Raw genomic sequence first — 57,671 nt, 5'->3', positions numbered from 1 at the left:
TATCGGACATAGTATGGGAGGCCAAACGATTCGTTTATTAGAACATTATTTGCGTTTTGGTGATGCTGCTGAAATCGCGTATCAAAAACAACATGGTGGTGTCATCAGCGATTTATTTAAAGGTGGTCACGATGGTATGGTCACGTCAATTACAACAATTGCAACGCCACATAATGGGACACATGCCTCTGATGATATTGGTAACACGCCTACGATTCGTAATATTTTATATTCTTTTGCGCAAATGTCGAGTCATTTAGGAACGATTGACTTTGGTATGGACCACTGGGGGTTTAAGCGTAAAGATGGTGAATCATTAACCGATTATAATAAGCGTATTGCAGAAAGTAAAATTTGGGATTCTGAAGATACAGGGCTTTATGATTTAACACGAGAAGGGGCAGAAAAAATCAATCAAAAAACAGAGCTGAACCCAAATATTTACTATAAAACATACACAGGTGTTGCAACGCATGAGACACAATGGGGCAAACATATCGCTGATTTAGGTATGGAATTCACTAAAATTTTAACTGGCAATTATATTGGGAGCGTAGATGATATACTATGGCGTCCGAATGATGGCTTGGTATCTGAAATTTCATCACAACACCCATCTGATGAAAAAAATATTAGTGTTAATGAAAACTCGGAACTACATAAAGGCACATGGCAAGTGATGCCGACCATGAAAGGTTGGGATCATAGCGACTTTATCGGAAATGATGCCTTAGATACGAAACACACTGCATTAGAATTAACCAATTTCTATGATTCGATTACAGATTATTTAATGCGTATTGAAAAGGCCGAAAGAGTCTAGAAATGATAATGAATGACGAATTTAAAGTAACACATGCGAAAACCTTCAAAATGATAAAATTTGAAGGTTTTCGTATAAGTATGAGGTTATTATGTTTAATCAATCCATTGAACGACATCATTGAATGTACGTCGTGTTTTTTTACGAGTGGGGTCGTCAAGACGATAACCAAAAGCGACCATGACAGACGGATAATAATCATCTGTATGGATATATCCTTTATCCCTTAAAAGTTGAGCGACCTCTTCATATAAAAATCCTTCCATAGGACAAGAATCTATACCTAACATTGCGGCAGTGGTCATCATATTACCGAGTGGGATATAAGTTTGTTTACCAGCCCAATCCAGTAATGTACGCTCATTTTGATATAAATCATTACTTTCATTTTGGAATTTAGAAGTGGCGTCTAATTTTTGTTGTGCCATTTCTGGTGACATTTGATGAATGACTTCTAACATGTGACGGACGTAATCATTTTGTGGTCGAACATTTTTACGTGCTAAAATAAGGATAAAGTGACTCGCAGTATCCAATTGTTTTTGTGCGCCCCAGCAATAAGGTTTAAGGGCTTCACGTAAATCTTTATTTTGTATAACTAGAAATTTCCAAGGCTCTAATCCTAGGGAACTCGGGGATAAGCGGCCCGTTTCTAAAATGGTATGCATGTCGTCTTCACTTATTTTTTTAACAGGATCAAATTGCCGTATGGCATGACGAAAATGATAGGCATCGAGCACACGTTGTTGTACATCTTTCATTTAATATTCGCTCCTTTTAAGTAATCATACTTAAAGTATAGAAAAGATATACTTTAATTTAAAATGAAGTGTTTCATAAACATAACGGTATAAGTGATTGTCATACTATACGGGTAACTTAAATACAAAAGGGATAAGAAGGGATGATACAAATGAAAATGGATTTATGGCGCACATCTTTACCACTTAATGACATCACAGCCATCACACCAGTTTCAGGTGGAGATGTCAATGACGCATATAAAGTAGAAACGTTAGAAGAAACGTATTTTCTTTTGATTCAACCAAACCGTTCTGAACAATTTTATGCAGCAGAAATTGCAGGACTCGAAGCATTTGAAAAAGCAGGTATTACTGCACCACGTGTCATTACTACTGGAGAAATAAACGGGGATGCATATTTAATTTTATCTTATTTAGAAGAAGGGACGTCTGGACGTCAAGAAGATTTAGGCCGTCTCGTTGCCCAATTACATCGTACTGAAAGTGAAAATGGACGGTTCGGCTTTCATCTCCCGTATGAAGGAGGCGACCATCGCTTCGATAATACATGGACTGATAATTGGGCGACGCTCTTCTTAGAACAACGCATCATGCCATTAAAACACATGATCGTCTCTCAAAATTTAATGACTCAGGAAGATTTGGCATTGTTTGAAAAAGTGTATGACATCATGTCGCAGACGTTAAGCCATCATACGAGTCGACCATCCTTGTTACACGGAGATTTATGGGCTGGCAACTATATGTTTTTAACAGATGGGACACCTGCATTGTTTGACCCATCACCATTATATGGGGATCGAGAATTTGACCTCGGAGCAACAAAAGTATTTGGTGGTTTTTCAGAAGCGTTTTATGACGCTTATCATGAGGCCTATCCTTTAAGTGAAGGGGCGAGTTCACGCATTCAATTTTACGAATTGTATTTATTATTAGTGCATTTAGTGAAATTTGGAGCAATGTATGCTGGCAGTGTACGTAAAGTCATGAAACAAATTGTTGCAAAAACATCAATATAAAACGGAGTGAGGCATCATGAATAACAAGAGACATCTAATGAATGTATTAAATGGTTTATGTTTCATATTATGGTTGATTGCACTGAGTTACTTAGGTCTCATGTATCACAAAATGCCTGATCAGGTTGGAACGCATTTTACGCTTTTAGGTCATGCAGATGCTTTCGGGAATAAGGCGAATTTATGGCTGTTACCTGTGGTGTTTGTGTTGATTTGGAAGATAGGGGTGCTTTTAATCTATGCGCTACCTACTTTGCGCAATATACTATCAAATGATAAACAGCCGGTCGTCACACATCAATTCATTATTACCGGACTCTTTAGTATCATACATGTCACTGTTTGGATGCTGTATATGAATCAATTACATCATCTATTACACGGCGAACACAATATCACTGCAATTTTTACATTGTTACCGATTGTTTCAATATGTATTTATAGCATCATTCTCATTAGTTATGGATTTAAAAAACAACGAAAAAAGCGTCACAGGAACTGAATGTTTCTGTGACGTTTTTAATGAGGAAATTTATACCATAAAAATGCTCAATAGAACACAGACAATTATATGAATGATTACAGCAACCCACGCCCATTTTTTGATAAATGACACGTTGAATACAGCAATACCCAAAATAACCATGACGAGACAATATTTTGAATGCTTATCGCCCCTAAAATTGGATTTCCTGGTGAAAGGATATTTAATGACCCGATATTAATATCAGGTAGTTGCAATCCGAATCCCCATTGTAGGCTTAAAATCACAATCTGAGCGGCACAAGCGGATCGCATCATTCATATTTTAAATGGGTGTATTCAAAAAGAAGAGGTAAGGTTGCGAATACGAATCCTGTTACTGCTACTGATATAGATATGGCACGTCAAGTTAAAGGGGTTAAAGACGTCAAAATTAAAACAAATGATGAGAACGGTTTAACAAGTAAAGCAAGTAGCACGAATAAAAAAACAGACATCGCGATAAAGCCAGTCTCTTCCGCGAAAGACGTTGAAGAAGGTCAAGCATTTACAAAAGATGATAATGACATGACAGAGCGTGTGGCGACGATTAGTTCAGATGTTGTTGACACTTTATTCAAAGGCGATGCAATTGGAAAAACGATTTATATCGATGGAATGGGATTTACAGTTAAGGGCATTCATGATGAGTTTATGACCCCAAATCTCGTACAAGTTCAGACAAAAACAGTAAAACGATACTTACCTACGTTGACATCATCACTGCCGCAATTAGAAGTGACATTTCAAGAATCTATGAGTAAAAAAGAAGTTGGTAATGCCGTTGCAGATAAATTAAACAAAAATGGCTCGGCGGTTGGTGATGGCACATATCAATATACAGATTTAGAAGCGTTAATGAAAAATATCAATAACGTGTTCGATGCAATTACCTATTTTGTGGCAGCAGTTGCAGGTATTTCATTATTTATAGCAGGTATTGGTGTGATGAATGTAATGTATATTTCAGTCGCAGAACGAACAGAAGAAATCGCGATTCGTCGTGCTTTTGGAGCAAAGGGGAGAGATATTGAATTGCAATTTCTCACAGAAAGTATTATTCTATGCTTGATTGGTGGCGTGATTGGTTTGGTTATCGGTATGGGTATTGCGTCTATCGTGGATGCATTAACGCCAGACTATATACGCAGTTCAGTCACTTTGGGTTCTGTTTTACTCGCTGTTGGTGTATCTTCATTCATTGGGATTGTTTTTGGATGGATTCCAGCACGTGCAGCTTCTAAGAAAGAACTTATCGATATTATCAAATAGTGTTAAAATGAGTGTTTTGTTGAAAGGTTAAAAAGAGGGAAAATGTAGAGTGAAAAATAGAAGTAGAGCTTTATTAAAGAAAGTAATGTTAGGTTTAGTAGCTTTAGTCATTTTGATAGGTAGTGCCAGTATTTATCGTTATTTCAAACGCCAACATGAACAACACCTTACAGAATTTATAACCCAGCAACATGCGAAAGATGGCATCAAATCGGATAAAATTCCGCGATTAAAAACAATGGTTGATCAAGATAACAGCACGTATGCTACGATTGATCAATATTTAAATAAGACTGATTTTAATGGGGGTATTGCCATTTTTGACAATGGCGAGTTGAAAATGAATAAAGGGTATGGGTTCCAAGATATCGAAGCCGGTAAAAAGAATGGGCCTAATACACTTTATCTCATTGGGTCAGCGCAAAAGTTTTTTACAGGGATGATGGTTAAAAAACTAGAATTAGATGGTAAAATCCATCTTAATGATCTCGTAGATGACTATTTGCCTGATTTTGAAACCAATCCAAAAATCACATTAAAAGATTTGATGTTACATCGTAGTGGTTTATATCGATATGAAGGCTCTCATGATATCTTGGATTTAGACGGTGCTGTACAAGCCATTCATGATAAAGGGATTAATCCTAAAACGTATCATAAACATTTTTATAACGATGCGAATTATCTTGTGCTTGCGAAAGTGGTAGAAGAAGTCACGCAAAAAAGTTATACAGAAAACTATTATAAAGCATTTGCCAAGCCGTTCAATCTTAATCATAGTGCGTTTTATAATGATGTCCGATATCAAAAAGATATGGCCAAAGGATACAAATTAAGTGATCATATCCCCGTGTTTAAACAACCCGTGTTTTTAGATCAGTATTATGGTGCGGGCAATTTATATATGTCGCCTTACGATATGGGCAAGATGATTCGAAAATTGCAAACGAACCAAGTTTTTTCATCACAAGAAACAGAGTCGTATTTGCATGAAATTAAGTCTTCACGTTACCCAGAAAATTACCGTTATGGTTTTTATGTATTTCCAGACTTTAACCGCATTAATGGTGTGTTTTTTGGACAAACATTTACAGCTTACTTTAACGGTCGTTTTACAGTCGTTCTAGCCACAAATTATGAAAATCATAAACCGAATTTGAACGAAAATAAAATTAAACACATCTTTTTTGATATATTACAACAACCAAAAAGGAAAAAATAAAATCTTATAAATAGCCTTATACTACCCGCAAAGTCGATGTCTATGTGGGTAGTTTTTTATGTTGTTTTTCAATAGAGAAAAGATACATTGTAACTATCAATAAAATCATCATTGTGTGATCAACGTCATATTATTGCATAGAATGATGCGTTTTATATACTGCGTCATCGTGGTATATAATAGGGATAATATATTGAACAGGAGGCTTTGATCATGAAAACTTTTTATAAAGCATGTGCTTATGTGGCCGGTATGATTGGGGTAATGGTCATGTGGGGCGTCGCGATTTTAACACTCCAACAATATCGTATTGACGCGGATATGAATAAAGATGTCAAAACATCATAACAACTTAGAAAATATGAGGTGATTGAATGAAAGTCCTACTCATCGAAGACAATCGCATGATTGGGGATTTACTTCAAAATATGTTGAAACTTCGTCAGTACACTGTAGATTGGTTAACGACTGGCGAAGAGGTAGCATTATATATGGATCAAATTCATTACGACATCATTCTCGTGGACTGGATGTTACCGGATACGAGTGGTGTGGATATTATCCAGCGCATACGTGATGGGGGCAATCCAGTCCCTATTATTATGTTAACAGCGAAATCGCAAACTACAGATAAAGTTGAAGGACTTACTGCAGGAGCAGATGATTATGTGACGAAACCGTTTGAGTTTGAAGAATTAGAAGCACGTATGCTTGCGGTAATGAAACGGTACCATGCGATAGACCATCACGTGAAAACAATAGGGAACGTGACGTTTGATTATCAAAAACATCATTTTATGAAAGATGGGCATATCTTAGAGTTTACCCAAAAAGAGTATCAATTATTAGAACTTTTATTTTTAAATGCGGTTGTTTCAAGGGGCTTAATTATTGAAAAAGTATGGTATTTAGATCAAATCGTAACTGACAATAATATTGATGCACTCGTTCGACAACTTAGAAAAAAATTAACGCAACTACATACATCACTTCAAATTAAAAGTATTCGCGGCGTGGGTTATAAATTGGAAGTGATAGCATGACAAACTATCGATTTTGGCCAGCTTTTCTAAAATATGCAGGAATGTTATTTGCCTTATTAAGTGTCTTGTTCATCATTATCGTTATCTTGTTTAGCTATAAATTGAATCAAGAAATTAATGAGACGGCTCAACGTCAGACATCAAGTGTTCAAACAACACTCGCACAACATCAAAAGGTCAATCCAACACATGATCATTTTGTTGTGAAACATGGAAAAATCATTGAGGCATCCACCCCATTTTCAACACGAGAACTTGAAACACGTTTTCTTCAGAATTCAACGACTACACCATATATTGATGAAAGTCGGTACGGCGTATTTGATGTGAGAACCGTCTCGCTCTCGAATGAAAGGACATTATATAGTTTAACGAATGTTCATGATTTCCATGAAACTAAAGGATTTTTAATTTCAGTATTAATTGGATGCTTTTTGCTAGGATTTATTTTAATGATGGGATTAGCGTATTATCTTGCGCAGCGTCCGATTAAAGTTTATGAACAATTGATGCACGATCAACGCCTGTTCATTCAAAATGCATCACATGAAATGAAAACACCCATCGCATCGTTGTTACTTGGAACACAGTATATCGACATGCTTGAACATGAACATTTAAGTACGACGAGTAAGCAAACGTTAGCGCAAATGAAAACTGAAGTGACCTATATGCAACAACTCATAGACTCGATGTTAGAACCTGATATGACCATTAAAGATTTAGATGAGATTCACATTGCCACAGTGTTAGATGAAGCGGTTCAATCTGTTGAGATGGCATATCATATACCGATTAAACGTTTATATGCACGTCATTTGAAATATCCTATTTTGCCTTTACATTTAAGGCAAATTGTGAATATTTTGTTGGAAAATGCGGTGAAGCATAATGAATCTGATGTAAAGGTAGCTATAAGTGCATCGAAAACAATCAATGGTATTGAAGTACGTGTGAGTGATGATGGTGTGGGCATTGCAAAAGAAGAACAGCAGCATATTTTTAAAAGATTTTACAGAGGTAACCAAAACCAAAAGGGGTCTGGTATTGGTTTAGCATTGTTGCAAGCACGTGTACATCAATATGGGGGTGTTGTAACGGTAATGTCAAAAAAAGGAAAAGGCACAACATTTTTAATAAAACTTTAAAAATTTCAGGTTCATTTCAGTTTTCCTCTATATAGTAAGCTTATAAAGAAAACAAGGGGTTGATTGATATGCCATTACATCCATTATTTGTACATTTTCCAATCGCATTATTATCATTTGCGACTTTAATTGCATTATTAAACGTGATTTTAAAGAAAAAAGATTTATCTTTCTCACTCGCACTCACTCTTATATTTGGTATGTTGTCTGGTGCCATCAGTTATTTACTTGGCGATAGTGGGGAAGAATATGCGATGCAACATTTTAACCCGCAACATGTCGAAAGTTTAGTACATTTACATGAAACGTTTGCCATGCTCGCTTTAATTGCTTATGGCTTTGCAACAGTCATCCAATTAGGCGGAATGTGGTTTAAAACATATGCAACTTATTCTAAATGGGGTGTACTTATCTTTACGGTCATCGGATTTGGACTATTAATTGTAGCTGGGCACTTAGGTGCAAGTATTACTTACGGGAACTAGGGAGGATTAAGGAATGCAAAGAAATTATTATTTCCACCATGTCGAACACCGAAAACTTCAAAAAAGTTCTAAAAAAACTTTATGGGCGTCATTAATCATTACATTATTTTTTACAATTGTAGAGTTTGCTGGAGGGATACTTTCTAACTCACTGGCATTACTTTCTGATTCATTTCACATGTTAAGTGATGTGATAGCACTTGGTTTGTCAATGGTGGCAATCTACTTTGCAAGCCGTAAACCAACTGCAAAATATACTTTTGGATATTTAAGATTTGAAATTATCGCTGCCTTTTTAAATGGTTTGGCATTAGCAATCATTTCAATTTGGATTTTTTATGAAGCAATCATGCGCATCATCTACCCAAAACCTGTTGAAAGTGGTTTAATGCTTTTTATTGCTACGATTGGTTTAATCGTGAACATCGTTTTAACGATCATTTTAATGCGCTCACTTAAAAGTGAAAACAATATTAATATCCAAAGTGCGTTATGGCACTTTATAGGAGACTTATTGAACTCCGTGGGTGTTATTTTAGCTGTGGTACTCATTTATTTTACAGGTATTCAAATGATTGACCCGATTTTAAGTATGGTCATTGCTGTAGTCATTTTACGTGGGGGCTACAAAATTATGCGTAATGCTGTATCGATTTTAATGGAATCAGTACCTGAGCATTTGGATACTGATGAAATTATGGATGATATGAAACGTGTGGATCAAGTCCTTGATGTACACGAATTCCATTTATGGTCCATTACAACTGAGCACTACTCATTAAGTGCACATGTTGTACTAGATAGTAAAAGTGGTCATGACGCATATGAAACGATAAATAAATTAGAACGATTGCTAAAAGAAAAGTACGGTTTATCCCATACAACACTTCAAATTGAACATTTAGAAATGAATCATTTAGATGAAGCTTACTTTGAAGAGATAAAATAAACCTTTTAAATAAATAAGTCAGCATTTTTGGCGTAATGAAAAAGCCTTCGAATTCATGACCAGATGAATTTGAAGGCTATTCATATACGATTTTATGAGAAATGCCCATTGCGTCGTTACGAGGCGCAATAGAAGTTGCTGATAAATTGATATTAGAGATGTAACGCGAAGTATTAAAGTTGATGCGTGGTAGGTTGGTTTTGCCCAGCCAACAGCAATATCCAAGTAACGATGATGAACGGTAGCGTTAAAATTGGAATGCCAAAGGGTTCTAATAGTGTAGCGATAGCGCCATAAATCATTGGTGTCAATACAATAACAAGCACGAGCATGAGATAACGATGATAACGTGTTAAGTTCCTAAATGTGACTGCCACAGCAATCACGGTCAATATTAAATTGTATCCAAAAAGCCCGTGGTTGAATGCCATCGCATCAGTGCCTAAAACATATACAAATAACATTGAAAGCACGTTGGCGATGATGACGAAAAAACCGGCCCATCCTGATGCAACAAAGAAAGCGATGATAATTAATATGCCTGATACAACATTTTCAACGAGAAATATTTGACTCATACTATTAAAAAAAGCGACCACAGGGTGCAGAGGTTGTGTGACATCAATTGTTGCGGTGTGTTTTAAAGGTAAAACTTTGACAGTACTTTTTAAAAATGCAAATTGTTGATTCATGAGCAATACCATCCATGTCACCAACACAAATGGTGTTGTGAGTTCTGGAAGTTGATAACGCCGAAACACGGTCTGCATCGATTTAGCAAGTGGCATTGCGATAATCGTTGCAATCAAACACACCATGACAGTTTGCCATGTCATCACCATAAAAATAGTCAGTGCAATGGCAACAAGTACACTATTAAATCCTGCTAATCCTGCGTGAATTTCCTCTCTTGTATACCCAAACCATGGTGCGGTCACCAAACTGATGGCACTTCCTATCATAGCGGCCAAACCGACTTTCCAATCTCCTATCCACAGCGCAATCAGAATAAGTAATCCTGTCCAGACATTCTCAAGTAAAACGACTTGTGAAATATTCTTCAAAAAACTTTGTAGTGGTAAAGGCATGTTCAATCCCTCTTTCCAATAATTTCTCAAACATTAATCAAAAATCCGAATGGAAATAAGTTATATTAATATAGTTTGTTCGTAAGTGAAACCTTTTATGTGGGATAGATATAGTTATAAATTACTTTTCAATAATAACATAATTATTTGAAGGTGGTCATTTAAAGGATTATAATTTGTTTGTAAGTTTTATTTTTGCGAAAAGGGAGTGAGTGATGAGATGAATTTTACACAACGAGAACAAGATAAACTCATGCTTGTTGTTGCAGCTGATTTGGCACGACGCCGTAAAGCGCGTGGATTAAAGTTAAATCATCCTGAGGCAGTTGCATTAATCAGCTATGAGATTTTAGAAGGTGCACGTGATGGTAAATCTGTTGCAGAACTGATGAGTTATGGACGTGAAATTTTAAATAAAGATGATGTCATGGATGGCGTTGAATCAATGGTGACAGATATTGAAATAGAAGCCACGTTTCCAGATGGAACAAAACTTGTTACTATCCATCATCCGATTGTTTAGGAGGATTAAGATGAAACCAGGGGAAATCATAGTACAATCAAGTGAAATTATGATAAATGAAGGACGTTCAAACACGAAATTAACAGTAAAAAATAGTGGCGACCGCCCGGTTCAAGTGGGGTCACACTATCATTTTTACGAAGCCAATCCGGCATTAACGTTTAATCGCGAGGAAGCTTACGGGAAACATTTGGATATACCTGCTGGTGCTGCAGTACGCTTTGAGCCAGGAGATGAAAAAGAAATTCGTTTAGTGCGATATGCTGGAGAACAAAAAATATATGGCTTTCATGGTGAAGTTGATGGGCCACTCGATCAATCCCGCATCACAGCTCCAAATATGGAAGAGGGAAGTGACGTCAAATGAGTTTTAAAATGACTGAATCACAATATACAAGTTTGTACGGGCCAACAGTTGGAGACGCAATTCGTTTAGGAGATACCAATCTTTTTGCGAAAGTTGAGAAAGATTATGCTCAATACGGTGATGAAGTCGCGTTTGGTGGCGGAAAATCAATTCGTGATGGTATGGGACAAAACCCAAATGCAACACGTGACAATAAAAAAGTAGCAGACTTAGTCATTACGAATGCAGTGATTATCGATCATGATAAAGTGATCAAAGCTGATATCGGTGTGAAAAATGGATATATCATGAAAATAGGTAAAGCAGGAAACCCTGATATTATGGATAATGTGGACATTATCATTGGTGCTTCTACTGAAATCATTGCAGCGGAAGGAAGCATTATCACTGCTGGTGGCATTGATACCCACGTGCATTTTATTAACCCAGAACAATCCGAAATCGCATTAGAAAGCGGGATTACGACGCAAATTGGTGGCGGTACAGGTGCGACGGAAGGGACTAAAGCTACTACAGTAACACCAGGTTCTTGGCATGTACATCGTATGCTTCAAGCAGCAGAAGCGTTACCTGTTAACGTCGGTTTTACAGGTAAGGGGCAAGCGGTCAATCATACTGCATTAGTCGAACAAATCCATGCAGGTGTCATTGGTCTAAAAGTACATGAAGACTGGGGGGCAACACCGTCAGCATTACGTCATGCGTTAGAAGTGGCGGATGAGTATGATATTCAAATCGCGCTCCACGCAGATACGCTTAACGAAGCCGGCTTTATGGAAGATACAATGAAAGCCATTGGTGACAAAGTGCTTCATATGTATCATACAGAAGGGGCCGGTGGCGGTCATGCGCCTGATTTAATTAAAGCAGCGGCATACAAAAATATTTTACCTTCATCAACAAACCCAACACTCCCGTATACACACAACACTGTTGATGAACATTTAGATATGGTTATGATAACGCACCATTTAAATGCATCGATTCCAGAAGATGTGGCATTTGCAGATTCACGAATTCGAAAAGAAACGATTGCAGCTGAAGATGTACTCCAAGATATGGGGGTCTTCAGTATGGTGAGTTCAGATTCCCAAGCAATGGGGCGTGTCGGTGAAGTGATTACGCGAACATGGCAAGTGGCACATCGAATGAAAGCGCAACGTGGTCCATTAGAAGGTGATGGTGAACATAACGACAACAATCGTATTCGCCGTTATATTTCAAAATATACGATTAACCCTGCGATTACACATGGGATTTCAGACTACGTGGGTTCAGTAGATGAAGGCAAATTGGCTGATTTAGTGATGTGGGATCCACGATTTTTTGGTGTAAAACCTACATTAGTGATTAAAGGTGGCTTAATCAATGTTGCTATCAATGGGGATGCCAATGGCTCTATTCCGACATCAGAACCAATCAAATATCGTCCGATGTATGGCCAATATGGTGGCAATATGCAAAGCACTTCTTTGACATTTGTGTCACAAGCTGCATATCAGGATGGCATACGTCGCACATTAGATTTAAAGCGACACGTGCGTCCAGTTAAAAATATCCGCAATCTTTCTAAAAAAGATATGGTGAATAATGATGCATTGCCTCAACTTGATGTGGATCCAGAAACATATGAAGTATTTGTAGATGGTGAGAAGATTACGAGTGAAGCAGCGACAGAATTGCCGTTAACACAACGCTATTTCTTATTCTAAACCTAAATATAAAACATAAAAATGCCTGCAATTTTGGTTATTAAAATCAAAAGTGTAGGCATTTTTTATTGTATTAAAAAATAACATCGCTACATTTGGATTTTAAAATAAAATATACTATTGAAAAACTATTTCGCAATTGGTAAATTAAAAAGTGTAAAAAATGAATAGGGGTGTTTGATACATATGAAAAAAGGAATCGTTTTGATTATGATGTCATTGCTACTCGTTGCTTGTGGGAATGGCGAAGACAAGGGAAAAGAAAAAGCTGAAAAACCAACTAAGGAAAATACAACTGAAACGTTAAAATTATCAGATGCAGAGCAATATAAACCAGAGGGTGAATTTAAAGGTAAACATTATGAAACTAAGAAGTTTAAGGTTGATTTTCAAAAGATGTCTCGAGTAGAAATGACAGGTTTTGATAACAAAAAATTCCAAGCCATTGTGATAGGTTATGAAGTGACAAACAAATCAGATGAAAAAATTTCAGCAATCGACGCTTGGATAAAAGGTTTTAACATTTATCAAGAAGTAGATGGTAAGGCTAAAGAATTAGAAGTAACGCCGTTATTGGATGACTCACATAAAAGTGAGTATGATATGCTTTCAGATAAAAAAATAAAAAAAGGTGGCAAATATAAAGCGATGATTCTATTTAAGTTAGAAAATACATCGGACCCAATCATTATTGAGGGGACTAATGAGAATCATGAGTCACTAGGTAAACAAAAATTTAAATTAGAAGCATTTAACGATGGTAAGTTTTAGGGGGATGAAGCATATGAAAAAAATATTAAGTGCACTATGTGTATCAACGCTTTTGCTGAGTGGCTGTGGTCTTTTTGGAAACGATAAAGATGACAAAAAAGCATCTGAGGAAAACATTGGGGATGGTTATTTTAAAGGTGACACATTAAGAACTAAAGATGCTGAAATTAAAATAAAAGGTTCAAAACTTGTAGAGAATTTTAGACAAGATGATAAAAGAGGACCTTATATCGTTTTTGAATATGAATATACGAATAAAAGTAAAAAAAATATGACCGCTGAAAAGTCATGGGATGATCATTTTGAACTTATTAAAGATACTAAAAATAGCGAAGAAAAAATTTCAAAAAGTTATATTTATATTAAAGATAATACGAAGTATCATGACTTAAATGAGAATAGCAATGTATTAGTTAAACAGAATGACAATGTCACAGCAATAGTTGCTTATTCAATAAAAAAAGAACCTTCTAAATTAATACTCAAAGGCCATACTACAGATGACGAAATTGAATCAAAAGCATTAGGTGAAAAAGTCATTAAGGTTGAAAAATAATACATGTATTTATTGACTAAAAGCTATCAAAGCGTATTTAGAACGTTTTGATAGCTTTTATATATTACTTTTAAATTAAAAGATGTATTTGGCACTTGCACAGAGTTTTAATTAAAATGTCTTTCATAAAAGCGAAATAGAAGATATAGCAAAACCTATGTTTTTGAAAGGTAAATTAGAAATAAAAGAATGTCTTGTATAGTTAATTTAGACATGATACATTTAAAAATATGTTTAAACTACGTAATGATTCCGATTTATACAGAGAAGAATAGAGGTGCACAAATGATTTTATCTGACAACGATATTAAAGGATACATACAATCGGGAGCACTTAAAGTGTCGCCATATGAGGCATCACATGTTGAGCCTGCTTCTATTGATTTAACGTTAGCAGATCATTTTTTAAGACCATTACAACCAATGAATGGTACACAAAAGTTAAGCGAGCCTATTCAGTATGAAGAAATCCATCAAAAGAGTGTAGTGGTTCCAGCACATGGATTTATTTTGGCGACGACCCAAGAATATATTAAACTACCTGAAAACTTAACTGGCTTTGTTGAAGGTAGAAGTTCGATTGGACGTGCAGGATTATTTATTCAAAACGCAGGGTGGGTTGATCCTGGTTTTGAAGGTGCAATCACATTAGAACTGTATAATGCGAATGACTTTCCTTTAGAAATTGAACAGAATCAACGTATTTGTCAAATTGTTTTAGCAGAAACAAAAACCGCACCCGATGCGATTTATTCAGGAAAATATCAAGGTCAAGCCACGACTACAGGAAGCCGCGTATTTAGAGACTGGATGAAGGATGGTGGCTATTAATGGAAATCGTAATTATGACAGGGTTTTTAGGTGGTGGTAAGACATCAACTTTAAACTTTCTTATCCAAGATGCGATTGATCACAATTTGAAGCCTGCTGTCATCATGAATGATTTTGGAGAACGTAATGTAGACCAATATTTTATAAGTGAACCAATACATATTAAAACAATGACGAATGGTTGTATTTGTTGCACGTTTAAAAAAGATGTTGCATCACAACTTCATTCCATTTATTTAGAGCATCAACCTGACATTATTTTTATTGAATGTAGTGGACTTGCACATCCATTAGAAGTGTATGATGCATGTTTGACGCCGGTGTTGACACCTATAGTAGAGCGTGTACGCATGTTAGGTGTTATCGATGCGTCTGTATATGATCAAAAAGATGACTATCCAGAAGATATTCGTAATTTGATTAAAGAACAAACGCAATTTTGTAGTCATTTAATTTTAAATAAAATAGATCTTATCGATACAACGCGTTTACTTTATATCGTTAATAAACTTGAAGCAGATTATCCGGGCATTCCTTACGTTCTGACACAATTTGGAGAAGTGACGTTAAATGAAATGCCTGAACAAGCGGTGATTGAACAGCAATCACGTCCAACAACACATGGTGCACTGACGCAATGCTTCCACGAATTTAATAAACCTATTAAACAATCCGCACTTATAGAAGGCTTGAAACAGTTAGAAGGACACATTTATCGTGTGAAAGGGTTTGTTGAGGTTGAAGGCATTGACCAACCGTGTATTATGCAATATGTTCCAGGACACCTCGAACTTAAACCGTGTCAAATGGATATGCCATCCTATTTAGTTGTCATCGGTCATCAACTTTGTCCGAAAAAAGTAATGCATACATTTGATGATGTCGAAATGGCATCTTAAGATATGAAAAAGAGGGGTTATTGACCGACTATTGTAGCCTGTTAAAATGGCGCTAAGATAGGTACAACATACCCAAATGTATATAGCCATCAACATTCATTGATTCGTGAATGTTGATGTTTTTTTAAATTAAATAGTAAAGAGTGTAATTATAGATGATATGAACTATATGTCACAATATGTACAAAGGGATACGTTGAGTAAGCGTTTTCAAAGTGTTAAAATGAAGGTGTAAAGATAAGAGCCATATTATAAAAAAGGGGTGACATTTTATGTATGAAAATGTACTAGTTCCTTATGATTTTGGGAATAGCTTCAAAAACGTACCGGATCAATTGAAAAAATTAACACATGGCGCTACAACGTATAACATCGTTATTTTTAACGTGATTTCTGAAACAGAATTGGCGAATTATGTGCGATACCAAGGTAAGCACTTTGAGGACGTTGTTGAAGAAAAGAAAGAAGAAATGCGACCATTTCTTAACACTTTAGATGAGCATGATTTGAAATATCAAATTAAATTTACTACTGGAAGTCCTACGCACGAAATTGTAAATGAAATTGAAGGGTACGATTATGACATTGTTGTAATGAGTAACAAACGTGCGGAAATGGATATTAAGCATGTGCTTGGTCATGTCACACATAAAATTGCAAAACGGGTAAATGTGCCTGTACTTATAGTGAAATAATAGCATGTTTTTAGCCTTCGAATATTGACCTCATGTCATGGGGGCAATATGATGCGCATAGGATAATGAAACATCGCGGTTAAAATTGATATCGCCTTCAAAGTTCATCTCATGATGAATTTTGAAGGCTTTTTCGTGTTGAAATAGGGATTACATTAAAATACTTATTTACGCTTTACATTGTTAAAGTGTTCTCATATAATGAACAAGTGACTTTATAAAACTAATTTTATAAAATATTCAGAAAATTTAATATAATGTTGTTTTTAGGAAGGGAATTTCAAGTGAATAAATTTGTAATTATATCTGGATTGATGCTGTTTTCTTTATTCTTTGGAGCGGGTAATTTAATTTTCCCTCCAATGTTAGGGCATACAGCAGGTATCCACGTTTGGCAAGCAATGTCTGGTTTTGTCATAACTGGGATATTGTTACCGTGTTTAGCAGTTATTATCGTTGCCTATTATAATGAAGGAGTTGAAAGTATCGGCAATCGAATTCATCCCATTTTTGGTACGACATTTGCCTTTGTCGTTTACTTAACGGCAGGTGCTTTTTATGGTATTCCAAGGGCTTCAAACGTTGCATATGAAATAGGTGTTGCCCCGATATTACCTGTGCACAATACGGCCACTCTTGTCGCTTTTGCGATATGTTTTTTCACAATCGTAACACTTTTGGCGATGTTTCCTACACGTATCATGAATGTTTTGGGTAAATATTTGACACCTATATTACTGGTTGTTATCGGATTATTATCTTTATTAGCTATTATCAACGCCGAACAGTCGCCAGTTGCTTCAAAAGGCGCCTTTGTCCAACAACCGACATTAAACGGGGTGCTTGAAGGCTATTTTACGCTAGATGTATTAGGTGCGCTAATATTTTCGGTTGTCGTGGTCAATCAATTTAAAGCCCATGGTGTGACTGGGAAACGTCAATTAACAATACGCGTATTGCAAGCGGTGCTCATTGCAGCAACTTTGCTCGGTGCAGTTTATATGGCACTTGCTTGGATGGGAGCGACGACGCCTTCTTCAGAAACCATCCATAATGGGACGTCTATATTAACATACCAATCAACGCGTGTTTTTGGCATGTATGGACATTATTTGTTTGCGCTCATCGTGTTGCTTGCGTGTTTAACGACATGCGTCGGATTAATCAACGCATGTGCATCATTTACAATCAATTATGTCCCTAAGTTAGGCTATAAAAGACTAGTATTGTTATTTGCAACATTTGGCTTGTTTTTTACGACATTTGGTTTAAATACGATTTTAAAAATCGCACAGCCGATCTTGTTATTTATTTATCCCGTTGCGATTGTTCTCGTGCTAGTGTCGCTTGTTAATATGGTCTTTCCGTATCGTTTAAGATGGACTTATATCATTCCTACAATGGTGACATTACTTTTATCCATTGTTCAAGTGGCATTAACATTCAACTGGACAATTCCATGGCTTACAGATTTTTACCAACGTATGCCGTTAGCCGCATCTCAACTTGGATGGCTCATCCCATTTGTGATTTGTACATGTGTGGGGCTAGTCATCGATCATATATATCATAAACATATTGCAACAGTATAATGTGTTTTAATCACTGCTGAGAAATCATGAACCCTCTATTTTATCCTTTCGATAATACAGAGGGTTTTTTACGAGATAAAATAATGCATTTAATTTGTGGAAATAAGGTACAAAGCTATTATATTAAGATAGCAATGATTTAAGCACCACTGCTTGATTGTGTTGCGTGTCTTTTGCGCCATAAAGCAGATGGACATCTTCTTGAGTATCTCGAATAATGGATTTTAAAGTAGCTAAAGCTTCTTGTTGTGCTTTATTGTTTTTCAATTCATTTTCGTATTTTGTTTTAAACGCATCAAATTTGTCTGCATCATGATTAAACCATTTTCTTAAAGAGGAAGAAGGTCCAATGTCTTTAAGCCAGTAATCGACTTTGGCTTCATCTTTAGACACACCCCTTGGCCAAACACGGTCAACTAATACGCGAACACCTTTTTTAGAAGATGAACTATAAATTCTTTGGACATAAATAGCCACAATCATCCCTCCTTTATCGGTCTTTTTCCCTTAAGCAGTCATGTTTAACGCAATAACTGGAAGATCAGCGTGCCAACATAATTGCCAATCACATAACCGAGTGTACCTACAATAAGTATTGGACCGATTAAGCCATGCCATCCTTTACTAATTGCAAGCGCCGCAGCTGTCGTTGGTCCTCCTGCAGTAGCATTAGAAGCAAGCAACATTTCTTCAATATTAAATTTAAAGAGCCGTCCAATCATTAGTGTGAGTCCTAGATTACATATTAAAATAATGATGACAAAGATAAAGAGGAGCGGCGCAGTTTTAAAAATAACCGCAAAGGATGCGGGTGTCCCAATGACAACGAAAAAATTATAAATCATAAATGTTCCGATTTCATTTGCACCATTAAGCTTGTCAAAGAATCGTTCGAAACGCATCACTAATAACAGCGTTATTGTTGTAATTAGTAAATATGGATCTCCAAAAAATGTTACGAGTGTCTTCATGATCACCCATGATTGAGGTATAAGGTTATTTAACCAATCTGACAACGTAAAACTCAATGCGACAATCGCTACAGATAGGCCAAAAGCAATCGCAATATCGTTTAAGTGAACGGGTTTTGCCTCCCAGTAATCATGATGATGTGCCGGTTGATGTTGCGTGTCATAGGAAGTCTTAAACCATTTTTTTATAAAAGAGAATTGGGGCAATGCGATTAATAAAATGAAGTAGAGTGCCATTACACTATTATCTGCGACAACTGTAGATGAAATGAGATCACTTGGGGGTGTGAGCTTTGCGCTTAATGCTGCAAAGTTAACACCACCTCCTATATAACTACCAGTCATCATTGCAGCGATTTTTTTTAGATGCGGAATGTGTGGATGTAAAAAAGCATATGCAATGATGACACCAATGACTGTTCCGGCACTGGCAATTAAGAAGATGCATAATAAACGTTTACTTTCATTCCAAATTTTCTTTAAGTTAGATTGAAACAATAATAACGGAATAGATAACGGAACAATATAGTCCCAGACTATATCATATGCTGGCGCCTTAGTAGGTATAATATTTAAATTAGAAAGCAACATAGCACCTAAAAGTGCGATAATCGCGCCTGATATGATTTTAGCAATTTTAAATTGTTGTTCTAAAATAATGCTGATTGCCGCCCATCCAATGATAAAAGCAAGTAATAACCACGTTTGATTTTGAGAAATAATTGCACCCATAATCATATGATTCCCCCTTAAAAGAAACACTTTTATCTATTTTATATTTTACAAAATGATTTGTCGATAAGGGTAAAATGTGACGTCTTTATGTTTTGGTAATAGAAAAAGCACTGAATAAAATGGAATATGCTAAAATAAATATGTAATTATATAAGTGGAGGTGTGCCATATAATGACAATAGTTATTGGCATATTAATCATTCTCTCTGTAGTTGCTTGGATAAAAGCGGTAATGGTTTCTAAAAAAGAGGGCGAGGCCGCTAAGAAGCAACTGAACACATGGGTGATGATTAGTGCAGTACTTACAGTATTATCACTGAGTTTAATGTTTATTGTCTCACAAAATTCTTAAATACATGTCATAAAATAGGTGATGCATTGGATTATAAAATGTGTATCATCTTTTTCTTATACGTATCTTACAAGGTTTAAAAGTACATTAAATTTTTAAAAGATTGGCCCTTTTAAAGTTAAAATATGATAGGACTTTTGATTTTATACGGGATGGTGACACATGCTACTCATAAATACGATAATTATTTTAATTTTATTCTTGCTTATAGGATTTCTAGTGGGACACGAAGAAGGAAGATTGGTTTTTATTAAAGCCATTGCGATTGGAACCCTTTTAATTTTCTTGAGTTATATTACCATTTTGATAGGTTCATTCGTAGTTTGGTTACCAATGGTGTTATTATTTGATATTACCGATGGTATCTTTCAAATTGGCCTTATAACAATGCTACTTAGTGGTATCATTCAATATATCTTTTTAAGGTTCATGAGTCGTAAAATTGTTATAAGTGACACGTTAATACAAATTTTAGAATACTTCATTCAATGGTTATTAATTTATTTTACGTTGTATCAATTCGTGGCAAATCAATTAAAAGGATTGGCTGATATCGATGTTCAAAATTTATTTGCCAACTTATTGACGGTAGACAGTATCAATATCTTTATTTTACCTTCCTTATTGGTGAGTTGGATTTCAATCTCTATGGTGAGAATGAGTCGAAAACAGCTTAAAGACCACAAATAACATAATGAAAAATCTCAAAACATGGCAATTTTGTTGCGTTTTGAGATTTTTTTGTTTTTTAGTTCAAAAGAATATTGTTTGTGAAATGATTTGATGCTACACTTTAAATGATAATGATTTTCATTGTCGATGTTTGTAAGGGTGAAAAGGAGACAGAATGATGCGCTATTTTATGAATGGCTATGTGTTGTTTGTCACACTCACAATCCTTACTGTGTGCTCTTTGTTCATTGGGGTGAGTAGCGTTCCGATTACAGCGCTATTTAACCTTAATGATGATCAACTGAATGTTCTATTCGCAAGTCGTATTCCCCGTACCGTAAGTATTCTTATCGCTGGGAGTTCACTCGCATTAGCTGGTTTAATTATGCAACAAATGATGCAAAATAAATTTGTTAGTCCTACGACAGCTGGAACGATGGAATGGGCGAAATTAGGGATTTTAATTTCTCTTGTTTTTTTTCCATCAGAACATATCCTATTAAAATTGTTGTTTGCTGTGCTATTAAGTGTAGCGGGCACATTTTTATTTGTTCAAATGGTACAACGCATACGATTTAAAGATGTTATTTTTGTTCCGCTGATTGGTATTATGCTCGGTGGTATCATCTCCAGTTTTTCAACATTTATCGCTTTGAAAACCAATGCGGTACAAAGTTTAGGGAACTGGATGAATGGTAATTTTGCCATTATTACGAGTGGACGCTATGAGGTCTTGTACCTAAGCATACCGTTATTGGTTATGACTTATGTATTTGCAAATCAATTTACAATTGCAGGTATGGGTCGTGATTTTAGTAAAAATTTAGGTCTCAATTATGATTTAATCATCAATATCGGTTTGTTTATTACCGCTACAATCACTGCACTTGTCGTGGTTACAGTAGGAACTTTACCATTTTTAGGTCTGATTGTGCCTAATATCGTCTCTATCTTTAAAGGAGATCATCTGAAAAATGCTTTGCCACATACAGCAATGCTCGGCGCCATTTTTGTGATGTTTTCAGATATAGTTGGACGTGTTGTCGTTTACCCGTATGAAATCAATATTGGTTTAACGATTGGTATGTTCGGAACTATCATTTTTATTATTATGTTGATGAAAGGACGTCGTCAGTATGCGTAATTCGTCCTTAAAAAAGCTCATCATTTTAATTGTCGCAACCATCATGATTGGTGCGATGTATTTGTTGATTGGTCTTGATTTTGAAATTTTTGAGTATCAGTTTAGTAGTCGTTTGAGAAAACTCTTCTTAATGATCCTCGTTGGTGCAGCAATCGCCGCGTCTACTGTCATTTTCCAAGCCATCACCGTGAACCGTTTATTAACACCTTCCATCATGGGACTTGATGCTGTATATCTATTTAGTAAAGTATTAATTCTTTTTATTTTCGGCGCAAGTTCTATATTTATTACAAATTTTTATTTAAATTTTGCAGTGACATTGGTCGTAATGGTCATTTTCGCATTGATTTTATTTGAAGGTATTTTTAAATATGGTCAATTTTCGGTGTATTTTATTTTGTTAATTGGCGTCATTTTAGGAACATTTTTTAGAAGTATTACCGGTTTTCTTGAATTATTAATTAATCCTGAAGATTTTCTTGTTGTTCAAAGTGCGATGTTTGCTAACTTTGACGGGTCAAATCCAACACTAGTAACCTTAAGTGCCATCGCTTTAACGATTTTGTTACTTGTTACAGTGAAGATGTTGCCGTATTTAGATGTATTATTACTTGGTCGCGCTCAGGCGATTAACCTTGGTGTGAACTATACACAAATGACACGCATGTTGCTCATTTTAGTTGCACTGATGGTTGCCATAGCAACTGCACTTGTTGGACCTATTACATTTCTTGGATTATTAACTATAAACTTAGCACATGAGCTCATTAAAAATTTCGAACATCGTTATATTTTACCAGCAACAATTTGTATCAGTTGGATCAGTTTATTTGTCGCACAGTGGATTGTAGAGCACTTATTTGAAGCAACAACACAAGTTAGTATTTTAATTAACCTCATTGGAGGCATTTACTTTATCTATCTTTTAATGAGGCGGAGGGAAACGACATGATTCGCATTAAGCATTTGAATCAATTTATTGATGACAAGCAAATACTTACTGATGTGAGTGTTGATATACAAAAAGGACGATTGACTTCACTGATTGGACCCAATGGTGCCGGCAAAAGTACATTATTGTCAGCCATCAGTCGCCTACGAGATTTTCAAGAAGGTCAAGTCGAAATCGAAGATACGCCTTTAAATGACTATGGGTCACAAGCTTTATCTCAGAAATTGTCGATTTTAAAACAAACGAACCATACAGAATTAAACATCACTGTTGAACAGTTGGTCAACTTTGGTCGTTTTCCATACTCTAAAGGCTATTTAAAGAAAGAAGATAAAGCAAAAGTAAATGAAGCGATTGCATTATTGAAGTTGGACGACATACGGCACCGTTATCTTAAAACGTTATCAGGCGGTCAACGCCAACGTGCATACATTGCCATGACAATTGCACAAGATACGGAATATATACTTTTAGATGAACCGTTAAACAACTTAGATATGAAACATTCTGTTCAAATTATGCAAACCTTACGTGAACTCGCAGTTTTTCATAACAAAACAATCGTTGTTGTGTTACATGATATTAATTTTGCATCTGTATACTCTGATGATATCGTCGCTTTAAAAGATGGCAAAGTAGTGAAAGCTGGCCATAAACGTGACGTCATTGACTCAGCGGTATTAAAACAACTCTATGATATGGATGTTAAAATTGAAACGATTCGAGGTCAACAAATTTGTATTTATTTTGATGAACTACCTTGTATGTATCATCAAATGTCTCATAAAGTAATGAGTTAAATGAGGAGGACAATATGAAAAAGTTAGGATTATTATTAATGGTTGCGATGGTCTTTGTATTAGTCGCATGTGGTAATGATGACAATAAGTCATCTAAAAAAGGTGGTTCTAAAGAGACTGTAGAAGTTAAAAATGATTTTAAATTGCGTGGTAAAGCAGATGACGGTAGCCAAGATAAAGCATATTCGGATACAGTAGAAGTGCCTAAAAATCCGCAAAAAGCAGTCGTGTTTGACTACGGTGCATTAAAAACATTAGAAGAAATGGGGCTTAAAGATAAAGTAGCCGCATTACCTAAAGGTGAAGGTAACGCACAATTACCAGATTTCTTAGATGATTTTAAATCAGACAAATATCAAAACACGGGTTCCTTAAAAGAAATCAACTTTGATGTTATTGCAAAAGTTAAACCAGATGTGATTTATTTATCAGCACGTACAGCAAATCAAAAAAATATTGATGAGTTGAAAAAAGCTGCACCAGACGCTCCAATCGTTTATATGGGCGCAAAAAATGATGATTTCATAGAATCTATGAAAAACGACACAAGCATTCTTGGTAAAATTTATGATACTGAAAAGAAAGCAGAAGCTTTAAATAAAGAATTAGATGAAAAGATTGCAGAAGTAAAAGCAAAAACAAAAAACTTAGATTTAAAAGCAATGTATTTACTTGTTAATGAAGGTGAATTATCTACTTTTGGAGCGGGAGACCGTTTCGGTAACCTCGTATTCGATACGTTAGGGTTCAAACCAGTTGATGATAATATTAAGAAAAGCAGTCATGGTCAAAACGTGACAAATGAATATGTGAGTGAGAAAAATCCAGATATCATCTTCGCGATGGATCGTGGTAAAGCAATCGGTGAAAAATCAACAGCAAAACAAGTTCTAGGCAACAATGTCATTAAAAATGTGAAAGCTGTTAAAAATGGTAAAGTTTTAGAATTAGATCCTAAACTTTGGTACTTTGCTTCAGGTTCTACAACAACGACAATAGAGCAAATTGAAGAAATAGAAGAAGGATTAAAATTAGATAAATAAAATTCTAAAATCAATTTAGGGGTTAGGACGTTAGCTATAATGTCCGAGCCCCTTTTTTATGGGAATGAACAATTGAGAAGCATATTACTCTCAATTACTATTGAAATTTTTAAAGGCTTGTTTTTAACGATTTAGCGATCTATGCCATTAAATAGATGTAGGAATCCCTTCATCTTGTATCAAATTGTTAAATCTTCAATACATATCAATCGCCTTCAAAGTGCATTTAATTATGTACTTTGAAGGCTTTTAAATTGATAGGAAGGTGTTATTCCAAACGCTGTATATATGATGATTTTAATCTTGATTGAAATTATTTTTAATGAAACGCTCTAATACTTGAACTAATTGTTCCATGTCGTCACCTTCGAAATTTAATTCTTTGTATACTTCATTCGTGACTTTAAATAAATAGTCGCGCACTTCAATGCCTTTATTGGTCAAAGAAATATTCAGGTTTCGTTCATCTTCTTCATTACGAAGTTTTTGAACGAATCCTTTTTGGTCAAGCTTTTTTATTAATGGTGTGAGTGTACCTGAATTTAAATAAATACGATTGCCTAATGTTTTAATATTTACAACTTCATTAGGCTGTATCGCTTTTAAAGTAATGTATGACGTATACGTCAAATCGTATGACTTTAAGTGTGTCGCGTACTTCTTAATGACTTCTTTAGAAGCAACATAAAATAAAAAACATAGTTCATTTTTTAAGTCATCATGTTCTAATGTCATCATATTGGCCCCCTTGATCTCTTTATAATAGTATAACACTTTTTTCTTGATAGACGCAGAACGGTTACATATAATTGAATTGAACTTAATTTAATCAAAATAATATTTATTATGGTGAGAGAGGGATGTTGTTATATGAAAGATTTTAAATCCGTATTAGAAAGTCGACGTTCGGTTAAACAATTTGATCAGAATGTAAAAATTCCGCGAGAAGAAATGGAAGAAATGATCACACTTACTACGAAAGCACCATCATCTGTAAATATGCAACCTTGGCGTTTTGTCGTAGTTGATACACCTGAAGGAAAAGATATACTACGTCCGTTAGTGCAGTTTAACACGCGTCAAAATGATACATCTGCAGCTATGGTTGTTATTTTTGGAGATATGAAGAACTATGAATATGCTGATAAAATATATGATGATGCGGTTGAAAAAGGGTTCATGCCACAAGAAGTTAAAGATGTTCAAGTTGTGAAATTTGTTGAGCTATATGAAAGCTTAGATCGCCAAGGTATGAATGATATTGTTAAAATCGACAGTAGTTTGGCAGCGATGCAATTTATGCTCATTGCACGATATTATGGTTATGATACAAATCCGATTGGCGGCTTTGAAAAAGATGTTATTGCAGAAGCGCTAGGACTCGATTCAGAACGCTATATGCCTGTGATGATCATTGCAGTGGGTAAAGCAGCTGTGGAAGGGCGTGAATCCGTACGTCTACCGGTAGAGGATGTATTGTCATTTCGCTAAAACATAAAAAATAATCTTAATATTAAAAGCACCCCTTACAACTATCAAATTTGTTGCTAAAGTAGTACATTAGTAATGAAAGAGATAAAGTACGGGGTGACTGTATGTTTGTAGAGAAAAAAATACCCATTAATATTGAAAATTTAAAAAGTGAAGTTGCAACGTATACACAAAAAGCGATACATTCTGAGGATAATATCGAACAAGTTGTACAATTTATTAAGTTAGAACATATTTATGGGGCGGCATTAGAAGAAATTAGTACAAAACTTCATATTTTAGATCAAGATTTTCAGTTGAAAAATGCACATAATCCGATTCATCATATGGAAAGACGTGTGAAAAAAATACCGAGCTTATTACAAAAGTTGAAGCGAAAAGGGTTTGAAATTTCGGCCCAATCCGCACAATCACATATTATGGATATTGCAGGGATTCGTGTTGTATGTAATTACATGAATGATATTTATAACGTTGAGCAACTATTATTGCAACAAGCAGACATAAAGCTGTTAAAACGAAAAGATTATATTCAGTATCCTAAAGCAAATGGCTATAAAAGTTTGCATATTGTCGTGTCCGTTCCAGTATTTTTAACAGATGGCACGATTGAAGCGCCTGTAGAAATACAGCTAAGAACGATTGGTATGGATATGTGGGCGAGTTTAGAACATCAATTACATTATAAATCAACCAATAGTGATAGAGACATGTATCGTCAAACTTTAAGAGAATGTGCGCTTGAAATAGGGGACGTAGAACGCAAAATGGAACGAATCCATTTAAATATCCAACAAGATCAACTTAATGAGCATTAAAAAAATGTGCCGTAAAATCACACGATGTGATGTTAACGGCACTTTTTTTATTTTAAACGGTATAAACTTCGTTGTCCATGTGGCAATGATTCAATGAAAGCAGCTGGATTTTCAGCATAACGATTGCCGATGCCTTCTTTCATACGTTGAAAATGTAGATGAGGACCTGTCGTTTGTTTACCAGTATTACCCGATTGTGCAATAACATCCTGAGCTTTTACCACATCTCCTGGTTTCACCTTAAACGTATTTAAGTGCATATACCATTGATAATATCGCTTATTGGATTCTTGAATTTCAAGTACATTTCCACCAAACTGATTTTTAAATGTTCGGGTCACTGTGCCGTCTGTAGCAGCCAGAATATCGGTATTTTCAGGCAAATGATAATCAATACCATAATGACGGTTGTCTCCATTAAACTTTAAACCATTGGCATATGTTCCAAACCCGTGAGTTTCACGGTCTTGATGTAAAATATGTGTGAATGACATATTATTTTGGATATCTTGGATAAATTGTTGTACACGTGAGTGATAAATGATTACTAATAAAGTGATTGTCGTAACGATGAGCGCACTTAAAACTATTCTCATTATCTTCTTCATTGAGATGTTCCTTTTTAGAAGTATTGAAATGAGTGTACCCAATCATATGGTGTCGTGCCAATAAGTTGCTCATAAGAAGGCATCGAAGCAAATAGGAAAGAGGGATGAGGTGACAAGTAAAGATAAAAAAACACGCTACTTATGAAAGTAACGTGTTTTGGATTATCTTATCTGTAGATGAAGTTTTGTGAAGCAGCTTGACTAGCTGATAAGGTACGTGATGTTACAACACCAGCGCCGTGACCGTAGTTCATTTCAGAAACTGTTACAGAACCATTTTTGCCTACGCTTTCAACGTATGCAACGTGACCGTAAGGACCAACTGATGTTTGCATGATAGCGCCTGCTCTTGGTGTATTGTTTACTGTGTAACCAGCAGCACGTGCAGCGCTTGCCCAGTTATTCGCATTACCCCAAGTGTTACCGATACCGCCACCTACACGGTTATATACGTAGTACGTACATTGACCAGCAGTGTAAAGATTAGCACCACCACGAGATGTGAAACGAACTGGTGTGCTTGAGTAACCTGAGTTAGAAGGTGCTGGCGCAGCAGTTGTTGTTGTGTTGTAGCTTGTAGTTGAAGCAGCAGGTGCTTGAACAGTGCTTTGTGCATTATAGTTATAGCTATAATTGTAATTATAGTTTGGTGCTGAGTAGTTATAATTGTATGAAGTGTTTTCATAGTTATATCTCGCAGCAGGTGTTGCTGTTGTATAATATTGTGAAGAATAGCTATAGTTATAGCTTCCGTTATAGTTGTAATAATAGAAATCATACACACCGTTAGCGTCAAATGTGTAGTAAGTGTATTGTGCAGATGGATCCCAGTTACCATCTAAAGTATGGTGTTTGTTACCATATTGATCTACTGTAATATAGTCGTTAGTCTCTTGAGAATAATAAGTTGAATATGCATATGAAGATGTGTGTTGCTCAGCAGCTTGAGCATCATCTTGTGCAGCAACTCCTAAAGTAACCAAGCCGAACGTAGCGATTGTAGCAGTAGTTAATTTTTTCATTGTAAAAAAGTCTCCCTATCTAAATTTTAATATCGTTTTCTATGTGCTTTATGCAATCCTCTAGAATCATAGCACATATTATTAAGAAGTAAAGCGTTGTAAACAATTTTAAGTCGTACTGTAACAAAACTGAAATAAAAGATAACAATTTGACTCATTAATAGTTATTTGGAAACAAAAAATTATAAAGCTTGGGTAGGCGATTTTTAAAATATCAATGTGAAATATTACGCTTTTTTCTTTCTGAATAGGAGCATGATAGGAAGAGATAATTTATTAAAATATTGAGAACTTTATTTAATGATTAAATTATTTATCGAATAATGCTAGATTGAAAATAGGCTTAATGAATAGAAGTAAACGCAAATAAAAAAATACACATATATAATAGAAGAAAAGCGGTACAAAAGATGAAAAGTTATTTGTAAAATATGTAGATAGATTCTAATGATGAAGGTGACAACAAGAGTGGCACTGTAAATTTATTGAATGTATAAATTTATGATATATGCAAAATAAGAATGCGATAAAGTGATCATATCGCAATTAAGAAAAAGGGGGCATCCATTTTATTTACGTAGTACCGCAGCACAGTAAATAATGAATGATAGTGCTTTAATTTTAAATATAGATGAGATACTTAATTCACAACGTTCAGGCACATGTACGATTTAAAATGGCTATCGTAGCATATATAGCGTTATTAAATTTCGAACTGAATGAAAAATAAAGGAATAGATATAAAAAAAGAGCCCTATGAAGGACTCTTTAAAGAAAGCATTAAATTATGCTGTTACCCAGTGACCAGCGCCACCAGTGTTATATAAGTGTTGCGCGAATTTATCTTGAACTGCAGCTGGAGCTTGAGCTGGGTTAACACCTACGTATGAAGGGTCAACTTGTTGTGCTACAGCGTTCCATGTTGATGGTAAGAATTGGTAAGCACCTGCAGCACCTGATGATGGGTTAATTGCTGAGTAGTCACCACCAGATTCACGTTGTTTGATTAATTGTAAGTGTGAGTTTACACCTGAACCACTTGTAGATGTAGTTGATGTTTTTGGTGCTTGTGTTGCAGCTGGTGCTTGAGTAGAAGCTTGTTGGTTAGATTGAACTGCTGCTGCATTGTTAGTTTCAGCTTGAGTAGAAGCTTGAGCTGAAACGTCTTGAGTTTGAGCTACAGCTGCTTGACCATAACCATTGTATGACCAACCGAAGTACGTACCATCTGACCAGAAGTGGAAGTTAGTACCTTTGTAAGTGAATTTGTAATCGTAAGCACCTGCTTGGATAGGTGATTGATTTAATGATGGATCGTTATTTAAAGCTTTATGCGCTAAAGCTGCTTTATCAATTGAAGATTGAGATACTTCACTTGCGTGAGCGTCTGTTGTATGTGCAGCGACACCTGTCGCACCGATTGCTACTGCTAAAGATGATGCTAATAATGTTTTTTTCATAATTGAAAGTCCTCCAAATAAAATTTTTTTCATTTTCAAAAAGTCTGCTTAACTAAAAATTTCAACAATCACACTCTAACAGGCATCTGGATTGATGTAAATTACGAGTTGATAACAAAACATTACGAGAGTATTTCAAAATGATGTTCTGTAATGTGATTGTGATGTGAGATGTTTATATCTATTTCATTAAGATAAACTCAAAAGGTCAACAGCATGAATTACAACCGTATTCTGAAAATAAAGAAAATATACCGTTATATTACAAATATTACAGAAAATCATAGAATTGTAATTTAGATGTCAGGTGTTTGATGACACTAACAGTGAAAAATAACAAAAAAGTGGTATTTACCTTTTAGAATGTTGATTGCTATCTTTTAAAACACGTATAATAGACTAACCGAGGTGAAGAGATATGGACAAGAAAATTGAAGCACTACAACTTAAAGCCGCAGAATTAACACGTGAAAGCCATGCGCTTGGAATACCCGTAATGGTTGTGTTTGAGGGTGTGCCCGCTTCTGGCAAAACACGCTTAACCAATGAGTTACTATTAACATTAGATGCGAAGTACACACATTTTATCGCCACTAAAACACCTTCTGAACATGATTTGCGTTATCAATTCTTACAAAATTATTGGAATACACTCCCTTCTAAAGGAGATATTAATATTTATTTTAGAAGTTGGTACGCACATTTTATTGATTATAAGATCCATGGGATAAAGAAAAGTACATTTAAACATTATGATAAATTAAAAGCTGAAATCCACGCATTTGAATCAATGCTTCAAAACGATGCGCATGAAATTATTAAATTTTATATTCAAATTAATGAAGAAAAGCGTCAAGAACATATTAATGAAATGAAAGATAATCCTTTAACAAATTGGAAAGCACAAGAATATGAAAATGTAATCCCTTCAGATGTGTATCGTCAAGAATTTCAACATATACTCAATGATGAATGGGAAGTGATTGACTATACAAATAGAACACACGCAATACAACATATGTATGAACATTTGATAGCGCGACTGGAAAAAGCCATTCACCGACATCACAATCGTAAAAAGAAAATAAATGGTGCCTTTAGTGAACCATTTTCTACAGACATTTTTAATGTTCGAATTGAAAAAACACGTAAAAGTGATTATGACGCATTACTACTATCATTACAATTACGACTTAAAGAGTTACAATTCGCCTTATATGAACGTAAAATTCCGCTCATTTTAGTTTATGAAGGCATGGATGCTGCAGGTAAAGGCGGCAATATTAAACGTGTCAGAGAATATCTTGATCCAACTGGCTATGAAGTGAATGCAATTAGTGCACCTACTGATGTTGAATTAAATCATCATTACTTATGGCGTTTTGCGAAAGATATGCCTAAGAGTGGTCATATTGAAATTTTTGATCGTAGCTGGTACGGCCGCGTCCTCGTAGAACGTGTTGAAGGTTTTGCTACGTACGATGAATGGTCTCGAGCCTACGATGAAATTAATGCATTTGAACAAATGTGGGTCAACGACGGAGCTATTGTGTTGAAATTTTTTCTTACTTTAGATAAAGATGAACAACTCAAACGATTTAAAGATAGAGAACAAAATATTAATAAACAATGGAAAATTACCGATGAAGATTGGAGGAATCGTGAAAAATGGGATCTATATTTAGAAGCCAGTCATGATATGATAGAAAAGACACAACACCCGCATGCACCTTGGCTGATTGTACCAGCTGATCATAAAAAATCTGCGCGTATTGAAGTGCTAAAATATATTATACAAAAATGTGAAGAAAGATTATGGGGCGTTAAATATTATTAAATTTAGGGCTTATGACTTATGCAATTTTGACGAATTTCTACTATAATAATAGTTAAATAATTTTCATACATGTTTGTGTAAATGAAAAGTTAGAAAAGAGACTGAGGAGCATTCATGTTATTTAATCACTACGAGCCATATACTGTTAAGTTATCTCATCATGATGGAGACGTATTAGAAATGGTCACAATAGGAGATAATGATTCTGAAAATGTTATTGTGTTACTTCACGGTGCCATAATGAACTACAAAATCATGACAGTATTTGCGAAATATCTTCATCATGCCAAGTTAATATTTATCAATTGTCCTGGTCGTGGAAAAAGTACGTCGCTTTCGAGAATGGATCATAATTTAGAAGATTATGCTACGCGTATTAATGAAGCGTTAGAACAAGAACTTGCGCACAGTAACATCAAACGTATGGCTATGATTGGTTATTCGATGGGTGGGCTAATTGCGACTAAAATCGCCGGATATAATACACTTCCTATCACGCATCTCATTTATTTAAATAGTGCTGCGAAAATTGATTATAAAGAATTACGCATTTCCAAGCTTTTTTATGAAGTTTTTAAAGACATTAAGCCTGATCACCAAGATGGAATGATTAAGAGTATCCCGGAATTTATATTGGATCAAGGTGTTTCGAAAAAGCATTCGGATAAATTCAATTTTACGGAATACTTAGCACCTGTTGATGCGATGATTACGGATTTAATGTATACGCTGAAAGCAGACTATTTAGAGGATATTGATAAAATTAAACATATGCCTAAAGTGTTGTTTTTATTAGGAGAAGATGATGTCATCTTCCCAAACAAAGATTCGGCTGTCACTGTCGAGAAATTCGAATCACGGCATGCAGAAGTCAAATCCATCATCTATCCAGAAGTTGGTCACTTAGACTTTTTACGTGTATTAGATAAAGGAAATGGTGGCAATATTGGAAGTATTGAACATAATATTAATGCATGGTTAAATCTATCACAAACAACGACCAATGAATTATCATGAAAGTACGATGAATAAGGAGTAGGATATGAATCTCAATGATTTTTTATTCTGCTCCTTTAACTTTAAACTTATAAATAAGGAGTTTTAAAATGTGGATTGATATCACGCACGCACTCTCCAAAGATTGGGCCGAGTGGCCAGGAGATACACCGTTTCAATTCAATTATTTTGCGACAAAAGCACAAACACATTCTGTGAATATCGGTGAAATTGTTGGAAGTACACATATTGCAACACATGTCGATGCACCTAAACACTTTGATGATGATGGATTGACGATAGATGCATTACCAGTAGAACGATTTATTGGCAAAGCGACAGTAGTAACTTTATTAGATATACCTGTCATTGAAGTAGACTATCTTAAAAGTTGTCCCATTGAAGGAACCATTATTTTAATTCAGACACAGCGCGAAAGTCATCCATCAGTTTTTCCAGAAGAAATACCTGTACTCAGTATTGCAGCGATTGACTACCTTGCTTCTATAGGTATCGAAGTCATTGGTGTGGATGTACCATCGGTGGATCCTATTGACTCGGAAACGCTTGAAAATCATCATCGTATTGCACATCATGAAATGTATAATATAGAAAACTTATGCTTGGCCCATGTTAAGGCGGGTATTTATCAATTTATTGGGTTGCCGTTAAAAATAAGTGGTGCGGATGCATCATATATTCGTGCAGTAATTCAACCGATATCATGATAAAATTAAGATTGTGATACAATAGGAACGATTTTGATAAAGAATAGAGGCACAATGAGTATGGAAAATATTGAAAAGAAATACACCACCATGCCGTTATTGTTCATCATTTTATTAGGTACAATGACTGCATTTGGACCCCTTTTATCAGATATGTATAGCCCAGCATTACCTTTAGTTCAAAAAGATTTAATGACATCGACATCAGAGACACAGTTGACATTATCTATAGCGATGATTGGGATCGCGATAGGACAATTTATGTTTGGAATTATGGCAGATCGCATATCACGACGCACATTAGCGATGATGATTTTATGCGTGCTGATCGCAGCCTCATTATGTATTGCAATCAGTCATTCTGTTTATGCCTTACTCTCATTAAGGTTTGTACAAGGGCTTGCAGGTGGTGGTGCGATTGTTATCGCACGTGCAATTGCTGGAGAAACTTTTAAAGGTGCGTATCTCAGTCGCTTCTTTACGGCACTTATGGTTGTTAATGGTTTGATTTCAATTTTAGCTCCTTTAGCCAATGCATTATTGTTATCATTTGGAACTTGGCGTTATATCTTTTTCGCATTAGCTGGCATAGGGGCGATTTTATTGCTATCTGTGATGGTTCACCCACATATGAAAACCATTCAACACAGTCAAACGAAGGCAAAGAAACTTTCAGTAGTCTTTAAAGATTTTATACAATTGATTAGAACACCATCATTTGTATTACCCATGTTATTGCAAGGCGTCACATATATAATGATTTTCAGTTATGGTGCAGGTGCACCATTTATTACTCAAAATGTATATGGCATGACGCCACAATCGTTTAGTCTTTTGATGGTGTTAGTTGGAATTGGATTAATCCTTTCAAGTCAAGTTTCTAATGTCTGTCTACGTTTTATGCCACAACTTCGAGTACTTACGTTATTTATTATGATTCAAGTTGTTGGCGCGATCCTTACGATTATCGTGTGCGCTTTTCATTTGCCAGTCGCTTATTTAGTAGTAAGTTTATTCATTACAGTGACACCTGTTACAGCGATTGGACCAATTGCATTTAGTTTAGCGATGCAAATGAGAACTGGGGGAAGTGGCAGTGCTTCCAGCCTATTAGGTTTAGTTCAATTTATATTAGGTAGTTCGATTGCGCCATTGATAGGTATTCAAGGACCAGAAAGTGTGATTCCGTATTGTATCGTGTTAGGCGTCACAACGATATTATTATTAGGGCTTGGTCATTTTACATTTCATCGATTAAAACATCACATTCATTAAATAGAGCATGTGATTTGAAGTCTTCAAATTTATGGGAAACCTTAATTTGAAGGCTTTTTTATGTTCATCCTACATGAGATTTAATGTCGTGTGCATTTCATTGTCCGATAAGAGATTGAAACATTATGCGTAAATACACTATAAAAATATAGATGAAACAACAAAATTTACTTTGATATGTATACACATTCTGATACTATATAAACATCTGTATTATATTGAACTAAACATAAAGGAATGAAACAATTTGAAACGTCAAGCCACGTACAACTTTAAACACAAAGCGCAACGATTTTCGATTCGTAAATTAAACATCGGTCTCGCATCGGTCGTATTTGGGACATTATTTTATTTAAATGTTTCTGAAAATCTCCAAGCTGCTGAAACTTTCAATGCGTCACCAACATCTTTTCAAAAAGAAGGTGAGAATCCTTCTGAAAACACTATAAATTATCAAACTGAAACACATGATGGCTTAAAGGATAATGTCATAACACTTACACATTTAATCAATCCAATACCAGCTGATCAGAAAACAGCTGAATATCATTTTACGTCTCCAATTGAAAGACAAATGACATCTTTACGTTCAGCGCAACCTGATACATTTGAAGCAGATGTACTTCAAACTCCCACTGTGCATATACAACAAGCAGGGAACCATCATATTAATGGGACAGCTCAACCTAATGTGACAGTCGTTGCTCGTGTTAATGAGGGGCAAAAATTGGAAACGACAGCGACCGCTGATGGGATGTGGTCTATAACAGTACCTATGCCTTTAAACTTGAATGATACGATTACTGCCTATGCGGTTAACAGTGCAGGGCAACAATCGGGAACTTACTCTACACATGTGATTGATACGTTACCTCCGAATCCTCCAGGTGTATCGTATTTAGAAATAGGAAAAAATATCATTACAGGAACAGGTGACCAATATCGAAATAGAATTGTCGCATGGTTTCCTGACGGTCAAATGATGTGGACAAAAGTTGGAAAAAATGGAACATGGATGATGGGTGTGCCGTATGAAACGCAGATGAAATTAAAAGTAGGTGATGTCGTTCAGGTGTATGAATATGATACTGCCAATAATCGTTCAGAAGTGGCTTATGTGCACGTAGTAGAAGCACCAAGTCCAGCAATAGCATCTTCTCAACCAGTGAATACAGAATCAACACCTGAAGTATCAGTACTTAAAGAAGAGGAATCAACATCGGTTGTAGAAACGGTCCCTTCTGAAATTGAGAAAGTCGATGAAATAGTGCCATCAGCACCTGAATTAAGTGAATCTTTGACAACACCTCTACAAAAAGAGGATATCTCACAAGAGGCGCAAACAACACCGGTCACCGTACCTGTGCCACAAGAAGATCAAATAAGAGAAGAATCAGAAACTTCTAAATTGGTTGAGACTGCGCCTGAAACAATCGAATCTAAGGAAGATAATGCATCCGACGCTGTTATGTCACAAGAAACTACAGAAGTGGCAACTCCACCTTCAACAATTGCATTAGATACCGAAGTGATCGAAGCACCCACGTCGGTAGCGCCTTTGAATCATGAGAAGATTTCCGTTCCTGTTTCAGAAGAGGCGTTACAAAATGATATGGGTGTCGATGATGCACAAGCGTTAATCTTGATTCCATTATTAGATGATGAAAGAGTAAGTGAAACATCTATAACGAATACAACAGATGAAGCTGCTACACCTAAGGAACAATGGATGAATATAGATGATGCGTCGTCTGGTGGCATTGAACATGGAATAGTGTTAAATCATATAATGATGCTTGAACAAGATGAAAAGGGCATTCAAGGTGTGCTGGCTGACAAAGGATTACCGATGTCGAACAAAGCGGGCGCATCTGAAGGGAAATATTTCAAACACGCGCATGTTGAGAACAACACGAGCAATGACAGCAAAGCACATGGTGCACGTTGGAAAAAATTACCTGAAACAGGTAACATGAATGAATCATTAGTGATGAGTTTAGGAAGTATCGTGTTAGGTGTGGCATTACTGTATCGCACGTTCAAACGACGTAAGCACTTGAATTTAATGAAGTAGATAAGTATTATTTTTTTTTATGTTATAGAGTGGCGTTAAACGAGTGATGGTCATGCTGTATTGCACGACAGCGGACTGATAATAAGCATCGTCATTCAATATTGTCTTAGAACTTTTACATTAATTTAAAGCCTTCAAAGTCCATTTTTGTAAATGTACCTTGAAGGCTTTGTTATGAAATAAATTAAGATGTTAAGAAATCGCCACCATTTAAGTGTAATGTTTGACCTGTCATATAAGAGCTATCAGTGGACGCAAGAAAAACATACGATGGTGCGAGTTCAGCTGGTTGTCCGCGACGTGCCATAGGCGTATCGCTTCCTTGATTTTCCACTTTATCTGCATCAAAAGTAGCCGGAATAAGTGGTGTATAAATTGGACCAGGTGCTACAGCATTGACGTAAATGCCTTTTTCCATTAATGATGTCGCGAGTGAACGTGTAAATGAGACGATTGCACCTTTCGTAGATGAATAATCAATTAAATGTGCTGAACCTCGATAAGCTGTCACACTCGTTGAATTAATGATTTTGTCTCCTTCTGAAAGATGAGGCAGTGCGGATTGTGTTAAATACATCATGCCATAAATATTTGTTTCAAATGTCGCTTTAATTTGTTCCGGTGTGACATCTAAAAAGTCATCTTGTGGGAATTGTACGCCACCGTTGTTCACAAGTATGTTTAAGCCACCGAAATCTGAAACAACTTTGTCAATTAATACCTTAGACTCATCGACATGACGCAAATCATGTGCATACGCTTTGGCTTTTACACCAATTTCTTCTAAACGCTTCACAGTCTCTTCAGCATCAATATGCTCATTTAAATAGCCGATAGCTACATCCGCGCCTTCTTTCGCAAATAAAATGGCAACTGCACGTCCAATGCCCGAATCACCACCAGTAATTAATGCGACTTTACCTTTAAGCTTCCCAGCTGCTTTATAGCTGTCTAATTCACATACTGGTTTCGGATGCATATCTTTTTCTGAACCGGGTTGTGTATCTTGAGTATAGCCTTTAATTTCATCATGTAATTTTTTAAAATCCAATTCAATTCACCTCAGTTAAAATTGTCTTCATTGTCGATCCCAATATCTTGGTTTAGTAAATGCTTGTACAATTGCTTCAGGATCATTAGATGTGATGACGCCAGGTTGCGACGAATCTACGCGACTGTTAGCTAATGCAGTTGCCGCATTTTCTGAAAGCACAAGCGGTTTAAAATGTTGATACGTTAATTCTGCAAATTCTTCTGTTTTATCAAAAATCGTTGTGTTATTTGAAAGGATGATTAAACTGTCGAATAATGTTGGATGTACAGTATCAAAAGTTTCGGTAATTCCAAAATCTTCTTCAATATTGCGTGGTTTATCTGAAATAAATGCATAGTTGAGTTGATGATTAACCATCGTTTTGGCATAAGATTTTAAAATGTCATTTGAAACTTCTCCATCAACAACGATACCCACCGCATGACCTCTTAAAGGACGGTCAAATTTATCCATCGTAAGCTGACTATCAGCTTTTTCTAGTTGTACTTCTTCGTTCGTTTCAGGAACTGAGACACCAATATTTTCAGCTACACGCTCAGCAAGTATGCGTGAGACTTTATTAAGTTGATTAACCGCATTTTGTTTAACATTTACGTCTACACATTTACCGAGCTCGAATGAGAATCCTGATACTGTATGATCGAATTCTGGTTCAGATAAACTATTTAAATACAAACGGGCTTGTGTATAATAATCTTTAAAACTTTCGCTACGCTTTTGAATTTTATAGGCATCAATTTTTTCTTGATAATGCTCGAAGCCACCATCTTCAGGTGCTGTTGTATGTGGGTTATTCGCATTAAGCGCATTTTTATGATACGCGACTTGACCTTGATGAATGTGCATTTGATGCATGCCATCACGTTGGTTGTTGTGTACTGGACTCACAGGTCTATTGATAGGAATTTGATGGAAGTTAGGACCACCAAGTCTAGAAATTTGTGTATCTGTATAAGAAAATAAACGGCCTTGTAGCAGTGGATCATTTGTAAAATCTAAACCTGGTACGATATGTCCTGGATGAAATGCCACTTGTTCTGTTTCGGCAAAAACATTATCAACATTACGGTTTAACGTCATTTTACCGACGATTTTCACTGGTACTTCGTCCTCTGGCCAAATTTTAGTAGGATCTAATATATCAAAATCAAACTGGAATTCGTCACTTTCGGGAATAATTTGAAGCCCTAGTTCCCATACTGGATAATCGCCTTTATCGATTGCCTCATATAAGTCTTGACGATGAAAATCTGTATTTTTACCTGCGACAATTTGAGCCTCATCCCAAACCATAGACTCTAAACCTTGTTTAGGCTTCCAATGAAATTTCACAAAATGTGCCTCTCCATTTTTATTAATTAAACGGAATGTATGCACACCGAATCCTTCCGATTGACGAAAGTTTTTAGGAATACCACGATCACTCATGACCCACATAGTTGTATGCGTTGATTCTGGATTTTGTGCAAAGAAATCCCAAAAAGTGTCATGTGCAGAACCGCCCTGTGGCATTTCGTGATGGGGTTCAGGTTTTACAGCGTGCACTAAATCTGGAAATTTCATCGCATCTTGAATGAAAAATACAGGGATATTGTTGCCTACCAAGTCAAATACACCCTGATCTGTATAAAATTTTGTCGCAAAGCCTCTGACGTCTCGAACAGAGTCAGCTGAACCTTTTGAACCTTGTACCGTTGAGAATCTAACGAATACAGGCGTTTTCTTTGAGGGTTGTGTTAAGAAATCTGCGTACGTGTATGCTGATAAATCCTCATACACTTCGAATTCACCGTGTGCACCATAACCTCGAGCATGTACAATACGTTCTGGAATGCGTTCATGGTCAAAATGGGTCATTTTTTCTCTGAAATGAAAATCTTCAAGTAAACTTGGTCCGCGCTCACCAGCACGTAATGTATTTTCATCCTCTGACACTTTTAAACCTTGATTTGTCGTCATTGCTTTACCGTCATTATTTTTGCGAAATGATTCTAAATTTTGATCTTTTTTGTTCATTATCTCAGCTGCACTTCTTTCTATAGAAATTAAGATATTACATTTTGTGTTTACCATTGAAACGGAATAGTCAAACACTGAAAGCCAATGACTTGTAAATAAAGATTGATGTGACCTTTCACTATTGGACAACAAAATTGCGTGGGTTTTTGGTGTTCATACAAAATTTACATTTATACGTTAAAATGAGTATGGGGAAAGAATAAGGAGACGTGTGTATCATGAAAATTACGTTTGATGATATTATCAATCAACAAGGGTTTATTCAAGCACATTATTATGATGACGATCATATGGGGGACATTCGTTTTGAACTGACGGATCCCATTGATGTTAGAAATGATCTTGTCGCTGAAGCGCTAGGGGCGTTATGTGGACAATATTATGATGAGATTGAAATAGCATTTAAAGTATCAACAGTGACGAAAGCAGAAATAGAAAAGCGAACCAATGCAAAGGTGATTTGTAGCACGGGAATACGTTTTTGGAATTTGAATAAAATGATAAGTAATGATGTGAAGACACTTAATTTTAGTGGAGATGTAGCCAACTTATCTGCATTAACTTTAACGCCTGGAGATACGAATCAAGTTTCATTAGATTTTGGTGCGGAATCGATACATATGTATGAGATGTTTGATCGATGGCATAGTCGTATTGTGAAAACAAACGTCATGGAAACACATTTTCCATTAATCACATCAGATTATTATGCCATTGGTGCGATTTTATATAAAGATTACTTTAATACGCGTTATATGATTACAGGGTTACAATTGAATCCAATTACGGCAAATATGACGAAAATTGAAGCGGAACAAGCCATCGCAGGAATGGTGAATCTACCCCATACGCTAGGTTTAACTGCCGTTGGGCATACTCAGATTGCATGTCGGCAATGGGGTGAAGAGTTGAATACAGCGATTCAAACTGTTAAAGCTTCTCAACCTGAAGTGGTTACACAACAACACCTACTCGTTATGATTGAAAATGACCGTAAACGGTTAGGGCTACCTATTGATAACACCGCGTTAACACCTACACACATATCGTGGGGAGAAAATATGAAGTTAGATTTTCTAGCATTGTATGTTTTAAAGCATCGAGGTCGAGCATTTGCAACTTATCTCGTAAAAGACATACCAAAAGAAGCGGAGGCATGGGTTGACCATATCCACTTAGATTTTTATGAGCGCTATTATCCAGGCGTTTTAAGTTATATGCCTCATGAAATTAAGATGTACGTCCAACAACAACTCGCGCAATTTGAAATTGCATTATATACCGATGACGACTGGCATGCATTTCAAATGATACGAGAAAAACTATTGAAAACAAGAAAATAAAATGAGTGTACAAAATCCTAGTAAAGCAATGAAAAGTTGCTTGTTATTGCTAGGGTTTTATTTTGTTATGGTAGAAAAGTATTTAGAAATTTTTATAAAAAGTAGTCTAAAATTATGTTGCCTTTATTTTCTTTATGTAGCAAAATAGTAGAAAGCACTTATCTTGCATCATCTTATGATACATATTGCATTTAGGGGTTTTGTAAACAAGGGAGGTTCTACATTCATGAAGTTAGTAGGTAAACTTTTAGCAGGGATTATTATGGGGATTGTCATTGGATTACTCGATATCGACATTTTAAACCGAATACTTGTTACGGTAAAAGGGGTCTTTGGACAATTTATTAACTATATGATTCCGTTAATCATCTTTTTCTTTATTGCAGCGGGAATCACATCATTAGGAAAGGGGTCAGGGCGACTTGTAGGGATGACAGTTGGTGTCGCATACACGTCTACAATTATAGCGGGATTGCTTGCATTAACTGTAGCATATAACTTTATGCCAATGATTGCATCTAATGGGAAGATTCCAGGTGAGCCGCCAGAAATTAAACCATTTTTTACATTCGAGTTTGATCCTTTAATGGGCGTGTTAACTGCGTTAATTACAGCATTTGCGTTTGGTATTATTGCACATGCGGTGAATGCCTCAACAATCATTAAAGTGATTGATGAAGGACAACGTATTGTTGAAGTATTAATTGAAAAGGTTATTATACCGTTTTTACCTTTATATATCGCAACAATTTTTGCAGAAATGACAGCTCAAGGGACTGTTGTGAGTATTTTAAAAGTATTCGGTCTGGTCCTTGTTATTGCGATTGTATTACATTGGGTATGGTTATGTGTCCTTTATACAATTGCCGGTGTGATTAACAAACGTAATCCGTTTAGCATGTTGAAAACAATGCTACCAGCATATTTTACAGCAGTGGGTACGATGAGTAGTGCGGCGACAATACCGGTAACGCTTAAACAAACGAAAGCTAATAAAGTAACACCAGCACTTGCAGATTTTAGTATACCGTTGCTTGCGACGATTCACTTATCAGGTTCAACGATTACGCTCGTGAGTTGTTCAGTTGCGGCGATGATTGTGTTACCAAGTTTATCGCTTGTGAGCATTCCTACAATGTTAGGATTTATACTCATGCTTGGTGTAATCATGATTGCAGCACCGGGTGTTCCTGGTGGATCAGTTATGGCAGCAAGCGGTATCTTAGGTTCTATTCTAGGGTTTAATGAAGCGGCCATTGGTTTAATGATTGCGCTTTATATGGCACAAGATAGTTTTGGAACAGCTACAAACGTGACAGGTGATGGTGCCATTTCAGCTATCGTTGACCGATTAGGATATAAAAATAAATGATAATGAAAAATAGCGTTTTTTAATACGTTTTAATACAAAAATAGCCTTCAACGATCAGTTAAAATGACGTTGAAGGCTTTTTGTATTTAAAATGAAATGATGTTGTGTCGAATGAAGAAAATGATCAGTTATGACATTTATGGTGTGAGTTACTTCTGACGATGTTCATCAAGATCATCTTCCTCACTTTCGTCAGTCTCATTAACCATAAATAAGAAGATAAAAAATGCGAGACCCGCTGGAATACCAATGAAAGGTCCAAATAGGATAGAGAATAATGATGGGAAAAACATAAGGAAAATAACATCTGTAAGTGACCAACGATAATCCATAAATTTTTTTAAAAGTTCATTTAGAGACATGACGATGCCCTCCTAAATCAGTCTGATGAATTACAAGTTATTCTCAATGTGATATACAACACCATTGTGCTACATGTGATCAGAAGACCTATCAAAGTTCCAAAAAGTTGAACTGGGAAAATAATCATTGTCGGTATCATCAATACATCCAAGGCGGTAAACGGTAATTGTTTGAATCGAAGCCACAAGCGTTTCATAATGTCCCCGTACTAGTAACGTGAGCGATTACGCATCGCTTGTTTTTCCTCTTCGGAAATATTGAAATAATAAAATACACCTATACCTGCCGGGATTCCGATGAGAGGTGTCACAATCATGCTGATGACAATGGTATATACTAATATTAAAACGACCTCTTTTAACGTCCATTGACGATTAATCATTCCTTCAAAAAATTGTTTAATTGACATGATATTACTCCTTATATAAATTATGATTCGTTAAAATTGTTATCTATATTATAACATGATTGATACAACGTTTCTCGTATAGAGGAGTGGGAATACTAAGATTAGCAATTAAAAAGAAATGAGGGTATGACATGGCAAAACAAAATCCATTAAATCAATTCTACAGTGACAAATATGAAGAGCAACCACAATCCTATCCCGGTATACAAAGTGAAATGACGCCTGTTCCTGATTGTGGCGAAGAGACATATCAAGGTTCTAACAAATTGACAGACAAAAAAGCACTTGTGACAGGTGGTGATTCAGGTATCGGTAGAGCTGCCGCAATTGCGTATGCAAAAGAAGGCGCGGATGTTGCGATTGCGTACCATCCTGATGAACAAGCTGATGCAGAAGATGTTAAACAAGTCATTGAAAAAGCAGGGCGTAAAGCGGTATTACTTCCTGGAGATTTACGCGATGCAGCATATGCGAAACAAATGGTCAAAGATGCACATCATCAGTTAGGTGGCTTAGACATATTAGTACTCAATGCAGGTATGCAACAATATGAATATGATATTCAAAAGTTATCATCAGAACAACTTACTGATACTTTTGAAGTGAATGTGTTTTCAAATGTCTATTCTATTCAAGAGGCATTAAACTATATGGAACCTGGATCAAGTATTATTATTACATCGTCTATTCAAGGGGTTAAGCCAAGCGCACATTTACTTGATTATGCGATGACGAAATCATGTAACATTTCATTAACAAAAGGCCTAGCAGCACAACTTGGACCTAAAGGTATTCGTGTCAATTCTGTCGCACCTGGTCCAGTGTGGACACCGCTTCAAATTTGTGGTGGACAACCACAAGAAAATATTCCTAACTTCGGTAAGAAAGAGCCACTTCAACGCGCTGGCCAACCTGTAGAACTTGCGGACGTTTATGTCCTACTCGCTTCCGAAAATGCAAGTTTCATCACGGGTCAAGTGTACGGTATTACAGGAGGTTCTCCAATCAACTAGGTTGAGTCGGTGAATGGCTAAAAGTGATTTAGCGTTATAAAACGAGATAAATGATAGTCTATCCCTACAAGTTATTAAGGTTGGGACTAACCATCCTGTTTAGAAAAGTCAACATAACATAAGCTGTTACCCCTTATAAAGTAATCACGTAAAAAATGAATACTTTATAAGGGGTTTTTGTATGTGGAATGAAAACAATGACTATGATTGCTATCCAACTCATGTTTACTTTAAAAAATTGTATTGTTGATATATTAAAAATATGAAGGGGAGATTGAGTATATATTTAATTTTTGTTGATACATATGTTTAAGTTAGAAATTCATAAAAAGTTTTAATATAATATTTTCAAATTATTGAGTAAAGGAAATGGGTTGAATGATGACAACGATCTTTCGCCATCAGTGGTTGCTATTAATCATTTTTACGTTTTATTTAATCATGAGCATCTTAACGCCACTCATACATGACGATTTACAGTGGGGAAGTGCATATGGTATCGACATGTTAAGAGAAGGATTCCAGTCTCTAAATGGTCGTTACCTCGGCAACACCTTTGAAATCATTGCGGTACGCATCCCTGTATTAAGATTTATCAGTTATAGTGTGTGTGCTTTGAGCGTGATTGCATTAATTTTTCAATTTCAGACGGATATGAAATCTCAATGTAGTGAACGGAATTTCTCTTATCTTGTCATTTTTATGTTTATGTTGTTGATTCCAACCACAATGTATAGTCAAATCTATGGTTGGTTTGCAGGATTTTATAATTATGTTCCCGCAACGTTATGTACACTCTTTCTATTACGATGTTATTTAAAACTCTATGAAGGATGGTCATTGACACGGCTTGAACGAAATGTAGCCTTACTATTGGCACTTATAGGTCAATGGTTTATGGAAAATATGACTATTTTTAATGTCGTTATCATTGCATTACTCATCGTCATGCTATGGTTTAAATATAAAACGATATCTTTGACGACGATTGCTTTATTTTTTATGAGTTTTTGTGGGGCGATCATCATGTTTTTAAATCCAAATTACATGAATATTTTAGCTGGACACTCACATTATCAAAAAGTTTCAGATGATCAACATGGCATAATTGCCAAAGTCATCGGGACACTTTTTACACAATTTCCTGAGCACTTGATTTATGAACCTATTTTAATTTTAACGATTATTGCTCTATTTTTGGTGCTTTTTATACGTCATAGCACATGCACGCCGCTTCAACAATGGGGTTATACTATCGGTTTAATGTCCGCACCACTTTATACGTTGTTAGTTCGGATACCTTTTAATTTCCATGACAAGCATTCGGATGTCAGTGTTGCACTCATGAATGGCATTGTTGGGATGATTTTTTTAATCAGCCTCTTTATAACAATGAAAAAAGTGTTACCACCTGGACGAATGAAACGCTATAGTCTCGTATTAATGGGAGTCATACCGATAATGGTGGCGCCATTACTTGTTGTGCAACCCATAGGGCCGAGAAACTTTTTTGCGATCTATGTCATTTATGTCATTATTACGATGGGATTATTAACAAAGGTCAATTTGAAGCCACATCGACTGGTACTATGTGTGACAACTGTTATGGCAACAAGTTTTATTGTGATTTTTAGTATGATTTCAATTGCACAATATCAACGCATTCAATCTTTGGAAGCAGCGATTAAACAGAATCCATCTTTAACGTCTTATACTGTCGCACGTTTACCATTCGAATCCTATATGCAGCACTCTTCACCTTATGACGCAAAAAAGACTGAAATTTTTAAAACATATTGGAATGTACCTAAAAAAGTTAAATTACACTTTGAATAATGTTTGAACAGAAGGGATAAGTGTTATATCAAACTGAGGTTAAGATAAATTTAACGCCTTATCCATGCAAATGCATAACAAATTATGAGGGTAACTTATTTCGAAAGTGCTTTCATAACGAGGGTGGGGTGACAATGTAGTCACTCCACTTATTGTTTGCAACATTTATTTATTGGTTTCAGATTTTGAGATTTATGCATTTAAATATTTATTTTTACTATTATTATTAGGAAACTTGATGTATAATTTCTCTTAAAACGACCTTTTGAAATTAATGTACTTTTAAGTTAATTTTAATACATTAATAAGCTAAGGTTGTAAGTTGTGGGTTTTAAAAAAGAATTAAAATTGTTTGTTTATTTTGAAAATAGTGTTGTTATTTTTAGAGTTGAATGTAAATGTATGTTTGAACGCTTTTGATGTAATAACACTATTTAATTTTTTAATCTTGGAGGTCAACATGGACAGTACGTTAGATTTAAGCAGATTATTACATATTTTAAAGAAAAATTTGTGGTTACTTATTGGATTGCCGTTGTTGTTTTTAGTTATTAGCGCGATTGTGACTTTCTTTATCATGACGCCTAAGTATCAAGCAACCACACAAATTTTAGTCAATCCAAAACAAACGAACGATAATATGCTTCAACAAAACGTTCAGGGTACATTACAACAAGTGAATACATATGCAGAGATTGTGACGAGTCCTAGAATTTTAGACAAGACAGCAAAGAAATTAGACCATCGATATAAATCATCCGAACTTGCTGGAAAAGTCAATGTCGAAAGTTCAGCTGAATCACAAGTCATTAAAGTACATGTGGTAGATGTGAAAAAAGGTGAGTCTGAAAAAATCGCAAATGCGATTGCGAAAGTGTATCGCGATGAAATGCCAGACATTATGAATGTGGACAATGTGACAATTTTATCTCATGCAGATAATACAGCTCAACAAGTTTCTCCTAAGACGATGCTTAATTTAGTCGTAGCTTTATTTTTAGGGTTAATTTTAGCATTATTGTTTATTTTTATTAAAGAACTGACAGATACACGTATTAAAGATGAACAAGATATTGAAGATCATCTGAAATTACCAGTTTTAGGTTCAATTAAACGATTCTAGAAAGGATGAAACATCGATGTTTAAATCAAAAAAGCATAAAAAAACGGTAAGTGATAAAAAGAAACTCATTGTAGATCATACGCCGAAATCACCAGTAAGTGAACAATTTAGAGGGATTCGTACTAATATTAGCTTTTCAAATGTGAATGATGATTTAACTAGTGTTGTCATTACTTCAGCGCGTCCATCTTCAGGTAAATCAACTGTAAGTGCGAATTTAGCAATTACGTATGCGCAATCGAATTACCGAACGCTTATAATTGATGCGGATATGCGAAAACCGACACAACATTTTATCTTTGAACTGAGTAACAAAGAAGGTTTATCAAGCTTACTTTCAGGTCAATCTTCAGGGGATATCGCAATTAAACAAACGCATATAGAAAATTTAGATGTACTTACATCTGGTCCTGTGCCACCAAATCCATCTGAAATGTTAAACTCTAAAGCATTTAAAAATGTTTTTGAATCTGCGCAAGAAGTTTATGATTTTATCGTCATCGATACGCCACCAGTGAATTCCGTAACGGACTCACAACTTGTCGCAAAAGTATCGAAGCAAGTTGTATTAGTCATTGACGTTAACAATAATAACCGCAAAGAAATTCAACGCGCTAAAGAATTATTGGAAAAAACAGGCGCGAATCTCCTCGGTGTGGTGCTGAATAAGCTAAAAGGTAAAAGTGATGAATATTATGCGTATTATGGAGCAGAAGAACGATGACTGTGGACATTCATGCGCACGTCTTATATGGCATTGACGACGGACCTAAAACAGTTGAAGATCAACTTCAACTGTTGCGTCAAGCCGAGCAAGACGGCATCACGGATATTATTGCTACACCACATCACCTACATCCTATGTTTGATAACACATTTATAGAAATTGAACCGCAAGTGAAAGCATTAAATGAACGACTGATCAAAGAAGGTATCAACGTTAGTATTTATCCTGGTCAAGAAGTAAGAATCAGTGACCAGTTTTTAAAAGCACTTGACGAAGGTTTAATTCAAGGGCTCAATCATACGAAATATCTCCTCATTGAATTTCCTTCAAATCAAATACCAAATTATACGCAAGAATTATTTTATGAATTAAAAATATTAGGTTATGTACCAATCATTGCACATCCTGAACGCAATAAAATCATCATTGAAGATTTGTCATTATTATATAATCTTGTTGAAGCAGGCGCATTAAGTCAAGTGACTGTGGGCGCTTTGACTGGTAAACATGGCAAAAATATTCAAAAAGCAGCGATCACAATTATCGATAATCATCTGGCACATTTGATTGCCTCTGATGCGCATCATGTAGAGCGTCGACCCTTTAATTACCGAACATTACAAGATGCTAAATTAAATCAGACAACTTTAGATCGAATTGAACAGTTACAACATAACGCAAGATACATCCTTAATGGAGAAGAGATAGAAAAACTTCAGCCCGAAATGAACTTTAAAAAGAAAAAATGGTTTGGGTTGTTTTAGGGGTAAGTAGTTATAGGGGGAATGTCGAGTGTCTAAAGTACCCGCTCGCTTAAGATTTTTATTATTAATATTATTAGATTCCATCATTGTAACTGGATCTATTTTTATAGGTTACTACATATTAGAACCGTTTTTTGCAGGATATTCTGTAAGAGTACTATTATTATCATCTTTACTATTACTGTGTTCTCACCATTTGTTTGCATGGCTATTTGATTTGTACCATCGCGCATGGGAATATGCTAGTGTGAACGAATTGTTACTAATCGTAAGAGCAGTCACAGCATCAATATTGGTCACGGCATTACTCGTCCCATTGATAACCTTCAAGCCACCGTTTTTTAGACTTTATTTCATCACATGGATGATGCATCTGATTTTAATTGGTGGGTCAAGGTTATCTTGGCGCGTCTATCGTCGTGTATTTATGTCGGACAATGTAAAGAAGAAACCCACAATGATAGTGGGTGCAGGTGAAGGCGGTTCGATGCTTATTAATCAAATGTATCGCAGTCCTTACATGGGGATGGAACCTGTACTTGCTGTAGACGATAATCCTCGAAAGCAAAACATGCATATTGCGCAAGGGGTTAAAGTGCAAGGGACAACTCAAGATATCCCCGAATTGATTAAACGATTCCGAATTAAGAAAGTGATTATAGCCATTCCGACATTACCGCATAAACGGCTTCAAGAAATTACTAAAATAGCAGAACATCCAGGTGTGGAAGTATTAATCATGCCAGATATTGAAAGTGTGATGACGGGTGAACTTGAAGTCCAACAACTGAAAAAAGTTGAAGTTGAAGACTTACTTGGACGTGATCCAGTGGAATTAGATATGGCAGCGATTTCAAAAGAACTCACTGGACGTACCGTTTTAGTGACTGGGGCTGGGGGTTCTATCGGATCAGAAATATGTCGACAAGTGTGTAAGTTTGAACCTGAGCGCATTGTCTTAGTCGGTCATGGTGAAAACAGCATTTATTTGATTCATCAAGAACTCCAAGGATTATATAAAGAGCGTATAGACATCATTCCAGTGATTGCAGATGTACAAGATCGCGACCGCATCGAGATGATTGTTAAAGCACATCAACCTTATGTAATCTATCATGCGGCAGCACATAAGCATGTGCCTTTGATGGAAGCGAATCCGCATGAAGCTGTAAAAAATAATGTGATAGGGACTAAAAATGTTGCCGAAATCGCAAAACAATATGAAGTACGAAAATTCGTAATGATTTCAACGGATAAAGCGGTGAACCCACCTAATGTCATGGGGGCAAGTAAGCGTGTGGCTGAAATGATTGTTCAAAGTCTCAATGACCATTCAGGGAAAACCGATCTTGTCGCAGTAAGATTTGGCAATGTTTTAGGTTCAAGAGGTTCCGTAATTCCATTATTTAAAAAGCAAATTGAAGCAGGAGGTCCTGTAACGGTAACACATCCTGATATGACGCGGTATTTCATGACGATACCCGAAGCGTCGAGACTTGTTTTACAGGCTGGCACACTTGCTCAAGGTGGCGAAGTGTTTGTATTAGACATGGGAGAGCCTGTTAAAATTGTAGATCTTGCTAAAAATTTAATTCGGTTAAGTGGCTATAGCATTGAAGATATAGGCATTGAGTTTACAGGCGTACGACCTGGAGAAAAATTGTACGAAGAACTTTTAAGTGATGATGAAATACACCCAGAACAAGTTTATGACAAAATTTATCGCGGAAAAGTAAAAGAAGTGAGTAAGTCAGAAATCAACGCAATTTTAGATGAGTTAACACAACATTTTACGAAACAGCGTATTTTAGATATTGCAAATAATCATGATAAATAGGGTGATGTCGATGTTTAAAGATAAAACAATACTCATTACAGGGGGCACAGGGTCATTCGGCCAAGCTGTAGTGGATCGTTTTTTAGAAACAGATATAAAAGAAATTCGTGTTTTTTCACGCGATGAAAAAAAGCAAGACGATTTAAGAAAACAATACAATAACCCGAAACTTAAATTTTATTTAGGTGATGTACGTGACAGCTTGAGTGTTGAAACAGCGACACGTGGTGTTGATTTTGTCTTTCATGCGGCTGCGTTAAAACAAGTGCCATCGTGTGAGTTTTTCCCAATCGAAGCGGTGAAAACGAACATTTTAGGAACAGAGAACGTTATTCAAGCTGCTATTCGTGAAAATGTAAAAAAGGTCATTTGTCTTTCTACAGATAAAGCGGCATACCCAATCAATGCAATGGGCATTTCTAAAGCAATGATGGAAAAAGTATTTGTCGCTAAATCACGAAATGTTGATGCGGATGAAACGTTAATATGCGGGACGCGATATGGCAATGTGATGGCGTCACGCGGTTCTGTTATTCCGTTATTTATCGACAAAATTAAAAACGGTGAACCTTTAACAATTACAGATCCTGACATGACACGATTTTTAATGAGTTTAGAAGAAGCGGTGGAACTTGTTATCCATGCATTTAAACACGCCCATACCGGCGATATTATGGTTCAGAAAGCGCCAGCGTCAACAGTAGGAGACTTAGCACAAGCGTTACTTGAACTTTTCAATGCGGATAATGACATTAAAATTATTGGTACACGACATGGGGAAAAGAAAGCTGAAACGCTGCTCACACGTGAAGAATATGCGCAATCAGAGGATATGGGAGATTATTTTAGAGTACCGGCAGATGCGCGTGACTTAAATTATGATAAATATTATGAAAAAGGTAGTCATAAAATAACAGATGCGTACGAATACAATTCAGACAATACGCACCAACTGTCTATTGAAGAAATTAAAGAGAAGTTACTTACGTTGGAGTATGTCAGAAATGAAGTCGCAGCAGTTCAAAAAGCGCGCAAAGGGGAATAGAAAATGAAAGTTGTAATTACAGGTGCTAACGGCTTTGTAGGTCAAAACTTATATTACGATATGAAAGCAACGACGGACCATGAACTCCTCACTGTAACACGAGATACATCTGATTATGACCGAGAGCATGCTTATAAAATTGCAGACGTCATCGTCCATTTAGCCGGTGTTAATCGTCCAAAACATGAGGAAGAATTCAAAAAAGGCAACGTGTCATTACTTGATGACATGCTACGAATCGTTAAATCGAATCCGAAACATCCACGAATCATTTTATCATCATCAATACAAGCAGAGCGCGACAACCCTTATGGCAATAGTAAGCGTGAAGGAGAAAACGTACTTGAAGCTTTCAGTCAAGAAAATGGCAATGAGGTTGTCATTTATCGCTTCCCGAACTTATTTGGGAAGTGGTGTAGACCGAACTACAATTCTGTGGTCGCAACTTTTTGCCATAACATTGCACATGATGAACCGATTCAAGTTAATGATCCTAACGTGATGTTACGCCTTAATTATATTGATGATGTTGTTGAAGAATTGAAACGCGCAATTGAAGGGCATCCTACAATTGAAAATCATCGTCCTATCGTCCCACAAATATACGAAGTTTCATTAGGGGTTATTGCGGATTTAATTCAAAAATTCAAAGCAACGCGTACCAATCGACAACTTCCTAAACTAGACAATCCTTTTGAAAAAGCACTCTATAGTACGTATTTAAGCTATTTACCTAAGGATGCATTTAGCTACGATTTAGTTATGCATAAAGATACGCGTGGGTCATTTACTGAATTTATAAAATCACCAGACCGCGGACAAGTATCGGTTAATATTTCTAAACCGGGTATTGTAAAAGGGAATCATTGGCACCATACAAAAAATGAAAAATTTTTAGTTGTTAGTGGTGAAGGGGTAATACGATTCCGGAAACCTGGTGAATCGGACATCATAGAATATTTTGTATCAGATCAAAAATTAGAAGTTGTCGATATACCAGTAGGCTATACACATAATATAGAAAATTTAGGTGAGTCAGATATGGTGACAATTATGTGGGTCAATGAAATGTTTGATCCTGACCATCCTGATACCTATTTCTTGGAGGTCTAACTATGACGAAACTCAAGCTCATGACAATTGTTGGTACACGACCTGAAATCATCCGTTTATCATCAACGATTAAAGCGTGCGACCGCTATTTTAATCAAGTACTCGTGCATACAGGTCAAAATTACGATTATACGTTAAACCAAGTGTTTTTTGACGATTTAGAACTTCGCGCACCTGATTATTATTTAGAAGCTGTAGGGACGCATTTAGGAGATACAATGGGAAATATCATTGCAAAATCTTACGAAGTCCTTTCGCAAGAACAACCTGACGCATTGCTCATTTTAGGCGATACGAATAGTTGTTTATCGGCAGTCGCTGCAAAACGGCTTAAAATACCAGTTTTTCATATGGAAGCGGGGAACCGTTGTTTCGATCAAAATGTCCCTGAAGAGATTAATCGTAAAATCGTAGACCACGTGAGTGACGTCAACTTACCATATACGGAACATAGTCGACGTTATCTACTTGATGAAGGGTTTAAAAAAGAAAATATTTTCGTGACAGGATCGCCTATGAAAGAAGTGCTAGAAGCACACGCAGACAAAATTAATCATAGTGATGTGTTAAATACGCTCAATTTAAAGCCGCAAGAATATATTTTAGTCTCTGCGCATCGTGAAGAAAACATTGATCATGAGGATAATTTTATGTCATTAATGAATGCGATTAATGACATTGCAGAAAAATATCAAATGCCAATTATTTATTCAACACACCCACGGAGTTGGAAAAAAATTGAGGAACGTAATTTTAAATTCCATCCATTAGTAAAACAACTGAAACCTTTTGGGTTTTTTGATTATAATGCATTACAAAAAAATGCATTTGTCGTGCTTTCAGACAGTGGCACACTTTCAGAAGAGTCCTCGATGTTAAAGTTTCCAGGTGTATTAATACGAACTTCCACAGAACGCCCTGAAGTTTTAGATAAAGGTACCGTCATCATTGGCGGAATCACATATGAAAACTTAGTGCAATCTGTTGAAATGGCACGTGCCATGCAAAACAATAATGAGCCGATGATTGATGCGATTGATTATAAAGATACAAATGTTTCGATAAAAGTTGTAAAAATCATTCAAAGTTATAAAGATATTATCAATCGTAATACATGGAGAAAACTATAATGTCTATGATTTCAAAAGTTTTGAAGCTCTTTAAAAATCAATCGTCTAAAGAAAAAAATATAAAAATCAATCGGTTGGCTTATGTTCATAACAGTACGTTTGAGGGTCATAATTACATCGACCGTCTGTGTAAAATTAGGAACTGTCATTTTGGAAAGTATAGTTATGTCGGTTTCGAAAGTGATTTTAATAATGTAGAAATTGGGCATTATTGCTCAATCTCTTCTAATGTCAAAATGGGTCTAGGAAAACATCCAACACATTTGTTTAGCAGTTCACCAGTCTTTTATTCCAACAATAATCCATTTGGTTTAACATCAGCATATCTTAAGTTTGATGATCAACCACAGCGAACGATAATTAAAAACGATGTATGGATTGGAGCGAATGTTGTAGTAAAAGATGGCGTAACCATTGGGGATGGCGCTGTTGTGGCAACTGGCGCTGTGGTTACTAAAGACGTTGAGCCATATACAATTGTTGGTGGAGTACCTGCACAATTTGTGAAAAAGCGCTTTGATGATGAAACTATAAAAAAATTACAAGAGAGTCAATGGTGGTTAAAGTCACACACTGAATTAAACGCAGAACACTTCTCCATTGATTAAATGTGTAGGTGGTATATATGAAGATTTTAAATATCGTATCGAGTAATGTTGTTCAAGACCCCAGGGTGCTAAAACAAGTTGAAACCATTAAATCTGTTACTGATACGTATCTTATATTGGGGAAGAATAACGAAAGAGCTACAAATGAACGTTTAGCAAAATTGAACTTTAACTTAAAACTGTTAGGTAAAAAAATTGACGATACTAAAATGGTATCAAAAATTATCAATCGAATAAAATTTGCCTTTAACGTATCAAAGGAAATCAGGAAGTATCAACCTGATGTCATTCATGCGAATGATTTTGATGTTTTATTTATAGTGTTTTTATCTGGATACCGTAATGCAAAAGTGGTGTACGATGCACATGAAATTTATGCTAAAAACTCTAATGTAAACAGGATTAAGGTTTTATCATCTTTAGTTCAATTCATTGAAAAAAGAATCATTAAAAAAGTTGATAGCTTTATAACTGTAAGTTATGCAGCTAAAGAATATTACCTTAAAATGGGATATAAAAAAGAAGCTCATGTAATTACTAATGCTCCTATGTTGACTGATGTTGACTTATTAAGACAGAAACATAAATTATTTGAAGTTGTTTATCAAGGTCAGATTGTTTCAAACCGTGGTTATGATGAATTTATTCATGCTGCGAAAATTGAAAAAGATACACGCTTTGTAATTCGTGGTTTCGGTCCACTAGAGCATGAGTTAAAAGAAATAGTTAAAAAAGAGGATATTAATAACTGTTTTTTTGATTCTGCTGTTGAAATAAATGAATTAATACCTAAATTAACAGAAAGTCATATTGGTGTAGTATTAACTAAACCGGTATCGATAAATTATGAGTACACTGTTTCTAACAAAATCTTTGAATGTATTCATGCTGGATTACCAGTAATTTTATCGCCAGTAAAAGAACATATTTATTTAAATAATAGGTATAATTTTGGGATTGTCATTGACGAAGTGACGCCAGAAAATATAGCACAAGCGGTTAGAGAATTAAAGTCAGATCATTCTCTTTATCAATCTCTTAGAAACAATGCCATTCAAGCAGCACATCAATTAAACTGGCAAAAAGAAAGTGAAAAACTCAAAGCATTATATCTAACCAATTCATAGCTAGGAAGAGAGTGACCACAAATGAAGTACGTTGTTATTGCATCAATAATGAGTATGAATATATTTATCGTACTTTCAGGGTTAATGAAGGAAATATTTCGAATTCCGATTGAATCATTATACTACCCATCTCAAATATTAGTTGCTTTAATCACAAGTTTATATGTACTGATACGAATATTTAAAACGAAACGAGTCCCATTAGGAATCATTTTTTTAGTTAGTATTTTATTTTTAATTTATGCGAGCTATTTTATGTCTCCGCATAATGAGGAGAAGTTAGCGACTAACACTATTTTATTTTTCACTCTATGGTGTATTTCGGCTTCAATAGCAGGGGTTTATATTAAAGATATAGAGAAGGCACACGTAATTAAATTTTTTAAATTTATATTTACAATATTTTCTTTTACTTTTATTGGCATTATTTTAATACCTTATTTATTAGGGACATTACCAAGTTATATTTTATTTGGATTATTAAATTATCAAAATGCATCATATTTAGCAGCGTTTACTGTTGGTATTGGCTTATATCTCGTAATAGTAAATTCAAATAAAAACAATTGGTTTTACTATACATTCATTCTTTTAACCATACCATCGGTATTCATCCCAGGGGGACGTGGAGGAGCAGTATTACTGATTTTATATATTATTTTTTACATAATTGTTTTAACATTCAGGAAAAATGTTAGTTCTTTTTTAAAGTTATTTATTTACCTTATTGGTTTTGCTAGTTTTGCAATGCTTGTATATTTCATTGTCACATCTGCAGGAGAAAGCCGTACCTTCCAGTATATTACAAGTAATGGTATTGATATCCAGAATGGTTCTTCTGGACGAGCTCCAATATATCAAATGAGTACATTTTTTATTAGTCAACGTCCATTATTTGGTTACGGACCTTTTAATTATTATCATCTAATTCATAATATTCCACATAATATTTTTCTTGAATTTATGTTATCGTTTGGTTTTGTAGGCTTAGTTACAATATTAATATTATTTGGGATTATAATCGTTAGGTTTATTAAAAACTACGATTCAAACTCTATTGATCTATTGGTTGTTTTCATAGGCCTGTATCCTATTACATTACTTATGTTTAGTACTAATTATCTTGTTGTTAGTGAACTATGGTTCGTATTATTCTATATGCTTACAAAAAGAAAAAGGATAATTAATTATGGAAAAAAAGAACTTCATACTAGATAGTTTTAAAACAATAACTAGTACAATAATGGTTGCTTTTTCTTTGCAATTATTTGCGTATCCCACAATAAGTCATTCACTTGGTAGTGAAGCCTTTGGGGAAATATTAAGTGTTTATACAATTATTACTATTGCGAGTGTAATAATAGGCAATACACTTAATAATATAAGGATGATAAATGTAAGTGAATATAGCGAAAATTTTATATATAAAAATTTTATATATATATTGGTCATCTCTTGTTTAATAGAGAGCGTCATATTGATCATACTTTTCCATTATTTTTATAAAATAGATACTCTCACTATAATAT

Annotated in this window: 58 protein-coding genes and 1 pseudogene (1 of these 59 running past the window's edge); 47 read left to right on the top strand and 12 right to left on the bottom strand. The window is 35.5% G+C overall.

The window, feature by feature from the left end:
• Nucleotides 1–823, top strand: partial view of a YSIRK-targeted triacylglycerol lipase gene (lip, locus tag CD172_RS00840; RefSeq protein WP_103345169.1) — the 3' end only. It extends 1,151 nt beyond the left edge of the window; the window shows 823 of its 1,974 coding nt (coding positions 1,152–1,974); the start codon falls outside the window, past its left edge; its stop codon occupies nt 821–823.
• Between the two features lie 95 nt (nt 824–918).
• On the opposite strand, the gene CD172_RS00835 is transcribed toward lip, so the two are convergent.
• Nucleotides 919–1,584 (bottom strand): NAD(P)H-dependent oxidoreductase, encoded by a 666-nt coding sequence (locus CD172_RS00835; RefSeq protein ID WP_060551833.1) that lies wholly within the window; start codon nt 1,582–1,584, stop codon nt 919–921.
• Nucleotides 1,585–1,736: 152 nt separating this feature from the next.
• On the opposite strand from CD172_RS00835, the gene CD172_RS00830 reads away from it, so the two are divergent.
• The 9 genes from CD172_RS00830 to CD172_RS00795 all read left to right on the top strand — a co-directional run bounded on the left by CD172_RS00830 (nt 1,737) and on the right by CD172_RS00795 (nt 9,247).
• Nucleotides 1,737–2,606, top strand: a complete 870-nt coding sequence (locus tag CD172_RS00830) for a fructosamine kinase family protein (protein ID WP_103345168.1) — start codon at nt 1,737–1,739, stop codon at nt 2,604–2,606.
• Nucleotides 2,607–2,622: 16 nt separating this feature from the next.
• Nucleotides 2,623–3,108: a DUF1648 domain-containing protein gene (locus CD172_RS00825; protein ID WP_103345167.1), complete on the top strand. Its 486-nt coding sequence runs from the start codon at nt 2,623–2,625 to the stop codon at nt 3,106–3,108.
• Between the two features lie 314 nt (nt 3,109–3,422).
• A complete protein-coding gene (locus tag CD172_RS00820; protein ID WP_234022037.1) occupies nt 3,423–4,400 on the top strand; it encodes an ABC transporter permease in 978 nt (325 codons plus the stop codon).
• A gap of 85 nt (nt 4,401–4,485) precedes the next feature.
• On the top strand, nt 4,486–5,622 hold the full coding sequence (locus CD172_RS00815; RefSeq protein WP_103345175.1) for a serine hydrolase domain-containing protein: 1,137 nt from the start codon (nt 4,486–4,488) through the stop codon (nt 5,620–5,622).
• 213 nt (nt 5,623–5,835) lie between these two features.
• Nucleotides 5,836–5,970, top strand: coding sequence for a hypothetical protein (locus tag CD172_RS13065; RefSeq protein WP_256903602.1), 135 nt, complete (start codon nt 5,836–5,838; stop codon nt 5,968–5,970).
• Between the two features lie 26 nt (nt 5,971–5,996).
• A complete protein-coding gene (locus CD172_RS00810) occupies nt 5,997–6,665 on the top strand; it encodes a response regulator transcription factor (protein ID WP_103345166.1) in 669 nt (222 codons plus the stop codon).
• Nucleotides 6,662–7,813 (top strand): sensor histidine kinase, encoded by a 1,152-nt coding sequence (locus CD172_RS00805; protein ID WP_103345165.1) that lies wholly within the window; start codon nt 6,662–6,664, stop codon nt 7,811–7,813. The genes CD172_RS00810 and CD172_RS00805 overlap by 4 nt, the downstream gene beginning before the upstream one ends.
• A gap of 68 nt (nt 7,814–7,881) precedes the next feature.
• The gene (locus CD172_RS00800) at nt 7,882–8,298 is read left to right on the top strand and encodes a DUF2231 domain-containing protein (RefSeq protein WP_103345164.1); all 417 of its coding nucleotides are present in this window, start codon (nt 7,882–7,884) and stop codon (nt 8,296–8,298) included.
• Between the two features lie 13 nt (nt 8,299–8,311).
• Nucleotides 8,312–9,247, top strand: coding sequence for a cation diffusion facilitator family transporter (locus CD172_RS00795; RefSeq protein ID WP_103345163.1), 936 nt, complete (start codon nt 8,312–8,314; stop codon nt 9,245–9,247).
• Between the two features lie 173 nt (nt 9,248–9,420).
• Here CD172_RS00795 and yut read toward each other — a convergent pair whose 3' ends face one another.
• Nucleotides 9,421–10,335 carry an urea transporter gene (yut, locus tag CD172_RS00790; RefSeq protein ID WP_103345162.1) on the bottom strand — a complete coding sequence of 305 codons (915 nt, stop codon included), beginning with the start codon at nt 10,333–10,335 and terminating at the stop codon, nt 9,421–9,423.
• 220 nt (nt 10,336–10,555) lie between these two features.
• On the opposite strand from yut, the gene CD172_RS00785 reads away from it, so the two are divergent.
• From CD172_RS00785 to brnQ, 9 genes are all read left to right on the top strand, one after another.
• Entirely contained in the window at nt 10,556–10,858 is a 303-nt protein-coding gene (locus CD172_RS00785; protein WP_060551826.1) for an urease subunit gamma, read from the top strand.
• A gap of 10 nt (nt 10,859–10,868) precedes the next feature.
• Entirely contained in the window at nt 10,869–11,225 is a 357-nt protein-coding gene (locus CD172_RS00780) for an urease subunit beta (protein ID WP_060551825.1), read from the top strand.
• Nucleotides 11,222–12,937, top strand: a complete 1,716-nt coding sequence (gene ureC / locus CD172_RS00775) for an urease subunit alpha (protein ID WP_085741096.1) — start codon at nt 11,222–11,224, stop codon at nt 12,935–12,937. The genes CD172_RS00780 and ureC overlap by 4 nt, the downstream gene beginning before the upstream one ends.
• Nucleotides 12,938–13,123: 186 nt before the next feature.
• Nucleotides 13,124–13,708 (top strand): DUF5067 domain-containing protein, encoded by a 585-nt coding sequence (locus CD172_RS00770; RefSeq protein ID WP_103345161.1) that lies wholly within the window; start codon nt 13,124–13,126, stop codon nt 13,706–13,708.
• A gap of 13 nt (nt 13,709–13,721) precedes the next feature.
• Complete coding sequence (locus CD172_RS00765; protein ID WP_158694788.1) at nt 13,722–14,264, top strand: DUF5067 domain-containing protein; 543 nt, start codon at nt 13,722–13,724, stop codon at nt 14,262–14,264.
• A gap of 285 nt (nt 14,265–14,549) precedes the next feature.
• Nucleotides 14,550–15,095: a dCTP deaminase gene (gene dcd / locus CD172_RS00760; RefSeq protein ID WP_060551821.1), complete on the top strand. Its 546-nt coding sequence runs from the start codon at nt 14,550–14,552 to the stop codon at nt 15,093–15,095.
• Nucleotides 15,095–15,994 carry a CobW family GTP-binding protein gene (locus CD172_RS00755; protein ID WP_037567311.1) on the top strand — a complete coding sequence of 300 codons (900 nt, stop codon included), beginning with the start codon at nt 15,095–15,097 and terminating at the stop codon, nt 15,992–15,994. The genes dcd and CD172_RS00755 overlap by 1 nt, the downstream gene beginning before the upstream one ends.
• Nucleotides 15,995–16,266: 272 nt before the next feature.
• Complete coding sequence (locus CD172_RS00750) at nt 16,267–16,689, top strand: universal stress protein (RefSeq protein WP_060551820.1); 423 nt, start codon at nt 16,267–16,269, stop codon at nt 16,687–16,689.
• Nucleotides 16,690–16,973: 284 nt separating this feature from the next.
• The gene (gene brnQ, locus CD172_RS00745; RefSeq protein ID WP_103345159.1) at nt 16,974–18,281 is read left to right on the top strand and encodes a branched-chain amino acid transport system II carrier protein; all 1,308 of its coding nucleotides are present in this window, start codon (nt 16,974–16,976) and stop codon (nt 18,279–18,281) included.
• A gap of 123 nt (nt 18,282–18,404) precedes the next feature.
• On the opposite strand, the gene CD172_RS00740 is transcribed toward brnQ, so the two are convergent.
• Complete coding sequence (locus tag CD172_RS00740) at nt 18,405–18,758, bottom strand: DUF488 domain-containing protein (RefSeq protein ID WP_060551818.1); 354 nt, start codon at nt 18,756–18,758, stop codon at nt 18,405–18,407.
• A gap of 44 nt (nt 18,759–18,802) precedes the next feature.
• The gene (locus tag CD172_RS00735) at nt 18,803–19,990 is read right to left on the bottom strand and encodes a DUF819 family protein (protein ID WP_103345158.1); all 1,188 of its coding nucleotides are present in this window, start codon (nt 19,988–19,990) and stop codon (nt 18,803–18,805) included.
• A gap of 169 nt (nt 19,991–20,159) precedes the next feature.
• Here CD172_RS00735 and CD172_RS00730 point away from each other — a divergent pair, with 169 nt between their 5' ends.
• From CD172_RS00730 to CD172_RS00705, 6 genes are all read left to right on the top strand, one after another.
• A complete protein-coding gene (locus CD172_RS00730) occupies nt 20,160–20,339 on the top strand; it encodes a hypothetical protein (protein ID WP_103345157.1) in 180 nt (59 codons plus the stop codon).
• A 162-nt stretch (nt 20,340–20,501) separates the two neighbouring features.
• Nucleotides 20,502–21,029 (top strand): SA1002 family membrane protein, encoded by a 528-nt coding sequence (locus CD172_RS00725; protein WP_039644023.1) that lies wholly within the window; start codon nt 20,502–20,504, stop codon nt 21,027–21,029.
• 160 nt (nt 21,030–21,189) lie between these two features.
• Nucleotides 21,190–22,155 carry an ABC transporter permease gene (locus CD172_RS00720; RefSeq protein ID WP_085622812.1) on the top strand — a complete coding sequence of 322 codons (966 nt, stop codon included), beginning with the start codon at nt 21,190–21,192 and terminating at the stop codon, nt 22,153–22,155.
• Complete coding sequence (locus tag CD172_RS00715; RefSeq protein ID WP_060551813.1) at nt 22,148–23,107, top strand: iron chelate uptake ABC transporter family permease subunit; 960 nt, start codon at nt 22,148–22,150, stop codon at nt 23,105–23,107. Before CD172_RS00720 ends, CD172_RS00715 begins: the two co-directional genes overlap by 8 nt.
• Nucleotides 23,104–23,907 carry an iron ABC transporter ATP-binding protein gene (locus CD172_RS00710; protein WP_103345156.1) on the top strand — a complete coding sequence of 268 codons (804 nt, stop codon included), beginning with the start codon at nt 23,104–23,106 and terminating at the stop codon, nt 23,905–23,907. Before CD172_RS00715 ends, CD172_RS00710 begins: the two co-directional genes overlap by 4 nt.
• Before the next feature lie 14 nt (nt 23,908–23,921).
• The gene (locus CD172_RS00705) at nt 23,922–24,950 is read left to right on the top strand and encodes a ferrated catecholamine ABC transporter substrate-binding lipoprotein SstD (protein ID WP_060551811.1); all 1,029 of its coding nucleotides are present in this window, start codon (nt 23,922–23,924) and stop codon (nt 24,948–24,950) included.
• A gap of 297 nt (nt 24,951–25,247) precedes the next feature.
• On the opposite strand, the gene CD172_RS00700 is transcribed toward CD172_RS00705, so the two are convergent.
• Complete coding sequence (locus CD172_RS00700; RefSeq protein WP_060551810.1) at nt 25,248–25,685, bottom strand: MarR family winged helix-turn-helix transcriptional regulator; 438 nt, start codon at nt 25,683–25,685, stop codon at nt 25,248–25,250.
• A 135-nt stretch (nt 25,686–25,820) separates the two neighbouring features.
• Between CD172_RS00700 and CD172_RS00695 the strand changes: the two genes are divergently transcribed.
• Complete coding sequence (locus tag CD172_RS00695) at nt 25,821–26,441, top strand: nitroreductase family protein (RefSeq protein ID WP_103345155.1); 621 nt, start codon at nt 25,821–25,823, stop codon at nt 26,439–26,441.
• A gap of 104 nt (nt 26,442–26,545) precedes the next feature.
• Nucleotides 26,546–27,259, top strand: coding sequence for a GTP pyrophosphokinase (locus CD172_RS00690; protein ID WP_060551808.1), 714 nt, complete (start codon nt 26,546–26,548; stop codon nt 27,257–27,259).
• Nucleotides 27,260–27,306: 47 nt separating this feature from the next.
• Here the strand turns inward: CD172_RS00690 and CD172_RS00685 are convergent, their stop codons facing one another.
• The 3 genes from CD172_RS00685 to CD172_RS00675 form a co-directional block, all read right to left on the bottom strand.
• Nucleotides 27,307–27,855, bottom strand: a complete 549-nt coding sequence (locus CD172_RS00685) for a M23 family metallopeptidase (protein WP_225906145.1) — start codon at nt 27,853–27,855, stop codon at nt 27,307–27,309.
• A 179-nt stretch (nt 27,856–28,034) separates the two neighbouring features.
• Complete coding sequence (locus tag CD172_RS00680; RefSeq protein WP_060551806.1) at nt 28,035–28,889, bottom strand: CHAP domain-containing protein; 855 nt, start codon at nt 28,887–28,889, stop codon at nt 28,035–28,037.
• Between the two features lie 785 nt (nt 28,890–29,674).
• Nucleotides 29,675–30,349: a transglycosylase family protein gene (locus CD172_RS00675; RefSeq protein ID WP_060551805.1), complete on the bottom strand. Its 675-nt coding sequence runs from the start codon at nt 30,347–30,349 to the stop codon at nt 29,675–29,677.
• 418 nt (nt 30,350–30,767) lie between these two features.
• On the opposite strand from CD172_RS00675, the gene CD172_RS00670 reads away from it, so the two are divergent.
• The 5 genes from CD172_RS00670 to CD172_RS00650 all read left to right on the top strand — a co-directional run bounded on the left by CD172_RS00670 (nt 30,768) and on the right by CD172_RS00650 (nt 37,259).
• Entirely contained in the window at nt 30,768–32,186 is a 1,419-nt protein-coding gene (locus CD172_RS00670; protein ID WP_103345153.1) for a phosphate--AMP phosphotransferase, read from the top strand.
• A 114-nt stretch (nt 32,187–32,300) separates the two neighbouring features.
• Complete coding sequence (locus tag CD172_RS00665) at nt 32,301–33,203, top strand: alpha/beta fold hydrolase (RefSeq protein ID WP_103345152.1); 903 nt, start codon at nt 32,301–32,303, stop codon at nt 33,201–33,203.
• An 89-nt stretch (nt 33,204–33,292) separates the two neighbouring features.
• Nucleotides 33,293–33,910, top strand: coding sequence for a cyclase family protein (locus CD172_RS00660; protein WP_060551802.1), 618 nt, complete (start codon nt 33,293–33,295; stop codon nt 33,908–33,910).
• A 60-nt stretch (nt 33,911–33,970) separates the two neighbouring features.
• Nucleotides 33,971–35,185: a Bcr/CflA family efflux MFS transporter gene (locus tag CD172_RS00655; protein WP_157950616.1), complete on the top strand. Its 1,215-nt coding sequence runs from the start codon at nt 33,971–33,973 to the stop codon at nt 35,183–35,185.
• Between the two features lie 247 nt (nt 35,186–35,432).
• A complete protein-coding gene (locus tag CD172_RS00650; RefSeq protein ID WP_103345150.1) occupies nt 35,433–37,259 on the top strand; it encodes a YSIRK-type signal peptide-containing protein in 1,827 nt (608 codons plus the stop codon).
• 184 nt (nt 37,260–37,443) lie between these two features.
• On the opposite strand, the gene CD172_RS00645 is transcribed toward CD172_RS00650, so the two are convergent.
• Together CD172_RS00645 and CD172_RS00640 are read right to left on the bottom strand one after the other, a co-directional pair.
• On the bottom strand, nt 37,444–38,310 hold the full coding sequence (locus CD172_RS00645) for an SDR family oxidoreductase (RefSeq protein ID WP_103345149.1): 867 nt from the start codon (nt 38,308–38,310) through the stop codon (nt 37,444–37,446).
• Between the two features lie 27 nt (nt 38,311–38,337).
• Nucleotides 38,338–40,332 carry a catalase gene (locus CD172_RS00640; protein ID WP_103345174.1) on the bottom strand — a complete coding sequence of 665 codons (1,995 nt, stop codon included), beginning with the start codon at nt 40,330–40,332 and terminating at the stop codon, nt 38,338–38,340.
• Nucleotides 40,333–40,550: 218 nt separating this feature from the next.
• Here CD172_RS00640 and CD172_RS00635 point away from each other — a divergent pair, with 218 nt between their 5' ends.
• Both CD172_RS00635 and CD172_RS00630 read left to right on the top strand, forming a co-directional pair.
• On the top strand, nt 40,551–41,675 hold the full coding sequence (locus CD172_RS00635) for a hypothetical protein (RefSeq protein ID WP_103345148.1): 1,125 nt from the start codon (nt 40,551–40,553) through the stop codon (nt 41,673–41,675).
• A 226-nt stretch (nt 41,676–41,901) separates the two neighbouring features.
• The gene (locus tag CD172_RS00630; protein ID WP_103345147.1) at nt 41,902–43,047 is read left to right on the top strand and encodes a dicarboxylate/amino acid:cation symporter; all 1,146 of its coding nucleotides are present in this window, start codon (nt 41,902–41,904) and stop codon (nt 43,045–43,047) included.
• A gap of 149 nt (nt 43,048–43,196) precedes the next feature.
• Here the strand turns inward: CD172_RS00630 and CD172_RS00625 are convergent, their stop codons facing one another.
• Together CD172_RS00625 and CD172_RS00620 are read right to left on the bottom strand one after the other, a co-directional pair.
• A complete protein-coding gene (locus tag CD172_RS00625; RefSeq protein ID WP_103345146.1) occupies nt 43,197–43,409 on the bottom strand; it encodes a hypothetical protein in 213 nt (70 codons plus the stop codon).
• A gap of 209 nt (nt 43,410–43,618) precedes the next feature.
• Complete coding sequence (locus CD172_RS00620) at nt 43,619–43,819, bottom strand: VraH family peptide resistance protein (RefSeq protein WP_037567265.1); 201 nt, start codon at nt 43,817–43,819, stop codon at nt 43,619–43,621.
• 131 nt (nt 43,820–43,950) lie between these two features.
• On the opposite strand from CD172_RS00620, the gene CD172_RS00615 reads away from it, so the two are divergent.
• From CD172_RS00615 to CD172_RS12850, 13 genes and pseudogenes are all read left to right on the top strand, one after another.
• The gene (locus tag CD172_RS00615) at nt 43,951–44,832 is read left to right on the top strand and encodes an SDR family oxidoreductase (protein WP_103345145.1); all 882 of its coding nucleotides are present in this window, start codon (nt 43,951–43,953) and stop codon (nt 44,830–44,832) included.
• Nucleotides 44,833–45,210: 378 nt separating this feature from the next.
• Entirely contained in the window at nt 45,211–46,668 is a 1,458-nt protein-coding gene (locus tag CD172_RS00610) for a DUF6056 family protein (RefSeq protein ID WP_103345144.1), read from the top strand.
• A gap of 460 nt (nt 46,669–47,128) precedes the next feature.
• Nucleotides 47,129–47,791 (top strand): Wzz/FepE/Etk N-terminal domain-containing protein, encoded by a 663-nt coding sequence (locus CD172_RS00605; protein ID WP_103345143.1) that lies wholly within the window; start codon nt 47,129–47,131, stop codon nt 47,789–47,791.
• Between the two features lie 16 nt (nt 47,792–47,807).
• The gene (locus CD172_RS00600) at nt 47,808–48,515 is read left to right on the top strand and encodes a polysaccharide biosynthesis tyrosine autokinase (protein WP_103345142.1); all 708 of its coding nucleotides are present in this window, start codon (nt 47,808–47,810) and stop codon (nt 48,513–48,515) included.
• On the top strand, nt 48,512–49,282 hold the full coding sequence (locus CD172_RS00595; RefSeq protein ID WP_060551790.1) for a tyrosine-protein phosphatase: 771 nt from the start codon (nt 48,512–48,514) through the stop codon (nt 49,280–49,282). Before CD172_RS00600 ends, CD172_RS00595 begins: the two co-directional genes overlap by 4 nt.
• Before the next feature lie 28 nt (nt 49,283–49,310).
• The gene (locus CD172_RS00590) at nt 49,311–51,119 is read left to right on the top strand and encodes a polysaccharide biosynthesis protein (RefSeq protein ID WP_103345141.1); all 1,809 of its coding nucleotides are present in this window, start codon (nt 49,311–49,313) and stop codon (nt 51,117–51,119) included.
• 10 nt (nt 51,120–51,129) lie between these two features.
• Nucleotides 51,130–52,164 (top strand): nucleoside-diphosphate sugar epimerase/dehydratase, encoded by a 1,035-nt coding sequence (locus tag CD172_RS00585; protein WP_103345140.1) that lies wholly within the window; start codon nt 51,130–51,132, stop codon nt 52,162–52,164.
• A 3-nt stretch (nt 52,165–52,167) separates the two neighbouring features.
• Entirely contained in the window at nt 52,168–53,277 is a 1,110-nt protein-coding gene (locus CD172_RS00580) for a polysaccharide biosynthesis C-terminal domain-containing protein (protein WP_103345139.1), read from the top strand.
• 2 nt (nt 53,278–53,279) lie between these two features.
• A complete protein-coding gene (gene wecB / locus CD172_RS00575) occupies nt 53,280–54,407 on the top strand; it encodes a non-hydrolyzing UDP-N-acetylglucosamine 2-epimerase (RefSeq protein ID WP_103345138.1) in 1,128 nt (375 codons plus the stop codon).
• A complete protein-coding gene (locus CD172_RS00570) occupies nt 54,404–55,015 on the top strand; it encodes a CatB-related O-acetyltransferase (RefSeq protein ID WP_234022038.1) in 612 nt (203 codons plus the stop codon). Before wecB ends, CD172_RS00570 begins: the two co-directional genes overlap by 4 nt.
• Before the next feature lie 17 nt (nt 55,016–55,032).
• On the top strand, nt 55,033–56,142 hold the full coding sequence (locus CD172_RS00565) for a glycosyltransferase (protein ID WP_103345137.1): 1,110 nt from the start codon (nt 55,033–55,035) through the stop codon (nt 56,140–56,142).
• 21 nt (nt 56,143–56,163) lie between these two features.
• Nucleotides 56,164–57,360, top strand: coding sequence for an O-antigen ligase family protein (locus CD172_RS00560; protein ID WP_103345136.1), 1,197 nt, complete (start codon nt 56,164–56,166; stop codon nt 57,358–57,360).
• A pseudogene (locus CD172_RS12850) lies at nt 57,332–57,671 on the top strand (capsular biosynthesis protein); the annotation flags it as partial. The gene CD172_RS00560 and the pseudogene CD172_RS12850, both read left to right, overlap by 29 nt.

Origin of the sequence: Staphylococcus agnetis, assembly GCF_002901865.1 — a bacterium.
In the GTDB taxonomy this organism is placed as follows: domain Bacteria; phylum Bacillota; class Bacilli; order Staphylococcales; family Staphylococcaceae; genus Staphylococcus; species Staphylococcus agnetis.
This window is presented reverse-complemented; position numbering and strand designations above follow the sequence as displayed.

What these genes read in the sequence shown, in the direction of transcription:
- ureC (WP_085741096.1), top strand. Translation starts at nt 11,222, where the DNA reads ATGAGTTTTAAAATGACTGAATCACAATATACAAGTTTGTACGGGCCA.
- CD172_RS00685 (WP_225906145.1), bottom strand. Translation starts at nt 27,855, where the DNA reads ATGAGAATAGTTTTAAGTGCGCTCATCGTTACGACAATCACTTTATTA.
- CD172_RS00670 (WP_103345153.1), top strand. Translation starts at nt 30,768, where the DNA reads ATGGACAAGAAAATTGAAGCACTACAACTTAAAGCCGCAGAATTAACA.
- CD172_RS00600 (WP_103345142.1), top strand. Translation starts at nt 47,808, where the DNA reads ATGTTTAAATCAAAAAAGCATAAAAAAACGGTAAGTGATAAAAAGAAA.
- CD172_RS00705 (WP_060551811.1), top strand. Translation starts at nt 23,922, where the DNA reads ATGAAAAAGTTAGGATTATTATTAATGGTTGCGATGGTCTTTGTATTA.
- CD172_RS00660 (WP_060551802.1), top strand. Translation starts at nt 33,293, where the DNA reads ATGTGGATTGATATCACGCACGCACTCTCCAAAGATTGGGCCGAGTGG.
- CD172_RS00680 (WP_060551806.1), bottom strand. Translation starts at nt 28,889, where the DNA reads ATGAAAAAATTAACTACTGCTACAATCGCTACGTTCGGCTTGGTTACT.
- CD172_RS00780 (WP_060551825.1), top strand. Translation starts at nt 10,869, where the DNA reads ATGAAACCAGGGGAAATCATAGTACAATCAAGTGAAATTATGATAAAT.
- CD172_RS00560 (WP_103345136.1), top strand. Translation starts at nt 56,164, where the DNA reads ATGAAGTACGTTGTTATTGCATCAATAATGAGTATGAATATATTTATC.
- CD172_RS00730 (WP_103345157.1), top strand. Translation starts at nt 20,160, where the DNA reads ATGACAATAGTTATTGGCATATTAATCATTCTCTCTGTAGTTGCTTGG.
- CD172_RS00710 (WP_103345156.1), top strand. Translation starts at nt 23,104, where the DNA reads ATGATTCGCATTAAGCATTTGAATCAATTTATTGATGACAAGCAAATA.
- CD172_RS00800 (WP_103345164.1), top strand. Translation starts at nt 7,882, where the DNA reads ATGCCATTACATCCATTATTTGTACATTTTCCAATCGCATTATTATCA.
- CD172_RS00770 (WP_103345161.1), top strand. Translation starts at nt 13,124, where the DNA reads ATGAAAAAAGGAATCGTTTTGATTATGATGTCATTGCTACTCGTTGCT.
- CD172_RS00615 (WP_103345145.1), top strand. Translation starts at nt 43,951, where the DNA reads ATGGCAAAACAAAATCCATTAAATCAATTCTACAGTGACAAATATGAA.
- yut (WP_103345162.1), bottom strand. Translation starts at nt 10,335, where the DNA reads ATGCCTTTACCACTACAAAGTTTTTTGAAGAATATTTCACAAGTCGTT.
- CD172_RS00830 (WP_103345168.1), top strand. Translation starts at nt 1,737, where the DNA reads ATGAAAATGGATTTATGGCGCACATCTTTACCACTTAATGACATCACA.
- CD172_RS00605 (WP_103345143.1), top strand. Translation starts at nt 47,129, where the DNA reads ATGGACAGTACGTTAGATTTAAGCAGATTATTACATATTTTAAAGAAA.
- CD172_RS00700 (WP_060551810.1), bottom strand. Translation starts at nt 25,685, where the DNA reads ATGACATTAGAACATGATGACTTAAAAAATGAACTATGTTTTTTATTT.
- CD172_RS00690 (WP_060551808.1), top strand. Translation starts at nt 26,546, where the DNA reads ATGTTTGTAGAGAAAAAAATACCCATTAATATTGAAAATTTAAAAAGT.
- CD172_RS00635 (WP_103345148.1), top strand. Translation starts at nt 40,551, where the DNA reads ATGAAAATTACGTTTGATGATATTATCAATCAACAAGGGTTTATTCAA.
- CD172_RS00805 (WP_103345165.1), top strand. Translation starts at nt 6,662, where the DNA reads ATGACAAACTATCGATTTTGGCCAGCTTTTCTAAAATATGCAGGAATG.
- CD172_RS00825 (WP_103345167.1), top strand. Translation starts at nt 2,623, where the DNA reads ATGAATAACAAGAGACATCTAATGAATGTATTAAATGGTTTATGTTTC.
- CD172_RS00795 (WP_103345163.1), top strand. Translation starts at nt 8,312, where the DNA reads ATGCAAAGAAATTATTATTTCCACCATGTCGAACACCGAAAACTTCAA.
- CD172_RS00665 (WP_103345152.1), top strand. Translation starts at nt 32,301, where the DNA reads ATGTTATTTAATCACTACGAGCCATATACTGTTAAGTTATCTCATCAT.
- CD172_RS00595 (WP_060551790.1), top strand. Translation starts at nt 48,512, where the DNA reads ATGACTGTGGACATTCATGCGCACGTCTTATATGGCATTGACGACGGA.
- wecB (WP_103345138.1), top strand. Translation starts at nt 53,280, where the DNA reads ATGACGAAACTCAAGCTCATGACAATTGTTGGTACACGACCTGAAATC.
- CD172_RS00725 (WP_039644023.1), top strand. Translation starts at nt 20,502, where the DNA reads ATGCTACTCATAAATACGATAATTATTTTAATTTTATTCTTGCTTATA.
- CD172_RS00835 (WP_060551833.1), bottom strand. Translation starts at nt 1,584, where the DNA reads ATGAAAGATGTACAACAACGTGTGCTCGATGCCTATCATTTTCGTCAT.
- CD172_RS00750 (WP_060551820.1), top strand. Translation starts at nt 16,267, where the DNA reads ATGTATGAAAATGTACTAGTTCCTTATGATTTTGGGAATAGCTTCAAA.
- CD172_RS00815 (WP_103345175.1), top strand. Translation starts at nt 4,486, where the DNA reads ATGTTAGGTTTAGTAGCTTTAGTCATTTTGATAGGTAGTGCCAGTATT.
- CD172_RS13065 (WP_256903602.1), top strand. Translation starts at nt 5,836, where the DNA reads ATGAAAACTTTTTATAAAGCATGTGCTTATGTGGCCGGTATGATTGGG.
- dcd (WP_060551821.1), top strand. Translation starts at nt 14,550, where the DNA reads ATGATTTTATCTGACAACGATATTAAAGGATACATACAATCGGGAGCA.
- CD172_RS00720 (WP_085622812.1), top strand. Translation starts at nt 21,190, where the DNA reads ATGCGCTATTTTATGAATGGCTATGTGTTGTTTGTCACACTCACAATC.
- CD172_RS00565 (WP_103345137.1), top strand. Translation starts at nt 55,033, where the DNA reads ATGAAGATTTTAAATATCGTATCGAGTAATGTTGTTCAAGACCCCAGG.
- CD172_RS00630 (WP_103345147.1), top strand. Translation starts at nt 41,902, where the DNA reads ATGAAGTTAGTAGGTAAACTTTTAGCAGGGATTATTATGGGGATTGTC.
- CD172_RS00620 (WP_037567265.1), bottom strand. Translation starts at nt 43,819, where the DNA reads ATGTCAATTAAACAATTTTTTGAAGGAATGATTAATCGTCAATGGACG.
- CD172_RS00655 (WP_157950616.1), top strand. Translation starts at nt 33,971, where the DNA reads ATGGAAAATATTGAAAAGAAATACACCACCATGCCGTTATTGTTCATC.
- CD172_RS00695 (WP_103345155.1), top strand. Translation starts at nt 25,821, where the DNA reads ATGAAAGATTTTAAATCCGTATTAGAAAGTCGACGTTCGGTTAAACAA.
- CD172_RS00810 (WP_103345166.1), top strand. Translation starts at nt 5,997, where the DNA reads ATGAAAGTCCTACTCATCGAAGACAATCGCATGATTGGGGATTTACTT.
- CD172_RS00755 (WP_037567311.1), top strand. Translation starts at nt 15,095, where the DNA reads ATGGAAATCGTAATTATGACAGGGTTTTTAGGTGGTGGTAAGACATCA.
- CD172_RS00580 (WP_103345139.1), top strand. Translation starts at nt 52,168, where the DNA reads ATGAAAGTTGTAATTACAGGTGCTAACGGCTTTGTAGGTCAAAACTTA.
- CD172_RS00785 (WP_060551826.1), top strand. Translation starts at nt 10,556, where the DNA reads ATGAATTTTACACAACGAGAACAAGATAAACTCATGCTTGTTGTTGCA.
- CD172_RS00765 (WP_158694788.1), top strand. Translation starts at nt 13,722, where the DNA reads ATGAAAAAAATATTAAGTGCACTATGTGTATCAACGCTTTTGCTGAGT.
- CD172_RS00715 (WP_060551813.1), top strand. Translation starts at nt 22,148, where the DNA reads ATGCGTAATTCGTCCTTAAAAAAGCTCATCATTTTAATTGTCGCAACC.
- CD172_RS00625 (WP_103345146.1), bottom strand. Translation starts at nt 43,409, where the DNA reads ATGTCTCTAAATGAACTTTTAAAAAAATTTATGGATTATCGTTGGTCA.
- CD172_RS00610 (WP_103345144.1), top strand. Translation starts at nt 45,211, where the DNA reads ATGATGACAACGATCTTTCGCCATCAGTGGTTGCTATTAATCATTTTT.
- CD172_RS00585 (WP_103345140.1), top strand. Translation starts at nt 51,130, where the DNA reads ATGTTTAAAGATAAAACAATACTCATTACAGGGGGCACAGGGTCATTC.
- CD172_RS00675 (WP_060551805.1), bottom strand. Translation starts at nt 30,349, where the DNA reads ATGAAAAAAACATTATTAGCATCATCTTTAGCAGTAGCAATCGGTGCG.
- CD172_RS00735 (WP_103345158.1), bottom strand. Translation starts at nt 19,990, where the DNA reads ATGATTATGGGTGCAATTATTTCTCAAAATCAAACGTGGTTATTACTT.